This is a genomic window from Nocardioides sp. Z21_20, assembly GCF_059766585.1.
Map to the genome: position 1 here is coordinate 112,559 of NZ_JCBAJX010000001.1, position 50,327 is coordinate 162,885.

The window sequence follows — 50,327 nt, forward strand, 5'->3', positions numbered from 1 at the left end:
CCCTGCTCCTGGCCGGCGCGGCGGCCGCCAGCACCGGGTCGGCCAGCGGCCGGGTGGTGGTGGGCTGGTTCCCGCCGCACCGGCGCGGGCTGGCGATGGGCATCCGGCAGATGGCCCAGCCCGTCGGCGTCGGGATCGCCGCGGTCACCATCGCGGTGCTCGCCGAGCGGTACGGCGTCGGCGCGGCGCTGTGGGTGCCCGTCGCCGCCGCGGTGCTGGCCGGGGTCGTGGTGGCTGCGGTGGTGGTCGACCCGCCGCGCCCCGACCACCGGGGCGCCGCCGCCGCGAACCCGTACCGGCAGGACTCCTACCTGGCGCGCATCCACGCCGTCTCGGTGCTGCTCGTGGTTCCGCAGTTCCTGGTGTGGACCTTCGCCCTGGTCTGGCTGGTGCAGGACCGCCGCTGGTCGGCGGCCGCCGCAGGCTCGCTGGTCGCCGCCACCCAGGTGCTCGGTGCCCTGGGCCGGATCGCCGCGGGCCAGCTCTCCGACATGGTGTCGAGCCGGTTGCGTCCGCTGCGCTGGGTCGCGGTCGCCGCGGCGCTCGCGATGGCGCTGCTCGGGCTGAGCGCCGGGCTGGGCTGGGGGGTGGCGGTCGCGTTGATGGTGCTGGCCACCGTGCTCACCGTGGCCGACAACGGCCTGGCCTTCACCGCCGTCGCCGAGCGCTCGGGACCGAGCTGGAGCGGGCGCGCGCTCGGCCTGCAGAACACCGCGCAGTACCTGACCGCCTCCGCCGTGCCGCCGGTGGCCGGGCTCGCGGTCACCCACTGGGGCTACCCGGCGGCGTTCGCGCTGTCCGCGCTCTTCCCGCTCGCCGCGATCGCCCTGGTACCGGTCCGCGAGGAGCGAGCGCTGGTGTGAGGCCTCGGGGGCGCACGGCGTACTGGCCACACGAAACCCGCACTTCCCACGTGTTGCATCACGTGGGAAGTGCGGGTTTCACGAGTTAACTCGTGATCGCCACACCCCCCAGGCAACCCGCGCCGCTCACAACCTCAGCGTGCCGGTGACCAGCGTGCGGCTCTCGCCCCCCACCCAGATCCGGCCGCCGGGGTCGCTGCTGACGAGCACCCGGCCGTCGCGGCCCAGCGCCGTGCCCTGTCGTACGACGTAGTCGGGTGGCAGCATGCCGGCGCGGATCAGCCACACCGCGAAGCCGGCGTTCAGCGAGCCGGTGACCGGGTCCTCGGGGACCCCGATGCCGGGCACGAACGCGCGCACCTCGTGGTCGGCCGGGCCACCGGCCGGGTGCGCGCCGATGACGCCGAGGCGCAGGTCGCCCATCGCGACCGGGTCGGGGCGCAGCGCGAGCACGTCCGCGGCCGACTCCAGCACCAGCCCGAGCCAGCCGGGGCCGTTGTCGACCCAGCTCGCGGCGCGCACCTTGGACGCGTCGATGCCCAGGGCGGCGACCGCCTGCGCGAGCGTGGCCGGCTCCGGCGGGCCGGAGCGCAGCAGCTCGGGCGCCTCGAAGGCCAGCGTCGCACCGTCGCGGCGCAGCTCGACCAGGCCGATGCCGCACTCCTGCACGACGCGACCGGTGGCCGCCGGCGTGCCGCCGCGCTCCAGCCAGGCGTGCGCGCTACCCAGCGTGGGGTGCCCAGCGAACGGCAGCTCGCCGCCGGGCGTGAAGATCCGCAGCCGGTAGTCGGCGCCGTCCTCGGCCCGCTGCTCGGTGGGCGGCTGCAGGAACGTCGTCTCGGACAGGTTGGTCCAGCGCGCGAACGCCGCCATCTGCTCGTCGCTGACCCCGAGCGCGGCGTGCACCACCGCCACCGGGTTGCCGCTCAGCGCCCGCGGGGCGAACACATCGACCTGGGAGAACTCGTACGTCGTCACCGGATTCACCGCAACCACGCTAGCGACCGATCGGTGCGTCGCCTATCGGCCGTTGCGTCGTTGTGGTCTCCAGAGCGCCCGTGACACCCCTGATGAAAGAGGTCGCCGGATGACCCAGCCCCGCCCCCGCCTTCGGCTGCGTCTGGTCTGGTCGACCGTGACGGCGGTGGCGGTGATCGCCACCGCGATGACGCTGCCCTCGCCGCAGGAGGAGGAGCGGGCCGGCTCGCTGGTGGACCGCTACGAGGCCGCCGTGAGCCTCGACCCGGATGCGGACCTGTCCGAGGAGACCTCCGCGGCGGTGGACCGGGAGTCCCGTCCCCACGACCACCCGGCCGGGGAGGAGGGCTCCCTCGATGACGGGCACGGGCACGACCACAACGACCCGGCGACCAAGAACTCCGTCTCCCGCGCGGGTGAGGCGACCCGCGAGAGCGCCGACCCGACCTCCGCGGTCCAGGCGCGGCGCAACGCCGACTCGGTCGCCGCCGGGCGCCGTACCCCCGAGCCCACCCTCACCACCGCCGCGGTGCGCGCACCGCGCCGCGCGGTGCCCGAGAGCCGCTACGCGATGGCCGGCGGCTGCTACACCCTGCGCGCCCCGGACGGGCGCTACGTCGCCCGGTCCGGCGAGACGCTGGCGGCCACCGCCTCCGGCCCGGCCCGCGCCGAGCGGTTCACCTTCCAGGCCGTCGACCTCGGCATCTACCTGCTCTACGGCACGAAGCGCGACTTCGTCTCGCGCGCCACCGGGCTCCTGGCCCGCGACGACGACAGCGTCCGGCTGCCCGCCAAGCCCTCGCCCGCCGGCGAGTGGACGGTGCGCAAGCGCGGGGGCGCGTTCACGCTGACCGGTGACCGCGGGGCGCTGACCCGGCGCGCCGACGGCACCCTCGGGGTGGGCGCGCCGACCTCCTTCCGGCTGGCCCGGGCCTCGGGCTGCGCGGCGTACCCGGAGGCCCAGGTGAACGTGACCGGCGCGCCGCACGCCGGCACCTCGACGTTCCAGGAGGTGCGCGGCTACGTCGACGCCCACACCCACGGCATGGCCTACGAGTTCCTCGGCGGCAAGCTGCACTGCGGCAAGCCGTGGGACCGCTACGGCGCGGCGTACGCGCTGGTGGACTGCCCCGACCACAAGCTCACCGGCGGCTACGGCACCCTCACCGAGACGATCCTGTCGGGCAAGCCGGCCCACGACACCACCGGCTGGCCGACGTTCAAGGACTGGCCCGCGCCGGACTCGCTGACCCACGAGGGCACCTACCACAAGTGGCTGGAGCGCTCCTGGCGCGGCGGACTGCGGGTCTTCGTGAACCTGCTGACCGAGAACGGCCAGCTGTGCAAGATCTACCCGCTGAAGAAGAACTCCTGCGACGACATGGACTCGGTGCGCCTGCAGGCCAAGCGGATGCGCGAGCTCGAGCGCTACGTCGACGCGCAGTACGGCGGGCCCGGCAAGGGCTGGTACCGCATCGTGACCAGCCCGCGGCAGGCGCGCCGGGTGGCCAACCAGGGCAAGCTCGCCGTGGTGATGGGCATCGAGACCAGCGTGCCGTTCGGCTGCACGTTCAAGGCGACCCCGGTGGTGGGCGACGTGCCGCAGTGCAACGTGGCCGCGATCGACCGCCAGCTCGACGAGATGTGGCGCCTGGGGGTGCGGCAGATGGAGCTGGTCAACAAGTTCGACAACGCGCTGTCCGGGGTGGCCGGCGACGCCGGCGCGACCGGGCTGGCGGTGAACCTGGCCAACTTCCTGGAGACCGGCACGTTCTGGAACATGAAGCACTGCGAGCCGGCCGACGGGGAGACCGCCGACAAGCCGCAGCTGGCGCTGCCCGACATCAGCGCGGGCCAGCAGGACGCGCTCTTCGGCGCGATCGTCGACGTCTCCGGCGTGCTCAACCTCCCGGCGCTGCCGGTCTACGGGACGGCGTCGCACTGCAACCAGCGCGGCCTGACCGACCTCGGCAGCCACCTGATCGACCGGATGGCCGACAAGGGGATGCTGATCGACCCCGACCACATGAGCGTCAAGGCGCGCAAGGCGCTGCTCACCCAGCTGGAGAAGCGCAAGTACCCCGGGGTGCTGTCGAGCCACTCCTGGTCGACCCCGGACGCCTACCCGCGGATCTACAAGCTCGGCGGCTTCGTCGCGCCGTACGCCGGTGACTCGCAGGGCTTCTACGACAAGTGGAAGCGCCACCTCGGCTGGGCCGACAAGCGCTTCTACTTCGGCTTCGGCTTCGGCGCGGACATCAACGGCCTCGGCGCGCAGGGCGACCCGCGCGGCAAGGCGGCGAAGAACCCGGTGACCTACCCCTTCCGCGGCCTGGGCGGGACCCGCATCGACAAGCAGCGCTCCGGCAGCCGGGTCTTCGACATCAACACCGACGGCGTGGCGCACTACGGGCTCTACCCCGACTGGATCGAGGACCTGCGCCGGATCGGCGGCAGCAAGGACGGCGCGGCGATCACCGAGGACATGGCCCGCGGCGCCGAGGCGTACCTGCAGACCTGGGAGCGCGCCGAGGGCGCGCGCCCGGACTCCTGCCGCAACCCCGGGCTGCGTCGCACCCGGCAGGCGTTCACCCGGGCCGTGCGCAAGGGGATGTCGACCGAGCGGGTGATCGCCGCGGTGGGGCAGCCGTACCTGCGGCTGGGCACCACGTTCACCTACTGCGTGCGCCGGTCCTCGGCGGGCGCCAAGGCCGCCGGCGCCAAGGTGCGCGTCCAGTTCACGTCCGCGGGCAGGGTGAAAGCGGTCACGCGACGGTAGCCGACAAGTTACCTGTCGGTAGGATCTGCTTCACACAGCTCAGGCACTGACGTGCCGCCACTGGACGCATAGGCTCAGGCCGCTCGCGCCACCGGTGGTGCGAGCGTACGCACAGCCGAGGAGCCGTAGCACATGCAGATCTTCGCCATCGTGGTCTCGCTGGCCATCGCCGCCGTGGGAATCGCCCTCCTGGTGAGGGCGGTCCGCGAGATCATCGGAGTGCTCAAGGTCGGTCAGCCGACGAGTCGCACCGACAACCCGCTCGCTCGCACGGTGACCCTGGTCAAGGAGACCCTGGGTCACACCCGGATGCTGCAGTGGAAGGTGGTGGGCATCGCCCACTGGTTCATCTTCGTCGGGTTCGGCCTGCTCTTCTTCACCCTGCTCACGGCGTTCGGACAGCTCTTCGACGCGCACTTCGTGCTGCCGCTGATCGGGGACTTCTTCCTCTTCGAGTGGCTCACCGAGTTCTTCTCGGTGATGATGCTGTTCGCGATCATCGGCTTCATCATCTACCGCGCCACCCGACCCAAGGACCGCGTCCGGGGCAAGAGCGGGCGGTTCTACGGCTCGACCATGTGGTGGGGCTACTTCGTCGAGTCGGTCATCCTCGGCGTCGGCCTGTGCATCGTGATCCTGCGCGGCCTCGAGTACGCGATGATCAGCAACAGCGCGCACCCCGAGCACGCCTCGGCGTTCCACTTCCCCTTCACGTTCTGGCTGGGCGAGCTGTTCTCGGGTCTGTCCACCAGCACCCTGGAGAACCTCGTCTACCTGGTCGCGATGCTGAAGATCGTCATCTCCTTCGCCTGGATGATCACGATCTCGCTGAACACCAACATGGGCGTCGCCTGGCACCGGTTCACCGTCTTCTTCAACATCTGGTTCAAGCGCGAGGCCACCGGCGGTACGGCGCTGGGCGCGATGAAGCCGCTCACCTCCGAGGGCAAGGTCGTCACCCTCGACGACATCGAGGAGCTCGACGAGGACTCCGCGCTCGGCGTGGGCCGGATCGAGGACTTCTCCTGGAAGGGCATCCTCGACTTCGCCACCTGCACCGAGTGCGGCCGCTGCCAGTCGCAGTGCCCCGCCTGGAACACCGACAAGCCGCTGTCGCCCAAGCTGCTGATCACCGCGCTGCGTGACCACGCCTACGCCAAGGCGCCGTACTCCCAGGCCGCCGAGGGCGAGCGCGCCGCGCTGCTGGAGGGCAGCGACACCCTGACCAAGGAGGTCGAGCGCCCCCTGGTCGGCGAGACCGAGGGCTGGGCGTGGATGCCCGAGGGCGGCGCGGTCATCGACAACGACGTGCTCTGGTCGTGCACCTCGTGCGGCGCCTGCGTCCAGCAGTGCCCCGTCGACATCGAGCACGTCGACCACATCATGGACATGCGGCGCCACCAGATCCTGGTGGAGTCGAACTTCCCGGCCGAGCTCAACGGGCTCTTCAAGGGCCTGGAGAACAAGGGCAACCCGTGGAACATGTCGCCCAACGCCCGCCTGGACTGGGCCAAGGACCTGCCCTTCGACGTCAAGGTCGTCGGTGACGACATCGAGGACCTCGAGTCGGTCGACTGGCTGTTCTGGGTCGGCTGCGCCGGCGCCTACGAGGACCGCGCGAAGAAGACCACCCGCGCGGTGGCCGAGCTGCTCGACATGGCCGGCGTCTCCTTCGGCGTGCTCGGCAACGGCGAGACCTGCACCGGCGACCCGGCGCGCCGCGCCGGCAACGAGTTCGTCTTCCAGGGCCTGGCCCAGCAGAACGTGGAGACGTTCAAGGAGTACAAGGTCAAGAAGGTCGTCTCGACCTGCGCCCACTGCTTCAACACGCTCAAGAACGAGTACAAGGACTTCGGCATCGAGCTCGAGGTCGTCCACCACACCCAGCTGCTCAACCGCCTGGTGCGCGAGGGCAAGCTGACCCCGGTCAAGACCGGCGAGGGCGCCGCCAAGCGCTCGATCACCTACCACGACCCCTGCTACATCGGCCGGCACAACGGCGTCTACACGCCGCCGCGCGAGCTGCTGCAGGTGCTCCCCGGCGCCGAGTACGTCGAGATGGAGCGCAACTCCGAGCGGTCCTTCTGCTGCGGCGCCGGCGGCGCCCGGATGTGGATGGAGGAGAACATCGGCGAGCGGATCAACGTGAACCGCACCGTCGAGGCGGTCGGCACGGGCGCCGACCAGATCGCCGTCGGCTGCCCCTTCTGCCGGGTGATGCTCTCCGACGGCCTGACCGCCCAGCAGGCCAAGGGCGAGGCCCGCGAGGAGGTCGAGGTCCTCGACGTCGCGCAGATGCTGCTCGCGTCGGTGAAGGGCGAGGTCGCCACCCGTGCCAAGCCCGGTACGGCGAAGGCCGCCCCGGCGAAGGCCGCCCCGGCGGCCAAGCAGGCGGCCGACGACCAGGCCACGAAGGCCGAGCCGGAGTCCGGCGACGTCACGCAGAGCGCCGACACCGTCACCGCCACCGAGGACACCGGTCCGGCCGCCAAGGCCTCCGGTGGGTCGTCGCTGTTCGACACCCCGGCCTCCGAGGCGGAGCCGACCGGTGACGCCGCGGAGAAGAAGCCGGTCAGCTCGGTCGAGAAGTCCGGCGGGTCGCTCTTCGACACGCCCGCCCCCGAGGAGCAGGTCGCGGAGAAGCCCGCCGAGGCGGCCGAGGAGCCGGCGGCGAAGGAGCAGGCGGAGCCGGCCTCCGGCGGATCCCTGTTCGACCTGGGCCCGGCGGAGCCCGAGGCGAAGGCCGAGCCCGCACCCAAGGCCGAGCCGGCACCCCAGGCCGAGCCCGAGACCAAGGCGGAGCCCGAGGCGAAGGCGGAGCCGGCCGCGAAGGCGGAGCCGGCCGCCGACCTGGGCTCCGGCGGGTCGCTGTTCGACCTGGCGGCTCCCGCCGAGGAGCCGGCGAAGGCCGAGCCCGAGGCGCCCGCCACGAAGGCCGACCCCGCTCCGGCCGAGGCGACCGAGGCGACCGAGGCCGCCCCGGAGCCGGAGGCAGAGGCGGCGCCGGCGGCGAAGCCCGCCGCTCAGGCGGCTGCCCAGCCGGCGCAGGAGATCCCGACCGGATCGCTGTTCGACCTGGCTGCTCCGGAGCCCACCCCGGCCCCGGAGCCCGCGGCGGCCCCGGAGCCCACCCCGGCTTCGGAGCCCGCCCCGGCCCCGAGCTCCACGGAGGTCGAGGCCCCTGTCGAGGCTGAGCCCGAGCCCGAGCCGGCCGCAGCGGCGCCGGCACCGGCGGCCTCAACGCCGGCCCAGGAGATCCCCGAGGGCGGCTCGCTCTTCGACCTGGTCGCCCCCGAGCCGGTCCCCGCCCCCGCGGCGAAGGCCCAGCCCGAGGCCGTGGCCGAGCCGGCGGCGACGCCGGAGCAGGAGCCTGCCTCCGAGCCCGAGCCGGCCGCCGAGGCCGAGCCCGAGCCGACCCCGGAGCCGACCCCGGAGCCGACCCCCGAGCCGGCCGCCGAGGCCGCCCCGGCCCAGGCCCCGGACGGTGCCGCGATCAGCGAGGCCGCCACCCAGGCGGCCGAGTCCGCGGCCCAGACCGACCAGGCCGAGCCCGACCAGGCCGAGGCAGCCGGCGCGACGGAGGCCGCCGCGGAGACGGCGAGCGCCGAGGAGGCTCCCGCCACCGAGGAGCCCGCTCCCGCGGCCGCCGAGGAGTCCGAGCAGGCCGAGGAGTCCGAGCAGGCCGAGGAGCCGAAGTCCGCTGCGTCCAGCAACGGCGCCGCGCACCAGCCCAAGACCGACGTGGACATCCACGAGACGGGCTCGCTCTTCGACCTCTGAGTACCACCGCACCGCACGCAACGGGCCGTCCCTCCTGGAGGGGCGGCCCGTTCTGCATGCCGCCGCCGACGAGAGCCTGCGCTCAACCGTCCGCGGCGTACGGCGCGAGCGCTCACCCGGGTGGTGGAATTCCCGGCCGACCGGGGAAGCCTGAACATGTCGGCCGAAACTTCGCCCGACAGCATCAGTAGTTGACGCCCGCGCACACCCCCTCCGCACCAGAGGACAGCTCTGCCCCTCCGGCCCCAACGCTCAACGCCGCAATCCGGACGCATCCCAGCAATGTCACCGTGACGGTTGACGTGGTGTCACTTTGGTGTCAGCGTGGTGCGCATGGACATCACCCCGTACGTCGAGAGCCTGCGCCGCGACCTCGTCGCGGCCGCCGGGACCGGCAGCGAGGAGACCCGGGCGGCCGCCGAGCGGCTGGCGCTGGCCCTCGACCCGGCGGCCCGACTCGCGCTGATGGAGGCGATCAGCCAGGCGGCCGCGGAGATCACCACCGAGATGGCGGCCGGCAGCGTCGACGTCCGGCTGGCCGGGCGCGAGCTCGACTTCGTCGTCCAGTCCGACGACCCGCCGGGCCCCGCCGCGCCCAGCCCGCCACCTCCGCCGGCGTCGCGGTCGGCCGCCGAGAGCCTCGAGGACGACGCGGTCGCCCGGGTCACCCTGCGCATCCCCGAGTCGGTCAAGGCGCGTGCCGAGGAGCTCGCCGCCCGCTCCGGCCACTCGCTCAACACCTGGCTGGTCAACGTCGTGCGCAGCGCCACCCAGGAGGGCGCCGTCAACGTCGAGATCGACCTGTCCAGCATCCCGTTCTTCGGCAGCGACCCGTTCAAGCCCGGCGGTCGCGGGCCTCGCCGGATGACCGGCTGGCTCTGACCGCTCCCCACCCCACCCCGGGAGACCCCCATGAGCACGCACGAATTCGCCACCCACGACCCCGTCACCGTCAACGTCGAGCTCGACGCCGGCTCCCTGCACGTCACCGCCGCGGACCCGGCCGAGCCGGCCACCCGCAGCACCGTCACCGTGACCGGACCAGACGCCGACACCGTCCTGGTCAGCCTTGAGGACGACCGCCTCGACGTCCTGGCGCCGCATCCCCGGATGGGGTTCCTGCGCACCCAGGCCGCCTTTGACGTACACGTCACCGTGCCCGCCGGCAGCCGGCTGATCACCCGGACCGGCAGCGCCGACCTGACCGCCCTCGGCGAGCTGGGCGCGGCACACCTGCGCTCGGGCAGCGGCCGGATCCGCTGCGAGGTGCTGAGTGCCACCTCGCTGGTGGAGACCGGCTCGGGCGACGTCAGCCTCGACGAGGTGCACGGGGAGCTGCGGGTCAAGAGCGGCTCCGGGAGCGTCCAGGTCCGCTACGCCGCGGCCCCGGTGGCCGTCTCGACCGGCTCGGGCGACGTGAGGATCGAGACCAGCACCGGGCCCGCGGCGGTGAAGACCGGCTCGGGCGACCTGCGCGTCGACGACGCGGGCACGGACGTCTCCCTGCGCACCGGCAGCGGCGACCTGGACGTGGCCACGCTGCGGCGCGGGCGACTCACCGTCAAGAGCGCGTCCGGGAGCGTCCGCGTCGGGGTCCCGGGCGGGCTACCGGTCTGGACCGACATCTCGACGATCAGCGGATCGATCCGCTCGGAGCTGCCCGGCGTCGGTGAGCCCGACCCCGACTCCGAGCACGTGGAGCTGCGGGCCAGCACGGTCAGCGGCAACGTCGTACTCACCCAGGCGCGTGCCTGAGGGTCAGGAGCGCATCGCGACGCCGCGGCGCCAGTAGCCCATGAAGGCCACCTGGCAGCGGTCCATCCCGAGCTCCTTGACCAGGTGGCGACGCAGGCCGGTGACGACGCCCGACTCACCGGCGATCCAGGCGTAGAGCCCGTCGTAGCGCGAGCACGGCACGTCCGCGGCAGCCACCACGTCGCCCGAGGACGAGTAGGTCGGCGTCTCCCACAGGTCCGGGTCGGCGTCGGCGGGGATCTCGACGGGACCGTCCACGGGCACGCCGAGGTGGTCCAGCACGGCCTGGTGCAGACGCTCGCCCTGCGGGGCGCCCTCGCGCGGCAGCCACACGACGTTCATCCCCTCGGGGCAACGGACCGGGACCACGTCGCCGGTCAGCGGAACCTCGAGGAAGGCCGTGCCCAGGGTGCCGTCGGGCAGGTCGTCGAGGATGCTGGCCACGGCCGGGACCGCGGTCTCGTCGGCGACGAGCAGCAGCGAGGAGGCGTCGCCCGGGGCGAACTCGATGCCGCCGAACATCTGGCCACGGCGCGGCGCCATCAGCACCAGGCGATCGCCCACCCGGGCGCCGGCGGCCCACAGCGAGCCCGGCCCGGTGGCCCCCTCGGCGAGGTGCAGCACGAAGTCGATGACCAGGCGGGTGTCCACGCCGGAGCCGCGGACGGCGCGCACGGTGTAGGTCCGCATGTGGCCGCGGTCCTCCGCCGGGATCGCCTGCCAGGTGCTCCACCAGGACTCGTCGGCGCCCTCGAAGGAGGCGAGCTCGCCGCGCGCGTTGGGGAAGACCAGCTTCACCCGCTGGTCGTAGAGCGGCGTCCCGTCGACGCCGAAGTCGGCGAGGACCGCGCCGCCCAGCTCGATGCGGACGAAGGAGGGCGAAAGGCGCTCGACCGCGACCACCTCGACCTCGTCGAGGATCATCGGCAGGCGGTGCACGGCGGTGGTGGTCATGGGACGCCTTTCACGGGACTAAGGCGAGCCTAACCTCAGCACCCAGGGTCCCGTCAATGGCCGTCCCACCCTGGACGCGGGCCGGGTGGCGTGCAGCGCTCAGATGGGCGTGCGGTGGAACGACTGCGCCGAGCGCGACGGCGTCGGTCCCCGCTGCCCCTGGTAGCGCGAGCCGTACGCCGACGAGCCGTAGGGGTGCTGAGCCGGGGAGGTGAGCCGGAAGAAGCACAGCTGCCCGATCTTCATGCCCGGCCAGAGCTTGATCGGCAGGTTGGCGACGTTGGCGAGCTCGAGGGTGACGTGACCCGAGAAGCCGGGGTCGATGAACCCGGCCGTCGAGTGGGTGAGCAGGCCCAGGCGCCCCAGCGACGACTTGCCCTCCAGGCGGGCGGCGATGTCGTCGGGCAGGTCGACCCGCTCGTAGGTCGAGCCGAGCACGAACTCGCCGGGGTGCAGGATGAACGGGTCGTCGCCCTCGGGCTCGACCTCCCGGGTGAGGTCCGGCTGGTCCTCGGCGGGGTCGATGTGGGGGTACTTGTGGTTCTCGAAGACCCGGAAGAACCGGTCGAGCCGCACGTCGATCGACGAGGGCTGCACCATCTCGGGCGCGAAGGGGTCGAGCGCGACCCGCCCGGAGTCGATCTCACTGAGGATGTCACGGTCGGAGAGCAGCACGAGCGCACCTTACCGGCGTACGCCGTCCGGGGCAGCCAGCTGCGCCCGCCAGTGCCGTGCAGCGCCACCCCCGACGGCACCGGTTGGGTCCACCAAGGAAACTGGTGTCATGACGTTCCATCGCTACGTCGCCCTGGGCGACTCCTTCACCGAGGGGGTCGGCGACCCCGACCCGACGCGCCCCAACGGCCTGCGTGGGTGGGCCGACCGGGTGGCCGAGGTGCTGGCCTCACAGACGCCCGACTTCGGCTATGCGAACCTCGCGATCCGCGGGCGCAAGCTCGACGGCATCATCGCCGAGCAGATCGAGCCCGCGATCGCGCTGAGCCCGGACCTGATCACGATCTACGCCGGCGCCAACGACATCCTGCGACCCAAGGTCGATCTGGACGCGCTGATCGAGCGCTACGACGCGGCGCTGGGCCGCCTCGCCGCGACCGGCGCCCGACTCGTCGTGTGGACCGCCACCGACCCCGGCGGCACCGGGATCTACCGCCCTGTGCGCGGCCGGTTCGCGCTCTACAACGAGCTCGTGCGCGAGGTCGCGGACCGGCACGGGGCGACGCTGCTGGACTACTGGCGGCTGCGCGAGTACCGCGACTGGCGCTACTGGGACGCCGACCGGATGCACATGGGCCCGGCCGGACACCAGCGGATGGCCATCGCCGTCCTCGACACGCTCGGCGTCGAGCACGACCTGGTCCCGCTCCCGCTGAGCGAGGTGCCGGAGTCGACCGGTCGCGAGAAGGTCCGCGAGGACCTGACCTGGGCGCGCACCTTCGCCGCACCGTGGGTCCACCGGCGGATCACCGGGCGCTCCTCGGGCGACACCGTGAGCGCGCGCCACCCGCACCTGGCGCGCGCCGAGCACTTCCTCGGCGAGCGGCTCGAGGCGATGGCCGAGCGCCACGCCGACCCCGGGGTTCCCCAGGGCACCGCTTGATCCGTTAGCATGTGCGCGGCCGGTCATCCGGTCGTGCGGACGTAGCTCAGTTGGTAGAGCGCGACCTTCCCAAGGTCGATGTCGCGAGTTCGAGTCTCGTCGTCCGCTCGCATAGCCCCGCAGGTCAGGACACTAGTCCGGGCCTGCGGGGCTTTCTTTGTACCCATCTTTACCCATTGGGTTCGCGTAGGCTGAGCACATGCGGCAGGTCAAGGAGTTCGTAACCAAGGACGGCGAGGCGCGCTACCGAGTGCGCTACCGACTTGGTGAGCGCCAGACCTCGGAGACTTTCTTGCGCAAGGCCGACGCCGTGACCTTCGCCGGACTGCTCGACGGCGGCGGCGTGACGGCCGCACTCGGCTGGCTCAAGGCCAGCGACGACAAGGCCACGACGCTCACGTTCGGCCCGTGGTTCGAGGAGTACGTCAAGCAGCTCACCGGAGTCAGCCCGCGCACCCGCGACGACTACCGCTCCATGCATCGGCGCTACCTCGCCCACCTGGACTCCACGCCCCTGCCGCTCATCACCCGCGGGCACGTGACGGATCTGGTCAACTCGCTCGAGGCTAAGGGGCGCTCGCCGAAGACGATCAAGTCGACGGTGAACATGCTCTCGTCGGTGCTGCAGTTGGCGATCGACGACGGGCACATCACCTCCAACCCGTGTCGGCGCGTGCGGCTGCCCCAAGCAAAGCTCGGCGGGGTCGAGGCGCGGTTCCTCACTCACGAGGAGTTCGGGATGCTGCTGGCCGCGATGCCGGCGCACTACCGGCCGCTCATCATCTTCCTCGTCGGCACCGGCCTGCGCTGGTCGGAGGCGACCGCGCTGCAGGCTCGCCATGTCAACCTCGCGGCCGGGACTGTGCGCGTGGAGCAGGCGTGGAAACGGGTGCCTGGGAAGGGCTACGAGATCGGCCCGCCCAAGACGGGCAAGAGCAGGCGCACGGTCAACGCGGCCGTGATGGCCCTCGCCGCCGTGCGCCCGCTCCTGAAAGAACCCTCCGCCTTCGTCTTCACTACGCCCAGCGGTGGGCACGTGTCGCACTCGAACTTCTACACCAACGTCTGGCAGCCCGCTTGTGTCCGAGCCAAGCTCAACCCGGCCCCTCGCATCCACGACCTGCGGCATTCGCACGCGTCGTGGCTCATCAGCGATGGGATACAGCTTGAGGCGGTTCAGGATCAACTAGGCCATGAATCGATCCTGACCACCCGCAAGGTGTACGGGCAGTTGCTGCCAGCCCTCGGAGTCGCTGTCGGCAGGTCTGCGTCTGCAGCCCTGGAGCGCGCCTTACCGGAGGGGATGCACCTCGCGCTCACCGCCAGCCTCGGACCCGTTCAGTGCCCTGATGACGTTCAGGACGCGAGTGAAGTAGCCACGGACGTGCGCGACAGCAGCGACGGCTGACAGCGCGCACGCCGTGTAGCCCAGGACTGGCGCGAGCTCGACGCGGCCAGTCAGTAGGGCCGCCCATGCGGCGATGATGAGCCCTGCCACGGTCCCCCAAAGGATCGTGACGATGATGCGGCTCACGGAGATGACAGATGCGTTGGTCATTCGACGTACCCCCAGTGTTCGATCGGCTTTTGGCCTAGTTCGCAGACGCTAGGGCCTGGCGCCGACGCTCCGGGAGTCTTTACTTTGGGGGCGCGCTCTGCTGCGACAGGGAGCGCGCCACCCCTACGATCAATGATGGCCCGCGACCACCGGCCTGCCAGCTCCCGGTCGCGGGCCACCTTATTGGGGGCGGAACAGTGTTCATGCTCCTCGCCTCCCTTCGTCCTCGTCCTGCTCTCGCAGGTGCTTCTTGTAGACACCGATGACCGCGTACTGCCGGTCCTCAGTCAGCCTGGACGCCTTCACGGCAACCTCCACGGGATCGCCCGGGTTGTCGTACTCCCCGAGCGCCTTGCGCAGTAGCGCCTTCTGCTTCGGGCTCGGCTCCGTAGAGCCGTTGGTCCAGTTCGTCACCGTGCGCGGGGTCGCGCCGGCAAGGTCCGCAACCGTCTCCCTGTCGTAGCCCTTCTGGGCTATCGCCAGCTTGAGTCGGCGGCCGTGCTCTGCCTTGTCCATGCCAGAACTGTCGCGAACTTCCTCAAGAAAAGCCAACGCCGCCACTTCCTTCCACATGCCTCCACTTGCAGAAAACCCTGCCAGTAGTTCACATGCGTTTCCGCAGGTCACCCCACATTTTCAGTAGTTTTCACTCCATGCGCTTGCCTTCTGCCTCCACTTTTCATACAGTTGCCGCTATGAGAAAGCGCATTGCTCTTGGAGCAGCCATCAGGGCGATCCGAACGGCGAAGAACATTGCCGCCGCCGAGTTCGCAACGAAGATCGACATGAGCCCGGCCCACCTCTGCAACATCGAGGCGAACCGCCGACCGGCCCCCCAGGACAAGATCCAGCTCATCGCGAAGACGCTCGGCGTCCCCGTCGACGCCATCTCCTACGAGGTCGACGCAGACCTGGCGGTGGTCGCATGACCCTCGAGCCCAACTACTCGCTACGTGAGGTCTCCCTCGCTCTCGGCATGAGCACCCGGTGGGTACGCGACCGGATCAAGCACGACAAAGCCGAGCACTTGCGCCAGGGCCGCCAGATCTTCTTCACGGCCGAGCAGGTCGAGAAGCTGCGCGCCAGCCTCACCGTCAAGCCCGCCGAGGTGGGCATGACGACCGGCCGCAAGAAGCGGGCGTCATGAGCGGCGTCGCGAACCCGAACGCGCCCCACTACGTCTACGTCGCCTTCGACGCGGACCGCCGCTGCCTCTACGTGGGCTGCACCAACAACGTCAAGCGCCGCATGTCGGCACACCGCAGCCACTGGCACAACTGGACCGAGCAGGTCGACCGCCTCGACGTGATGGAGTTCCCGTCGCTCGAAGAGGCACTGGCCGCCGAGCGCAACCGCATCGAGAAGCTGCGCCCGCTGCGCAACATCAGGGACAACCCGCGCAAGCAGTCCCTGCGCGTGGCGCTTAGCGACCACGAGTGCTACGAGCGCTTCCTGTCTGCCAATGCGCATCTGTTCGGCGAGCGTGCCGCATGATCCGCCCCGAGTGGTCCCGCACCGACGACGAAACCGCCGACCTGCTCACCCTGGTCCGCGACGAGGGCCACGTCAGCGCCGACCGCGAGTGGGACATCTACGTCGCCGCCCTCGAGACCATCGCGATCGGCCCGGGCGGCGTCATCTACCCCAACGAGATGCGGCCCCTCCTTCGCGGCAAGGTCGCACCTCGTCGCATCGGCGCCTTCACGAACCGCGCGCTCAAGCTCGGCCTCATTGAGTACACGGGTGCTTGGCAGATCAGCGACGACCGTGAGGGCAGGAACGCCGGACGCCCCGCACGCGTGATGCGCCTCGCCGCCCAGCAGGAAAGCGGTGCCGCATGAGCAGCCACGCCATGCTCCCCGGCAGCCACGAGCGCCCCGGCGGCCCCGAGTGCCAGTGCGGCGCCGAGTGGAGCCGCTGGGACGACACGTGCGCCTCGCTCGCCGCCCAGTCCACGAGGGCCGCGTCATGAGCGCGCTGTCGCAAGAGGACCGCGAGCGACTGGGCGATTGGTGGGATGCCGCCGAGGACGAGATGAACGAGTGGGGCCTGAGCACCCTCGCCCCCGTCGTCGAGCAGATCATCGCCCGCCACGTCCGCGAAGCCCTCAGCACTGCCACTGAGGTTGTCGACAACGAACCGTGCGATGCGGAGACGCACTCCTGGGACCACTTCCTCCCCGCGCAGGTCGACTCCTACTGGATCCGCTGCGGCCGAGTCGGGAAGCACGGCGAGCACGGCGACGACGGCAACACCGGCCTGACGTGGACGGAGCCCCAGTGATGGGCCGCGGCGCCCACCACCCCTAACCCCAGACCCGCCCAGTCCCTCACCTTCCGAGGAATCCCCGCTGGGCGCACACGTGAAGCCGCACCACCGCCAAGACAAGCCGAGAGCCAGCGTCCGATTCGACCCGGCGTCGCTGGCTCCCAACACCGAAAGGCTACGACATGAAGTTCCGCAAGAAGCCCGTCGAGATCGAAGCCATGCAGCTCGCCGGAAGCAACGTCGACATGTACGCCGTCTACCAGTGGATCGAGCAGAACACCCAGGGGTCATTCGACCCTGACGCCGACGAGCTCCCCGGGTCGGGCGTGTCTATCGACCCCGCGACCGGGTTCCTGCTCATCGCCACCCTCGAGGGCGTCATGCAAGCCAAGCCCGGCGACTGGATCATCCGCGGCGTCCAGGGCGAGTTCTACCCGTGCAAGCCCGACATCTTTGAGGCCACCTACGAGCCCGTCAGCGAAGCCACCCGATGACCGGCCCCGCACTCCTCCACCACCTCGCCACCCTGCTCGACGGCGCCGTGGACGGCCTCGCGATCCTGCTCCCCAGCGGCGGCGTCATCACCTGCCGACCAACCGGGCGCGTGGTCCTCAATGGCTCCTGGCAGCTCGGGTCCGTGAGCGACGGGGCTGACCTGCTGGCCGCGAAGGCGCGTGTGGCTGAGCAGGTGGCGGCATGACCACCTGCCACCGCTGCCTCTCCCCCGCCACCACCACCTGCTGCCCCACCCACGGCAAGCCCCTCTGCGACCGCCACCAGGACCGCCACGACAACCCGGGCGTGCCTGTGCGGCCGGTGCGGGTGTCGACGTTGCGGAGCGCGTCGTGAGTGCGGCGATCGTCGTGACCAACAAGGCCGGCGACGAGGTGCGGATCAACCTGCACCCGATCTCCCTTGCGCTGGTGCTCGCCGAGGCAATCGAGGACGCGGCGACCAACGTCTGCCGCCGCCGTGGGCACGTGCCGGAAGCGAGCGGCGGCGATCACTGCGCCCACTGCGGGACCAGCCTCCCCGAGCACCCCTCTGGCCGGTCGTGGCTCCGCGCCACCTACCGGTCCTTCAAGGCGAGCGAGGCCACCCAGTGACCCGCCGCCTACTCCCCGCACCCCACCTGCCCCTGCCCCCTTGCGGGCACGACGAGAGGAGCGCCTGATGGCGCACAACTGGAAGCCCGGCGACGTCGCTCTGATCTCGACCGCCGGCAACGCCGGATGGTTGCGCGCGGTTCGTCGCGCCGAGGTCTGGCACTTCCTCGACCACGGAGGCTACGAGATTGACGCTCACGTGCGCGATGCCCGCCCGCTCGTCGTGATCGACCCCGAGGATAGCGCTCAGGTCGACAACCTGTGCAAGGCGCTGGTCGAGCAGATGCACCGCGCGGGCGACGTGGCAAGCGCCGCGAATGGCGTCCATCCCGCGACCGTCGCCGCCGCCCTCCGCGAGTTCGCCAACCCGACCCCGCCCAAGCCGGATGAGCCAACCGGGCTCGGGGCCGTGGTTGAGGACGCGGACGGGAATCGCTGGGTGCTCTACACGCGCCCCGACAACCTCGCCCCGTGGTGCGACGGCTCTGCGTCCTGTGACTACGCCGAGATCACCGCCGTCCGCGTGCTGAGCGAGGGCCTGTCATGACCCGCACCGGCACCGCCCTCACCTGCGTCACCATCACCTACGCCGCGTGGGTCGCGTTCGACCACTTCGGCGAGGTGGTGCGCGCCTTCTGGCCCCACGTGCTCATCCTCGGCTGCCTCGCGTACCTCGCCTACGTCGCCGTGAGCGTCGTGTTCGAGGACATGGACGAACGGATCGACCGCACGCTCGCCGAACCGTGGGACGACTCCGATGCCGAGCCCGAGGTCGCTATCTGGCTGATGCGCGACGAGCTCGACCGTGGGGACGCCGTGCAGCGGATCACCGGGGAGGCGTCGTGAGCGGGTTGAGCGAATGGGCCGCTGTTCTTGGTGGCGAACACCGCGTGCCGGTCTACGGCCATGCCTCCGGCAGGCGGATCGCCTGGGCCGAGTGCTACATCACTGGCCCCACGGCGGAAGCGTTGGCCGAAGCCCTCGCGCCGCTCATCGCACAGGCCCGGGCCGAGGCGCTACGAGAGGCTGCCAATGATCCCTCTCTGCGCCTGTCGGGCCACAGCGGGATCAGCGTCCGGGGACTCCGTGCCCGCGCGGACCAGGAGGCCGCCCGATGACCGCGATCTACATCTGCGACGGCTGCCGAGAGGCCCGCTGCGAGACCTGTCACCCGCCCGCCTGCCTGCACTCCAGGCCCCTCTGTGACCGCTGCTGGGGCGAGTGCGCTGACTGCCGGCGTGAGGCGCTGGACGAAGGGAGTGCGGCGTGAAGATTACCGAGCCGGGACTCGTGTTCGACATGAGCGACGAGACCTACCACAGCGACCCCGTACCGGGCGGCTCCCTGTCGTCGTCGTTCGCCAGGCGCCTGACCGAGCACGTCCCGGCCAAGGCATTCGCCTGGCACCACGGACGCAAGCCCACCGCGAGCATGAACCTTGGCAAGGCGGCGCACCTCTACGCCCTCGGCGCTGGCCCCGAGCTGATCGTCTGGCAGCACGACGGCCGGACCAAGGCGGGCAAGGAGGAGCGCGCCGAGCGAGCGGCCGACATTGAGGCCGAGCGCGTCATCGCCGTCAACGAGGGCGAGCGACAGCAGGTGCTCGGGATGGCAGCGGCACTCAGGGCTGACCCCGAGGTTGCCGCGATCCTCGACGCCGGCAAGCCCGAGGTGTCCGTGTTCTGGCAGGAGCGCGGCGCTTGGTGTCGCGGCCGCTTCGACCTTCTCGGCGACGTGGGTGACGACTACAAGACCACCGACGACGCATCGGCTCGCGGCTTCGAGAAGTCGATGAGCACCTACGGCTACCACCAGCAGGCCGACTTCTACCTCCGCGGGCTGCGAGCCATCGGGCACCCGGCAGGCGAGCGGCCGATGCGGTTCATCTGCCAGGAGAAGACCTACCCCTACCTCGTGCAGGTCCACACCTGCGACGAGCTCGCGATGGAGGTGGCAGCGGCCCTCAACGACCGCGCCATCAGCATCTTCGCCGCCTGCAACGAGAGCGGTCAGTGGCCGGGCTACCCGACCCTCACGCCCGAGCCGACCGCGCTCCCCAACAACTACTTCTACCGGTACGCGGACCTGATCCCCGACCGGCTCAACCCCTTCGCAGAAAGCCTCTGACATGCCCGACATCACTGAAACCCTCGCCCCGAAATCTGACCAACTCGACAACATCGACCTGCGAGGCAGCGGGCCGCGCATCTTCACGATCACCAGCGTGGACGTCAACCTCGGCGCCGACCAGCCCGTGACGGTCCACCTCGCGGAGTTCGACCGCCCGTGGAAGCCGGGCAAGAACATGCGGCGCGCTCTGTCCGAGTGCTGGGGGACCGACACCGACAACTGGCCCGGCAAGCGAGTCGAACTCTTCGCCGACGAGAAGGTGAAGTTCGGCAACGAGACGCCGGGCGGCACGCGCATCTCGCGCGCCTCTCACATCGACGGCCCCAAGAAGGCGGCGGTCCTGCTAGGCCAGGGAAAGCCCGGCCTCTATCGGGTCGATCCGCTCCCCGACGCTCCCCCGCCCAACCCGAACGCCGAGAAGGTCGCAGCCCTCCGCGCCGAGTGGCACGACGCTGACGCTGACCGCCGTGCCGAGATCCAGGCCGAGGTCGCACGGCTGACCGAGCCAGCCACGGGCGGTGCGGCATGACGACGCGACCCTGGACCCCGAACCGCCACGAAGGCAACACCGCCACGATCAAGCTCAAGCGCAACTGCAACGGTTGCGGCCGAGCACTGGGCGACGTCACTGCGGCCGAGACGGGCTGGATTCAACCCCTCCCGGACGTCCGTGCTGAGTGCGGCTGCAACTGGGAACAGCCGCCTGGGATCAACGAAGACTCGCACGACATGCCCCACCCGGCCGCTGCTGCCGAGCGAATCCTCGAGTTCGTCAAGGACTTCGGCGACGGGCGGGTCACGGGACACCCCAACCTGCCGGGAGTCGAACCGCTCTATGCCCGCGACCTCGAAGCGCTGGCCAAGGCTTACCTGCGACTGACGCAGGGCGGTGCGGCATGACCCGCCACGAAGCCGACGAAGCAACCGCCGCCCGCCACGACGCCGACGACCGCGAGCCCGTCTACGCCGCCGACGTCCTCGAGCCGTGGGAGCACGGCGGCCGGTCCAGCATCGTGCAGCCGTGGCACTGGAGCCAGCGGTGAGCGCGGCCTGCCACGAGTGCAAGCGGGTGCTGCGCGAGGGTGAATCCGCAACGGCGTCCGACTGGAACGTCTTCGACACCAGCGGCGAGCGCTCGACCTGGCGCATCGAGACGCGCTACACGTGCGACGACTGCGAGGGCATCAGCCCCACCGACGCCGAACGCCTCGCCGCCGCCCTCGCCCTCTGCGAAGAGGGCAACGACTACGGGGTGCTGTCCATCTCGCAGGTGCGGGCTGCCGCTGGGGGTGGGTCGTGATGAGCGACTGTCAGTTGTCCCTCCTAGACTCCGCCGCGGACAGCGGCGGGAAGGAGGTGATGGAAAGTGACAAGCAAGACCGCTGTTCGGTCGCGCCCAGCGTGGGGCACCTGAGCATCGGCGACGCCCTCGAGCACGTGGGCACCCTGCCGAGCAACTCAGTGGATCTAGTCCTGTTCAGCCCGCCCTATGACGGCGTGCGGGACTATCGGGGCAACTGGTCGATCGACCTCCCCGCGCTCGGTCAGGCGCTGCTACGAGTCGTCAAGGACGGCGGCTTCGCGGTCATGGTCATCGCAGACGGCACGAAGAACCAGCGCAAGTCCATGACGACGTTCCGCACGGCGGTCGCGTGGGAGGACGCTGGTTGGTCGCTGTTCGAGTCGGTGATCTATAGCCGTGACGGACGACCAGGGGCTTGGTGGTCAACCCGCTTCCGCGTGGACCACGAACACATCCTCATGTTCTACAAGGGGAAGCGCCCCCGCCCGGTCCAGCATCACGCTGGACTCCGCGTTCCTAGCAAGCACGCCGGCAAGAAGTGGACCGGCACGCAGCGCATGACGGACGGGTCGCTCATTAAGACGACCGCGACCGTGGCGGCCGACAAGTGCCGGGGCACGATCTGGCACTACGCGACCAGCAACTCTGAGGGCAACAAGGTCAAGGCCGAGCATCCGGCCACGTTCCCCGACGCCCTCGCTCGTGACGTGATCCTCGCCTTCTCGGCGCCTGGCGAGGTTGTCTACGACCCGATGATGGGGTCCGGAACTACGCCGGTAGTAGCGGCCCGCGAGGGGCGACGCTGGATGGGCAACGACTTCTCTGCCGAGTATGTCGGCGTCGCACAGGAGCGCCTCATGGCCGAGGCGGGAGTGCCGCTAGTGCCCATCGTCTCGACTTGCTGCGAGTGCGGCAATGACGACGTTTGCGAGGGGCATCTCTACTGCTCTGACTGTCTCGAGCAGGTGGTCGCATGACCATCCTCACCCTCGCCGCCGTCCTCATCGTCTGCACCATCTACTGCCTCGCGGCGGATCAGAGGCAGCCATGAGCGCGATCCGCAAGCCGGGCGGCAAGTGGCACCGGGGCGGGCGCTACGACTACCCCGGCCGCACTCACTGCCCCACGGGGCTCGGGCTGGTTCTCATGCCACGCAACTGCGAGACCGCGTGGTGGGACGAATTGCCGAAGGGCGACCTCTGTCGTCGCTGCTTCGGAGAGGACGGCCCCGCATGACCACCCGCCGCGTCACCCTCAAGCCCGACGAGCCGCTGGACGAGGTGCGGGGGAAGCTGGCGGCTGCGAGCCCGTGGGACGACTGTCTCCACCCTGGCCACCACTGTTCCCCGATTCAGTGCATCGACTGTGGCCGCTTCTCTGCTCACTCGTGGGCAACCGGCGCCTACTACACCCAGAACGGCTTCAACGAGGAATGGGGCGGCGTCTGCAAGGTCCACGGCGAGTGGTCGGAGTCGGCGGCATGAGCACCGCAACCTCAGGCCGAGCCCGCGAGCACCGCATCCGCGACCTGATGATTCGCCACGGTTGGGAGCCGATCTTCCGCGCGGCCGGCAGCAAGGGTCCCGCCGACATCGGCATGGCCCATGAAGACCACGGCCTCGCGCTCGTGCAGGTGGGGACGGGTAACAAGACGCTCGGCCCCACCGAGCGGGCGCGACTCCTCCGTGCCGCCTGGCTCTGCTCGGCGCTGCCCATCGTCGCGCAGGTCATCCCGCGTCCCGGCAAGCCGTCACAGGTGCTGTGGTGGCAGGTCGTCGATGGCCCGCCGAGTGAGTGGGAGGCGTGGGCGCCATGAGCCGCGAGGAGCCCGACCTCTACCACCTCGGCCCCGTCGTCCCGCCGACGCGCCACCAGATCACCGCGGTTGTCCACCACGTCCGCAACCACGCCCACGACCGAGACGACGCCGCGTTGCTGCTGGCCGCTCTCGGCATCGACTTGAAGGAAGAAGTGCCATGACAGGACCCGCACTCAACCTGCTAGCCACCCTGCAGCCGATCGACGCGCTGTGTGGCGACGGGAGTATCGCCCCGCCCGACACGTGGCACAGCGAAAGCTCCATGGAGAAGACCCAGGTAGCCAAGGAGGTCTGTGCCATCTGTCCCGGCCGTAGCCAGTGCCTCAAGGAAGCGCTCGATCGCGGCGAAGAGTGGGGCGTCTGGGGTGGCCTCGACCCTGCCGAGCGCCGCAAGATCCTGCGCAAGGCCCGACCAAGGTGGGGCGCGGTCATCATCTGCACCGACTGCGACCGCGAGGCGCTCCTGACCGGCGACGGCAAGTGCCGCGAGTGCTACGACCAGGCGCGTCGTGCCGTCGAGGACGTGGCCTGATGCCCGCGCCCATCACCTGCACCTGCATGGCGTGCTCCAAGTGCCGCACCCGTGAGTGGGCACGCGAGCGCTACCGGGCCAAGGCATACGGCCAGTGGTCCCCGCACGGCGACCTCGAGGCCGTCCGCGCGCACCTCGACTACGTGCGCTCACAGGGTGTCGGCCGCGACACTATCGCCGAGGCCGCCAACGTCAGTCGGGCTCACGTCGGGCGCATCATCGGCGGCCAGACGACGCGCATCGGCAAGGAGGTCGCCGCCCGACTGCTGGCTGTGACCCCCGCCGACACGGCCAAGATCGAGCCCTACCGCGTGACTCGCCGACTCCAGGCGCTCAACGCGATCGGCTGGACCACCCGCGAGATGGCCGACCGACTCGGCTGGACGCAGGAAGCCGTCTGGGATCACCTCGCCGGCATCCGCAAGTGGGTCCTGCGCCGCACCTTCGACCAGGCCGACGCCCTGTACCGCGAGCTGTGCATGACGCCGGGCGGCAACACGATCAGCGTCGCCTCAGCCAAGCGCCACGGGTACGCGCCGCCGATGGCATGGGACGACATCGACGACCCGAACGAGACGGCGCGCGGAGTCGGGTACGTCGAACCCGAGCGAGCCCGACTGCTCGCCGACCTCCACGCCCAGGGAGCCAACGCCACCGAGACCTGCCGCGCTCTCGGCATCTCCCGCAGCACCCTCCAGAAGTGGTGCGGCAACAACAGCCTTAGCCACATCTACCGCGACCTGACTGGGCGCGAATCCCACACCCGAAATCAGTACGCCAAGGAGGTGGCGTGATGGGGTGCGGGAGTGCGTTTGCGCAGGTCAGAAGGGGTTTTTGCCTGGACTTCGACGCTCAAATGCGAGACAATAGGGACGTCTCTTTGACCGCAAACAGAGAGACCCGGGCGACTGCCGCAAAACAGCCCCCGGGCGTGACCTCCAACCGCGATACCGGAAGGAAGTGACTCCATTATGGAGCACCCAGACCAGGGCGTGAAGTCCCCGCCCACCTGCTCAGAGCATGGCCCCGTTCCATCGACATGGTTCGGGCGTGGCACTTGGCCCACATGCAAGTGCGGGCTGGACCCTCACGACAACAGCCTGCTGAGCGCCCATTGGCGTGGGCATGGCTTCATCGTCGTGGATGAGCACGGACACCTCGTTTGTCGGGAGGTCTGATGAGCTCCTCGATAGTCACGGGCGACACGTGCGCCGACGCCCTCCCGCTCCCTGACGGCGTCGTGCAGACCACCGTCACCAGCCCGCCGTACTGGGGCCAGCGTGACTACGGCTATGCGGACCAGTCCGGCATCGAGCAAACATATGTTGAGTACCTCGATTGGTGGCGCTCGGTTTGCGCCGAGGTTCACCGCGTCACTCGCAACGACGGCACGTGGTGGCTGAACATCGGGGACACCTACAACACCCGAGCGACGATTCGCCCGTCCGCTCACCAGGGCGGCGTCGGACACGACAACGCGTCGATCCGAATGACGTGGGCCGACCATCGTGACCGCGGGCTGGTGCGCTACTCCGCACGTCAGCCGGGGTTCAAGGACAAGGACCTTATGGGCCTGCCGTGGTTGATGGCAGGAATCGCCCAGGAGGTCGGCTGGTGGCTTCGCTGTGACGTGATCTGGCACAAGCCCTATGGCATGTCCGAGAACGCCCCCGACCGCCCTGCCCGCTCGCACGAGTACCTATTCCTGCTCGCCAAGAGTCGGCAGGGGGTGAAGTCAAGGCGGACGCCGTACATGCACGAGCATCGGTCCGTGTGGCCGATCGCTCCTCGGCACGGCGCGGCCGGTCCGGCGTCGTATCCAGAGGAGCTGGTCGAGCGGTGCCTTGAGGGCACCAGCGACCCCGGCGACCTCGTGCTCGACCCCTTCGGCGGCGCTGGCACAACCGCTGTCGTGGCGACCCGAATGGGGCGAAAGGCGGTCGCTTTCGACGCCGCCCCCGCCCACCTGTTGGCGTCGTGGTGGGACCGCGCTTACGGGGCCAACGACGACGAGATGGAGGTGCCCGCATGACCACCACCACCCCCGAAGCGGGCGGCTACACGGTGGCGGGCGGGTGCGGCTGGACCGCCTGGAAGCGCAACCACAACGACGCGGATCGGGCGCGGCGGGAGCACGAGAAGAAGTGCAAGGGGTGCGGGGGTGGGGGGTCGTGAGTGAGTTGGACCTGGCCGCCATGCGTGCCGCCCATCGCGACTCGTACCCGATGGGCAACATCCACCACGGCACCCCCGAGCGCCCCGACTGGGGGACGTTCTGCGTCGGGTGCAAGGGCTCGTGGCCGTGTGAAGTCGCGACGCTCTTGGACTTCATCGACAGGCGCCTCGGCTCCGAGCGACCAGGGGGGGGCTGAGTGACCGCCGCGACCATCGAGCACCTCGACCACTTCCAGCGGCGGGTAGTGCAGGACGCGCTCGCCGACGCCACTCAGCTCTACTGGCTGCGCAGGGCCGAGGCGTTCGAGTGGGCCCGACCAAAGCGCGGCGACTTCATGGGACGCGCAACGCGCGAGGAAGTCGCCAAGAGGGATCGGACGCTCGCTGAGGCTGCGCAGGCGTGTCGAGCGCGGGCCGCTGCGAACGTCATCGACGAGACGGGGGTCGCCGCATGACGTGGCGCAAGACGGGGACCGAGTTCGACGACGAGTGCGCCAACGTTGGACTGAGTGACGCCGCCTACAGGACGCACCTCGAAGGCATCGGGTTCGTCTACAAGATCGAGAATGTGGAGTGCCGGTTCGCCAAGACGGCACTGCGCCGGTTCGCCACGAGTGAGCACACCAGCGAGGCCATCCGAGAGCTGCTCGACCACGGGTTCTGGGGAGAGCACGCCAACCACTACGAGATCCGCCACCACGCCGACGTCATCAGGGACTCATTGGCTGCCCAGCAGAACAAGAGAGACCGCGATCGCAAGGCTCAGCAGAACCGGAGAGCCAAGCAGGACAAGGACTCTCCTGAGCGGGATGTCAGTGGCGACGTCAGCGCTGACACCAGACAGACAGACAGACAGACAGACAAGCATTTAGGTGAGCGGGTTCTTACTACCTGTGAGCACCAGTTCCACCCGGACCGACAGATAGATCCTTGGTCCTCTGTTGCTGCTTGTAAGCAGTGCCAGGAGAAGGCCGGGAGGTTGAGCGCATGACCGCCCCCGTCGTCTCTCTGGATGAGTACCGCCGCAACGTCAAGCCGGGATGCAGGTGTGGGAGCTCGGAAGGGTTCGTCTGCTACTCGCATCGCCTGGTCGACCTCATGGCCCGCGTCGAGGACACGCGTGCCGACGTGGAGGTGATCCGGTTCTGCGACTGGTCCACCTTCGACCGCCTCACTCGAGACGTGCTGGACGTCCTGGCCGGTATCGCCGCCGAGACGTTGCCCGGACAGGAGACCCGATGACCACCCCGCGCGAGAACTGCAACGACCACCGACCTGCCCAGCCTGAGAGGACGACATGAGCGAGCACCTGACCGAGGACGAGCGCGAGGCGCTTGCACTGTTCGAACAGTCGGGCGCCTACACCTGCGCCTGCGTTGAAGAGACGTGCGCGACGCTGCCCTGCCAGAACGACCGCGACGACCTGTTCGCCACGGTCGCCCGCATCGTCGCCGAGCGCGAGGTCGCCGCGAAGGCCGCAGCACTGCGGGAGGTCGCCGACGAAGCGCGCAGGATACCTGCCGACCCCAGCAAGGTGGCGGCCTGGCTCCGCGCCCGAGCTGACCGGATCGAGGCCGCCACGCCCCGCCCCACCCCACCACCCGCGCACGGCGGGACCGAGAGCTTTGAGAGGACGACGGCATGACGAACGTGACCGACCTGTTCCTGTACCGGAACGAGCTGGGCCAGACGTTCCGCGAGTTGCTCGCCGAGCGAATCCGCGCGCAGGGCATCGCGTGGAACAGCGACCACCCCGAGATGTTCGAGTGGCGCGGTAAGCCGTGGATGGACGGCATCCGCGTCGACCTTGATGAGCCGGATCAGGTCGAGTACCTCGTCAAGGGGGTGACCGCCGTGATCCGCGAGATTGTCGGCGAGGACTTCTGGGCCGAGTTGACCAGCGCCTACTTTGCGCGGGAGTTGGCCACCCCCGCGCCCACCCCGGCGCACCCGAGCGAGGAGGCCGACCGTGGGTGAGGTGAGCGAGGCGGGGCGGCACTGCCCGACCTGCATCTGCGGCAGGCGCGCTCCAGTGCAGGGCAACCACGGCAAGAACCGACGTGCGCCCGGGACGGTCTCCTGGGCCGAGCATGAGGAGGCGTACACCGCCTACGCCGCGCGGTACGGGACCAGCCAGAGCGCCGAGCGCCTGGCCGAGCGCGCTGGCTTCGGCTACGACGAGATGACGCACCTCCTCGGACACGAGCCGACGACGTGGGTGCCGGTGGGCGCCCGCACCACCAACCCCCACCCGACCGCGAGCGCTGGGCTGGCGGGGACCGAAGGAGATGCCAAGTGACCGCGGGAGACGAGATGGAACTGATCGAAACCAGCGTCACCGAGTGGGCGGTCCGGTGCCGCACGCGGGACGGCGACCTGCATACCGGCCGGCACTACACGACCAAGCGCGAGGCTATCGAGTCGGGAGAGCGGTTGGAGCGGATCAACGGCGCTGAGTGGTGGCTGGTCTCCCGTCGTTGCGTCGTCACAGTCGAAGCGTCGCCGTGGTCCACCACCCCCGCCGCGACGAAGGAGACCTGATGAGCGAGCACGAGATCGACGTGGAGGGGTTGCGGGCCATCGCTGACGCCGCGACCAAGGGCCACTGGTGCTGGGCTGGGAACATCGACACAGGAGAGCCGTATCTGGCGAGCCGCGGCCCGGGAATGGGCGCGTCGGTCCTCGCGATCGGGTCTGCTGATCGGTCCACCACGGGCAGGGCAGCCGACGACGTCCGGTCCTACGCCGAGGAGAGTGGCCTCGACCCTGACGCCGAGGTCGAGGCGTGGGCCACCGACAACTACGGCGAACCGATCAAGGAGCCCCGCCTGTGGTTCTACACCGACCACATGGCTGTCGAGGCTCGTGAGCGCGTCGTCTTCGAGGTCGCGCCTGAGGCAACGACTCGCGAGGACCGCCGGGTCTACCGCGCGGACATCACCGCTGTCCGACACCCCGACGCGGCCCACATCGCCACCTTCGACCCGCCGACCGTGCTGGCCCTGCTGGACGAGGTGGAGGCGCTTCGGGGGCAGGTGGAGCGGGTCGGAAAGTTGGCCCGCTACTGGGAGACGACGCCCGCCCTTCGGCGAGGGACGATGGCCCGCGACCTCCGCGCGGCCCTGGGCGGCCCCCGATGAGCGGCGAGGTGGGGACGCTGGGGGCGGTGCTGGCTGGGCATGAGTACTCGCTCGGGCGCGGCCGGGGTTCGATCTGTGACTGCGGATTCGTGCCGACGCTCAAGCCGGGCGCGCTGACCACGCAGCAGGACCACCACCGCGAGCACCTTGCCGACGCCGTGCTGGCTTGGGTGGCGGCGAGGCTGGATGGGGCGCGGGGACCTGCTCGCCTCGCCGCCGAGGACGCGCACCCGAGCCCTTGGTCCAAGCGTCACGCCGACGCCGCGCTGCACGTCGTGGCTGAGGCGTTGGGGGTTGGGGACGGTAGTGGCGACGAGGGGGGCGGCAAGTGAGCGAGCAGCGATGCGAGTGCGGACGACCAACCAGGGACTCGGCCTACGTGTGCGAGCACTGTGGCGACGAGCTCAACCGGGCACTAGGCGAGGTCCCGTGGATTGCCGACGAGATGCCCACCACTGTCGCCCGTCAGCGCGGCGTGGACTACCGGGCAGCGACAGGCAGCAAGGGGCCGAAGAAGCCGGTCGAGCGACCGCTGCCCGCCAACCTTGGCGCGGCTGAGGCGCTGTCCAACCTCAAGGCGCTACTGGTCTCGTGGACGAAGCTCTGCGCCGAGGAAGGCGTCAGGACCCGCAGCGAGTCCAACGCCTACCCCGCGGACAACCTGCCGGCGCTCTCGCGGTGGCTGATGAACCGGGTGGATGGGCTCATGCTCCACGAGGCTGGGTCGGAGGCGGTCCACGAGATCACGTCTGCGGTGGCTCACTGCTACCGGCTCATCGACCGGCCTGCTGAGCGTGTGTACGCAGGTCGCTGCACCGCCACGATGGGCGCATTCGAGTGCCCCTACGACCTGTACGCGAAGGTTGGCGCCCCGCATATCAAGTGCGGCAACTGCGGCACGATCTGGGATGTGGCCGAGCGTCGAGAGTGGCTGCTGCGTGAAGCTGAGGAAGTCCTCGCCACGGCCACCGAGATATCCCGAGCCGTGTCATGGCTCGGGGCTACACCGCTCACCGCAGAGCGTGTCAGGAAGTGGGCGTCTCGCGATCGCCTGACCGTCAGAGCGCATGACCGACACGGCAAGCCGATGTACCGGGTGGGCGACGCGATCACACTGCTGGCCCAGACTGCGCCGAAGGAGGAGGTCGCCTAGCGCGCGCGATTATCAGCGACCCACTCGCAAGACACAAGCCGCTTGCCCATTCCGGCAAGCGGCTTGTGCTATTCTGTCACGCAGGGATGGACGACGACTCCACCCCAAAACTTAAAAGCGGCCCCGCAGCGACTGCAATCGCCCGGGGCCAGGCCGAACTTCTAGGGAGTCCGACGTGCCACACTCTACAGTCATTCCGCGCTGCACAGCTCAGCGCGCCAACGGTTCGTTCTGCGACGCGCCCTCCGCGCCAGCGATGCCGTTCCCCATCTGTGCCAAGCATGCGACCAAGGTCTTCGTCGAGATGCGCGAGCGCTACCAAGAGTTCACCAGCGACCGTGACCGCATGGTCATCGACGGCTGGGAGAACATCGAGCGGGCCCGGGCCAAGGAATCAGGCAAGGGCGACCCGATCGTTTACTACGTACTCGTCGGCGACCTGCTCAAGATCGGCATGAGTCGCAACGTGCGCCAGCGAATGACGCAGTACCCGCCCAACCGGAAGCTCCTCGCCACCGAACGAGGTGACGCCAGCCTCGAGAAGCGGCGACACCGGGAGTTCGCGGACCTGCTCACGGGCGGCAACGAGTGGTTCCGCTTCGAGGGCGCACTGGTCGAGCACATCAAGGCTCTCCGCGCCAACGCCTAACCACCCTGCATGAACGACGGAAGGCTCACCATGCTCGACCACGAGTTCCCGCAGGGCTACCCGGACGCACTGATCTGCCGGTGGTGCGCCAATGCCAAGGTGCGCAACGAGGGCAACGTCCTGCTGTGCCACAAGTGCGACGCGCCTGCACATCTGGTGCGCCCACCGTCGTGCGCCTGACCATCCGCCTACTCGGCACCGAGGTCTTCCACGTCAGCACCGACCCGGACGAGCAGCAGCAGCAGCAAGGACCGGGCGACTGCACCACGTACCCGGTCGGCTTCACGGCCTGGCACGAGCGGCCCGACGAGGCTGACCTGCCCGTCCGAGGCTTCGAGTAGCCCCACTGATTCGCCCCCGCCACCGAGCGCACATGAGCCGCGGCCTATGAGTCAGCGGGAGACGTCGGTGAGCGGGGGCGTGGACTTAGCGTGAGGTGCGTGTGAGCACAGGCCGCAACACCACGGTCCGCGACCAGCACCGGCGTGCCATCGCTCGAGGCAAGCCGCCGTGCGGGATCTGCGAACAACCCATCGACTACACGCTCAAGTCGCCCGACCCGATGTCATTCGAGGTCGATCACGTGCTCGCCCTTGACAACGGCGGCGAGGACAGCTTGGCGAACAAGCAGGCCAGTCACCGTCGATGCAACCGCGAGAAGTGGAACCGCCTGGCCGAAACGCTCGGGCCGCGCACCTTCGAGACTGATCGAGTTTGGTGACCGGGGGAAGGTCCCCCTTCGTTGCGCGCCCGTCGCTCCTCTTGGCATAGGCGAGTCCTCCCCCCGACCTCCCCCCCTCCCCCCCAGGCAGGTGATCCCGATGGCTGCACGGAAGCTGCGGGTGGCTAGCGAGGGCGAGAAGGTCACCCCCCCGACCCTGATGGAGGCCGTCGAGGCCGGCGATGTGCTCGCGATCATGAAGGCGCAGCGACGGATCATCGCGGAGTCGCTGACGACCGCGCCGGACAACACGCGCCCGCAGTTCTCCAACGAGCTCAACAAGCTGAACGCGCTCATCCGAGAGGAGGAGTCGCGCCGAGTTGTGGAGTCTGCCGACGAGTCGGTTGTGGCTCCGCTCGAGCCGACCGCGTGGGATGGCACAGGCTACTGATCGGCGCCGACTGTCCGAAGTGGCCCGGCATGTGGTCATCCCTGACGGCATCGTTGCTTCCGAGTGGCCGGCCGTTCGCGAGACGTGTCGCCGCCTCGGTTGGGGCTTCGATGGCTGGCAGGACGGTGCCGCGATGCTGGCCCTCGGGCTGCGCGCTGATGGTGAGTACGCCGCCGACACGACCGTCTTCTCGATCCCCCGCCAGGTCGGCAAGACGTACCTGATCGGCTGCATCATCTTCGCTCTGTGCCTCATGAAGCCTGGCCTTCGGGTGATCTGGACGGCGCAGGTCAAAGACACGGCCCTCGAGACCTACGCCAAGTTCGTCGAGCTGGTCGACGCTTCGCCCCGGCTGAGGCGCCACATCGATCGGATGCCGAGCGGCAAGGGCGACGAGGCAATCGTCTTCAATAACGGCTCGTCCATCGAGTTCGGCGCTCGCGAGTCCGGCTTCGGCCGCGGGCGCACTGACGTGGATGTGATCGTGTTCGACGAGGGGCAGCACCTATCCACGAACGCGCTGGAGAACCTTGGCGCGGCGCAGAACGTGGCGGTGAATCCGCTGTGCTTCGTCATGGGCACCCCGCCTCGCCCACAGGACAAGGGCGAGTGGTTCGCCCTGCTGCGCCAAGAGGCGATTGACGGCGAGTCTGACGGGACGCTCTACGTCGAGTTCTCGGCCGATCGAGGCGCCGATCCGATGGACCGCGACCAGTGGCGCAAGGCCAACCCGTCTTTCCCTCTGCGGACCTCGGAGCGCGCGATGCTCAGGCTGCGCAAGAAGCTCAAGAACCCCGACTCGTGGCGGCGTGAAGCGCTGGGCGTGTGGGACGAGATCACCAAGCAGTTCTCCCCCATCAATGGCGCGTTCTGGTCCGACGCAATCGATGTCGGTCCGCCCGGTACCGCCAAGCCGACCGCGCTCGCCGTCGATATGTCCCACGGCCGCGAGATCAGCATCGGCGCCTGCTGGCTCGAGGCGTCATCGGCGCACGTCGAGGAAGTCTGGGCCGGCATCGACGAGCCCGCCGCAGTCGAGTGGGTCGTCGCGCGCGCCGGCCGCCGCATTCCGGTGATCATCGACGCCAAGAGCCCCGCTTCGTCGATGATCCCCGCGCTTCGAGCCCGCAAGGTCAAGGTGCTCACTGGCAACGAGAACGACATGGCTCGTGGTTGCGGCCTCATGGCTTCCGATGTCGAGGCGGGCCGCCTGACGCACGCCGATCAGGAGTCCGTGAACAAGGCTCGCGAGGGCGCCCGCAAGCGCGCCATCGGCACGGCGGGCGGTTGGGGCTATGACCGCAAGGACCCGAGCGTCAACATCGCGCCCCTCGTGGCCGTCACGTTGGCCCGCGTCGCAGCAACGATCAACGAGAAGCCGACCGGGAGCTCCACGCGGGCGGGCCGAGCGAGTGCCACTAGATGAGAGGCGGTGCAGGCGTGAGCCAGTTTGACTCCCTGACCGTCCCTGGCCTGTCGGACGACGAGCAGCGCACGCTCAACCACCTCGCGGGCCAGCTCAAGGCCAAGGAGCCGCGGAACCTGCTGCGTCAGCGCCTCTACGACAACAAGGAGGTTGCGCGGCGCATCGGCGACACGATCCCGTCCGAATACTTCCGCATGGGCATCGTCCTCGGCTGGTGCGGCAAGGCTGTGGACGCGCTGGGCCGCCGCTGCACCCTCGAGCAGTTTGTGTGGGGCGACGGCGAGCTCGACTCGCTCGGCTCGCGCCAGGTGTGGGATGACAACAACCTGCGTTCCGAGATCAACTCCGCGAAGGTCTCGTCGCTGATCCACGGGCCGGCGTTTCTCATCAACACCGAGGGTGACGAGGGCGAGCGCGAGGCGAAGTCGCTGATCCACGTCCGCGACGCGCTGAGCGCGACTGGCGACTGGAACCCGCGTCGCCGCCGCATGGACAACCTGCTCTCTGTGCTCGACAAGGACGAGGACGGCCGGATCGCCGAGTTCGCCCTGTACCTCAACGACCTGACCATCATGGCGAAGAAGACTCGCGGCGGGTGGGAGGTTGAGCGCCAGGAGCACCCGTGGGGCGTGCCTGTCGAGCCGATGGTTTACAAGCCGCGCGTAGGTCGCGCGATGGGGGCTTCCCGCATCTCTCGGCCGATGATCGGCATCCAGAAGACTGCGGTGCGCGACCTGATTCGCCTCGAGGGTCACATGGACGTGTTCAGCTTCCCTGACTTCTGGCTGCTGGGTGCCCTCGCCAAGGATGTCAAGGGCGACGACGGTGCGAACGTTGCGGCTATGCGTGCGGCGCTGGGCCGCATCCGTGGCATCCCTGATCTGCCGGTCGATGACAAGAACGCGCGAGACAACAACCTTGATCGCGTCGACATCAAGCAGTTTCCCGCGTCCGCACCCACGCCGAACCTGGCGACCCTCAACATGCGGGCGAAGCTCTTTGCTCGCGAGGCTTCGCTGCCGGATTCGTCTGTGGCTATTACCGACTTCGCCAACCCGACGTCGGCCGAGGCTTACGACGCCTCGCAGCGTGACCTGATCGACGAGGCGGATGGCGCCGTGGAGGATTGGTCGCCTGCCGTCAAGCGCTCGCACCTCCGCGCCCTGGCGATCCTCAACGACCTCGAGGAGATCCCCGCAGAGTGGCAGACGATCGAGCCCAAGTGGCGCGACCGCCGCTACACGTCGAAGTCGGCGCAGGCTGACGCGGGCTCGAAGATCGTCCCGCTGATCGCTCAGGCGACATCCGAGGTCGAGCTGGAACTGCTCGGCCTGGATGAACAGCAGATCCGGCGCGTGATGGCCGAGAAGCGCCGCTCACAGGGTTCGTCCGTGCTCGACCGGCTGAGGAGCGTCCCTAGTGGCGAGCAGCCTGCGGGCTGAGACGGCCAAGTTGGTCAGCCTCGCCGACCGCGACTTGTCCCGCTTGTGGCGCCTGGTCGCCAACGGGGCGAACGCGGGCGAGGCGCTTCACGACCTGCTGCCTGCCATTGTCCGGGAGTACGGCTCGTTGGGTGGCGCACTAGCGGCCGAGTGGTACGACCAGCAGCGCGAGAAGGCGGGGGCGTCGGGCCGCTACTTCGCCGAGCCGATCCCGCCCGACGATCGCGGCACTCATGCACTAGTTGGTGCCGCGGTCGCGCAGGCGCGCGACGATTCGACCCTGCAGACGCTGATCCTCGGAGGCGTCCAGCGCCGGATCGCCGATCACCTTCGCCTCACGATCACCAACAACGCGGTGGCAGACCGTGCAGCCGAGGGCTGGGTCCGTGTCGGCTCGGGCGGCTCGTGCAACTGGTGCGCTCAGTACCTCGATGGCGAGGTTCGCACCGTGGCGGGCTACGACTTCGACGCTCACGACAACTGCAACTGCAGTGTCGTTCCGGCCTTCTAAGGCCCCACTGACTCCCCCAGCCGTAACGGATGGGACTAACCCGCAACGGGAGCACAGCATGTCCGAGCAGACCGCCGAGGTAACCGCAACGGAGCCCGAGGCCACCACGGAGCAGGCCCAGACGAAGCCGACCGAAACGGTCGACTTCTGGAAGCAGAAGGCCCGCGAGCAGGAGAAGCGCGCCAAGGACAACGCCGACGCTGCGAAGCGCCTGGCCGAGATCGAGGACGCGCAGAAGTCCGAGACCGAGAAGACGGCCGACCGCATCGCCAAGGCCGAGGCCGAGGTGGCATCCGTGCCCAACAAGGTCGCCGACGCTCTCCGCGAGCACCTTGTCGCCCTCCACGAGATCGACAAGGACGACGCCGAACTGTTCCTGACGGCCAGCGAGCCCGACCTGCTGCTCAAGCAGGTCACTCGCCTTGTCGGCCAGTCGGACAAGCGCAAGAAGACCCACGTCGTTCCCGGCGAGGGCAAGACCCCCCCTGTCACCCCCGGCGACGCCGACCGTCGCGCCTTCGTGCGCCAACTGACCGGCCGGGACTGACCCCCTTTCTCTGAAAGCGAGCATCATCATGGCACTCGACACTTCCGACCTCACTCTGCCCGGCACCTCGCTGGGCATCGTCACCGAAGCCGCCCTCGACGCCGGCCTGCTCCCCAAGCTCGTCCCGAGCAAGCCCACCCTGTTCGGCCCCGTCAAGGGCGCCACCTTCTCCGGCGTGCCCCGCGCGCAGATCGTCGGCGAGTCCGAGGCGAAGGGCAGCCAGGACCCGTTCGCGACGGTGCCCTGGAACGCCGAGCCTGTGAAGGCGCAGATTTCCGTTCGCATCTCGGACGAGTTCCGCTGGGCTGACGAGGACTACCAGCTCGGCGTTCTCGACGACCTCGTGGCTCCGGCCATCGGCGCGGGCATGGGTCGCTTCGTGGACCTGTTCGCGTTCCACGGGATCAACCCGCTGACCGGCACGGTCTCCGCGAAGGCGACCAAGTACCTCTCGCAGGCAACCAAGGTCGTCGAGGCGGCCGGCGCCCCGACTAACGAGCTGAACCAGGCGGTCGGCCTCATCGCGGCGAGCGGCACTGCCATGCCCAACGGCATCGCGTTCGACGCCGCCTACAACTACGCCCTCGCGACCGAGGTCTGGCCGGAGGGCACCGCGCTCGCCGGCCAGGAGCGCTACCCCTCGCTCGGCTTCGGGGCCGTGGAGAACTGGCGCGGCCTGCGAGGCGCGTCTTCCTCGACCGTCTCAGGTCGCCCGGAGCTCGCCGACACCAAGATCCGCGCGATCGTCGGCGACTACACCCAGGTCCGTTGGGGCTACCAGCGCCAGATCCCGCTCGAGATGCTGACGGCCGGTGATCCTGACAACACCGGGCGCGACCTGGCTGGTCACAACGAGGTGATGCTTCGTTCCGAGGTCGTCATCTACATGGCGATCGGCGACCTGAGCAAGTTCGCCAAGGTCGTGGACGCGGTCGCCTGATGCCCCGCCTGCGTGACACGCGGACCGGTGTCGTCGTGGACGTTGACGACGCCACGGCGACCGCGCTGGGTGCGGCCTACGTGCCGGCCGACGAGTCCGACAAGAAGAAGGCGCCGGCCAAGAAGGCGACGCCCAGCAAGTCCGAGAAGTGACTAGGAGGGGGTGACTCGTGGGCATCATCAACGTGACCGACCTGCCGACTGCTCTGCGGCAGGTCGAGCTGATCGAAGTGATGGTGGCCGGCGCCAACGCGAAGGCCACGCGAGTCGCCCCCTGCCTGGCCACCACCGACCCGGCACCGTCCAGTGACAAGCTGGACGAGGCCAAGCTGATCCTGCTCGGCGCCGTGAAGCGCTGGGCCCAGGCGGGAGCCGGCGCGCTCCAGACGCAGACTGCCGGTCCGTTCGGCATGACCGTCGACACCCGCCAGCGCGGCGGGTACAACCTCTGGCCCTCCGAGATCACCGACCTGCAGGCCATCTGTTCGGGCGGCCCGGTTGAGCGTCAGGCGTTCTCGCTCGACACGGCCCCCAGTCGCGCAAACGGGTCGCACATCCCGTGGTGCTCGATCTTCCTCGGCGAGCCCTGCTCGTGCGGCTCGAGCATCAATGGCTACGAGGGTCCGCTGTATGAGTTCGGCTACGGACTGGACTACATCTGATGTTCCCCTACGGCGAGACCGTCACCCGCCTCCGCGCAGGCGTGGCGGCGGACCCCTACTCAGGCGAGCCGATCGGCGAGGACTGGGATAACCCGACCGCGCTCGAGATTCCCGGCTGCGGCTTCAATCCTGGCGGCTCCTCGGAACCCCTGCAGGATGCCCGCAACTCGGTCATCACGCGCCCTGAGGTCTACGACCCGTCCTTCGCTGACGTCCTCGCTGGCGACCGAATCGTGGCGCGCGGCGAGGTCTACGAGGTCGACGGCAAGCCTGCCCAGTGGCGCTCCCCGTTCACCGGATGGCAGCCGGCGCAGGTCATCGTGCTCAAGCGAGTGGGAGAGGACGGCTGAGTCATGGCACGCGCCCGCGTAGAGCTGAACCATCGCGCAATGGCCGAGCTGCTCAAGGGCGACGTCGGCAAGGCTGCGATTGAGGACCCCGCGGAGGCTGTCGCAGCAGAGGCTCGCGCCAACGCCCCGGTCGTGTCGGGGTGGTACCAGGGCAGCATCGAGGTTGTGTACGACGTGACGGACCGTGTTGTCGCCCGCGTGATCGCGGACGTCGACTACGCCGCGGTCGTCGAGGCCAACACTGGCAACCTCGCCCGAGCCCTGGATGCCGCCCGATGACCCCGGTGATCGTCTTCCCCGACATCGAACTCTGGGCCGCGGACTACTTGCGCCGGCACCTGTTCGCCTACGGGTGGCCCAAGGTGCATGTGGGGAACGCCTACCCGAAGAAGGGCAAGCACGATCAAGTGGTGACCGTCCGTCGCGATGGCGGGGCGTCCACCGACGTGCGCGACTTCCCTCGCCTCGGCGTCAACGTCTGGGCTGACACGGAGTTCGAGGTCAACGAGTGCGCGTCGATGGTCCGCGCTCTGCTGAACGCCTCCACCAACGACGGCCCCATTCTCCGCGTCCGCAATCCGGGGGGCCCGTCACCGATTCCCGACGAGAACGGCCGCGCCCGCCGCTACATGACGTTCGAGTTCGTAACCCGCGGCGAGGCAGTCGCCTAGGTCGCTTTGAGCATCGCGCCACACCCCTGGCACTTGAGCCGCTTGGGCGCGAGTAGCCCGCCCATCATCTTCCCCTTGACGCTGCGCTTCATCGAGAACGACTTCGCGTTGCACTTCGGGCAGCGGACGTCGCCCGCCTGATCCACCTGGGTCTTCTTCATCCGTGCACCCTACGACGCCCCGGAGGCTCCCGTGCCGAATCTTGTGACCCTGACTCACCCGGGCAGCACCAAGAGGCTCAAGGTCGCCGCCGACATGGTGCCGATGTACGCCTCGCAGGGCTGGTCCGAGCCCCCCAAGTCATCCGCTGACCGCGCCAGCGGCAAGAGCGGCACCGCGCCGCGCACCACCACCAAGAAGGAGGAGGCATGAGCCTCGACAGCAGCAACGTCCGCGTGGCGGTCACTGGCGCGGTGAGCGCGGGTCCGATCGGCACCACCGCCCCGACCGGCACATCCAGCGCCATCGCCCCACGCGTCGACCTCGGCTACATCGGCGAGGACGGCGTGACCGAGGCGCAGCCCGGCTCTGGCGACGTCAACCGCATCAAGGCGTGGCAGAACGGCGCCACGGTGCGCACGATCCGCACGCCCACCGAGGACCTTCCGACGTGGACCTTCGTCCTGCTCGAGACCAAGAAGGAGGTCATCGAGCTCTACTACAAGACCACGGTGACCCCCGGCGCCACGGAGGGCTCCTACGACATCGACGCCAACGCTGTCGACCCGGGTCACGACTTCATCCTCGACGTGGTGGACGGCGCCGAACTGGAGCGCGTCCACATCCCCCGCGGCTTCGTCTCCGAGGTCGGCGACAAGGTGTACGCCAACGGCGAGGCCATCGGCTACGAGGTGACCATCGAGGGCGAGCGCGACGACGAACTCGGCTACAACGCCCGCGTTTTCGCCACGTCCCTCAAGGCGGCCTGACCCCACGAACCCACCCCCCAGCCGGTCGCGCGGATCTGGCTGGGGGGTGGCACAACCCCTCATCCGCGCACCCATCCATTCCTGTGCGCCTTCGCGCGCCTGCGAGGAGATCGAAATGGCAAAGATCGGCACCGCTCACGTCGAGATCAAGCCCGTGCTCAACGAGGAAGCGCTGGAGGAGATCGTCCAGCGCATCGAGCAGGCGGTGGAGCGCGGCGTCCTGTCGGCGCTCCGTGCCGCCGAAAGCAAGGCGACCAAGTCGCTCGTCATCCACATGGGCGACGCGGCAGGGCGCACTCGCGAACAAGTTCTGGAGATTCTCCAGCGACCCACACCATCCGCGCACCGAAAGGCATGACCATGCCCAAGAAGAAGACGAAGAACGGCCGCGAGTACTCCGTCACCGGCAAGGTGTTCACCTGGATCACGGAAGACGGCGCCGAGGTGACCATCCCGATGCGCGTCAAGATGAAGGTCATTAGGGCGATGGGCGAGCGCGAGATGGACGCCGGCGCCATGTTCGACATGCTCGAGTCCATCGCGCCCGGGCAGGCTGAGGTGTTCGACGAGATGGACATCGTGACGGACTTCCAGCCGATGTTCGAGACCTGGCAGAGCGAGTACAACGCGCTCGCTGGGGCCACGCCGGGGGAATAGTCGCGCTGGCGGACTTGATCGCGGCCCACCGCGGCGCGTTCGAGTACGACTGGCGCACCCGGTTTCACATGCCACTCACGGTCGTGGGTAAGGCGATGTCCTGGGGCGAGGCCCTGCGGTTGACGCAGATCCTTGCCCAGGACACCACCTCGCAGGTCGCCGCCGCTGTCTCCAGGTGGGACCGCCCCGTGTCGCGCGAGGAACTGATCCTGATGGATCACTACGACGCCTTCGCTCGCGTGAACTTCAAGAAGCCGGACCCCCACCCGGGCCGCCCCTGGTCCGACCGCCCCGACGTCACCCGTCGCGGCGACGCTGCCGGCCGCACGCCTGAGCAGGTCCGCGCGATCCTCAACGCCCACGGGCACAACCTGAACTAGGAGGCGTTGTGGCTGAGATCGGCTCCGCGTTCATCAGCATTCTGCCAAGCCTTCGGGGCTTTGGGCGCAGCGTGGACTCTCAGGTCGGCGGTGACCTCGACTCGTCGGGCAGGAGTGCGGGCAAGAAGTTCGGCAACGCCATGAAGGTCGGCGCCCTCGCTGTCATCGGGGGCGCTGGCCTCGCGGCAGGCTTCCTCAAGGGCGCGGTCGACGAGGCGTCCGACCTATCCGAGTCTACGTCGAAGGTCGGCGTCGTCTTCGGCAAATCGTCGGCGCAGATCGTCAAGGCATCCGAGACGGCTGCCAGGTCGATGGGTCTCACCAAGAGCGCCTACCTCGGCGCCACGGGCTCGCTGGGCAACCTGCTGGTCTCGCTCGACCTCGCGCCGAAGAAGGCCGCGGACATGTCGCAGCAGATGGTGAAGCTTGCGGGCGACCTCGCGTCGTTCAACAACGTCTCCCCCGAAGAGGCGTTGGCGGCCCTGCAGTCTGGCCTCACGGGCGAGACGGAGCCGCTGAAGAAGTTCGGCGTCAACATGAATGACGCCACGCTCAAGGCCGAGGCGCTCAAGATGGGCCTGATTGCCTCCACGAAGGAGGCGCTGGACCCGCAGACCAAGGCGCTCGCTGCCCAGGCGCTCATCATGAACCAGACGAAGACGGCTCAGGGCGACTTTGCCCGCACGTCTGGCGGGCTGGCCAACCAGCAGCGCATCCTCTCGGCCCAGTTTGGCGACCTCAAGGCGACCATCGGGACGGCACTGCTGCCCGTGGTCACACGCTTCGTGACGATGCTGAACAAGTCCGGCCCGGTGTTCACTCGCGCCAGCAAGGCGCTGCAGCCCTTCGGTGGGACGCTCCGCAAGATCGGCGCGGACGTCAAGGTGTTCGCCCAGCAGTTCTCGGCCCAAGTCGCCCCCGTGCTGGCTCGCGTGGGGCAGGCGGTCCGCACCAACTTCCTGCCCGTGCTGCAGACGGTCGCCACCACCTTCCGCACCACGATCCTGCCTGCCGTGACGGCGCTGGCCACCTACCTGGCGTCCAAGATGCTCCCGGTCTTCCATCAGGTGACCGGCATCATCGCCAACAACGTGGTGCCGATCATCGCCCGCCTGGGCCAGTTCCTTTACGGCACGCTCTACCCGGCCGTCATGGGCATCGTCACCGCGGTCGCGAAGAACCTGCGCCCCGTCTTCGAGCAGCTCGTGAAGACGTACCAGGCACAGGTGCTCCCGGCCGTGCAGAAGCTGCTGGTGAAGTTCCGCGAGTGGCAGCCGACGCTCGAGAAGATCATCATGACGGTGGTCAAGTTCGTGGGTTCGGTGCTCAAGATCGCCTCGGCCATCCTCGGCAAGGTGCTCCCGCCGCTCATCAAGCTGGCGGGTTTCCTGATCGGCACTATGGCTCGCAACCTGGGCGTCATTATCACGGTGATCCTCAAGGTCATCTCGAAGCTGATCGACTTCCGCTCGGCGCTCCTCAACGGCGCCAAGACGGTGCTGGACTTCGCCAAGAAGGTCGGCGATTCGGTCGGCAAGGTGATCGGCTGGTTCCGGGATCTGCCGAGCAAGGTCACCAAGGCTGTCGGCGACCTGAGCACTCTGCTCAAGAACGCCGGCCGCGAGTTGATTCAGGGCCTGCTCAACGGCATCGACGAGAAGTTCGACGACCTCAAGGCCAAGGCCGGCAAGGTCGCGAGCGCGATCAAGGATCTGTTCCCTGGCTCCCCGGTCAAGAAGGGGCCGCTGACGTCGTGGAACCAGGGCGGCGGCGTCTCTGGCGCTGGCTTCCGGCTCGCTGAGGGTCTCGCCAAGGGCATGGACGACGGCGCTCAGGGCGTCAAGAAGTCGGCCGAGAAGCTGGCGAAGAAGCTGCGCGACACGATCCAGAAGAAGCTGGACGCCAAGTGGACGGTCTTCGACTCGCTCAAGTCGGAGTTCGCTTCGGTGCGCGAGTCCATCGCGGGGTCGTTCCAGTCTGGCTTCTTTGACGCGGCCACGGCGAGCGAGGCCCTGGCGAAGGGCTGGGAGCAGGTCACCAACGGGCAGGCGGTCGAGCAGGCTTTCGCGAAGCTGCGGAAGATGGGCGCCAAGAACGAGTTCCTGAACGGGCTGCTCGGCTCGGGGAACACGGCCCTGATCTTGGACTTCGCGCGCGGCGCCAAGGCGGACCTGCTCAACGCGCAGTCGATGTTCAACTCCACCAACGCGACTGCGGATCGAATCGGGTACGCGGCGGCGCAGGTCTTCGAGGTCCAAGGCAAGCAGCTCGGCAAGTCGCTGCTCAGCCTGGAGAAGGAGATCCTCGCGCTGAACCGCCAGCTCGGCGGCAAGGGCGCGAAGGGCAAGGCGGTGGCGACCCCCAAGGCGACGGTGACGGGGCCGCGGGTGACGCGACCGCGGGTCACGCTGGCGGCGGCCTCGGTTCCACAGGCGGCTCAGCAGCCGCGCCAGATCGTCATCCAGGGTGTCTCTGATCCGTCTCGTGCGGCTCAGGAAGTCATCCGTCGCGAGTCGTGGGCTGGGAGGGTTTGATGAGTGGTCCGTGGCTGCAGGAGGACTTGGTTTCCCTGGGTGACGTGTCCTCGGACGACCCGTACCGGACTGGGATCGCTTTCGGCGAGGTTGACGGCTGGGGCGTGGAGTGGATTCTCACCGGGCTGTCCGGCTGGAACGACATGCCGGGCAGCACGGCGACGGTGGAGCAGCGCTCGGGTGCTCACGGCGGGTGGCGCTCCCCTGACTTCCTGGTCCCGCGCGTGATGGAGCTTTCGGGCACCTTGATCGCACGGGACGGGGAGGCCGCTGAGGAGGCGGTGGAGCGACTGATGGCGGCGATCCCGCTGGGGGCGCCGACGCGCCTCGAGGTCGCGAACCGCCGCCGAGTCCTGTGGGCGATGGTGTACATGGAGGGCGATCCCCTTTCTGAGCGGATCGACCACCACGCGGACTTCTCCCTGAGCCTGATCGCGACGGACCCGCGCCGGTACGCCTCGGAGCCGACCGTGGTTTCGACGGGCCTCCCGTCGACCACGGGGGGCCTGTCGTTGCCCATCTCGCCCCCGTTCTCGATCCCGGCCGTGGTGACTGGCGGCGTGCTGGTGACGGAGAACAAGGGCAACATGACGACGCCGCCGCGACTGACGGTGACCGGCCCGTGCCCCCCGTTCTCCATCACCCACGCCGCGACGGGTCGCACCCTGCGATTCCATGACCCGGTGGCCGCCGGCGAGACGGTGGTGATCGACCCGACGACGCGCGAGGCCACGGTCGACGGCGCCCCCCGGTACTTGACGGGCGCGCCTTTCGAGTACGCGCCGGGCGTGAATGGGCTGGCGTTCAACGCGGCGTCGTACAACCCCGGCGCCCTGCTCACCTCCACCCACTACGACGCGCTGAGGTGACCTGATGCCGCACGAGTTTGATGCTTCCTGGGCTGGAACGGCGACCAACCCCGTCTTCTACGACTCGGTGGAACTGCGCCGCGCGGACGCCGGGCTGTTCGCTGGCGATGGCGCCCCGCTGGGCGTCCGTGGGGGGATCATCCCTCACGGCCCGCTCTCGGGGAACGTGGCGGTCGACTCGCAGGACGAGGTGGCCGTCTGGCCCTTCGCGATGGCACTCCCGGCTGGCGCTGGCGGGGTCTACCGGGGCGCACTCGCAGCGGTGCACACCGAGAAGCTCGCCGCGCGTGACGGCACCTACAGCCGTGTCGACTTGGTGGTGGCCCGAATGCTCGACGCCGACGTGATCCCTTCGCACGGCATCCGCAAGGCGCGCGTGGAGATCATCCCTGGCGCCCCGGCGTCTGCGCCTATCGCGCCGACACTGCCCAGCATGGCGATCGAGATCGCCCGCATCACCGTGCCCTCGGTGGCCAGCTCCACTGACCCTGTAGTCAGCCGCCTCTTTACCCAGTACGCCTGCGCCCCTGGTGGCACATGGCTGGTACCGACGACGGCGCGGCTCGACGCCTCTGGGCCTCCCGGGCAGGAGGCGTTCGTCCTCGACACCAAGCGCAAGGTTCGGTGGAACGGGACAGCCTGGCGCCCCATCGAGCCCGCGACCGGGATCGTCACCTCGGTCACGACGAACAGCGCAGGCGCGTTCACCCTGACTCACAATCTCGGGTACGTGCCCTCCGCTGTCATCGTGACACTCACCCACTCTCAGTACGTCGCGGTCCCCGAGGTGGGGAGCTTCTCTGCGACCACATGCAGGGTGTACGTCCGTCGCCTCGGAGACGGCTCGCTGTTCACGGGCACGATCGCCAGCCCCTACACCTTCGTGGCGTACCCGTGACGATCACCTGGCACTCCTTCGACCTGCGCACCGGCCAGCGGGGTCCACAGTTGCAGACGAAGCAGATGGGTGCGGTCTCGCGCATCATCGGCGAGGCGACCGAGACCACCATCGACGTCCTCGCGTGGCGCAACGGCGCTCCGATCAGGGGCTGGAACGCCAACACACTGCCCGGCCGCGCGATGCTGGTCGCGCTCGATGACCGCGATGAGCCCGTGTGGGGCGGCATGGTGGTGCGCCGGCTCTCGGATGCGTCCGAGTGGGTCAACGTCGCGCTGGTCACGCTCGAGGCGTACTTCGATCGCCGCTACGTGAAGAACCAGACCTACATGCTGGCCGATCAGTCCGTGATCGCGGCAGGCATCATCGGCGACGCGATCACCGATGGCGTGGAGATGGTGATCGACGCGCCCGTGAGCGGGGTCCTGCGTCAGCGCGAGTACGCCAGCGACGAGGACAAAACCGTGAAGTCGGCGCTCGACGAACTCTCCGAGGTCGACCGCGGCATCGAGTACACGGTGGATCTGGAGTGGCCCGACACCTCGCACCAGAAGCTGAGGCGTGTGGTCCGGGTTCGCCAGAGGCTGGGCGCGATGGCTGGCTGGCCGACCGCGAGCTTCACCCTGCCGGGCAACATCGTGGGCTTCACCTACTTGGAGGACTTCTCCAGCGACAATGGCGCGAACAGTGTTCTCGCCACGTCGTCAGGCGAGGGCGAGTCTCGACCGGAGTCTGCCGAGCACATCGCCCGCGGCACCGTCGATTCGGGCTGGGCGAAGTTCGAGCGCCGCTTCTCTCCCTCGACGTCGATCACCGAGGTGGAGACCCTCAACGCTCACGCCACCAACGAGCTGTACCAGACCTGGGACGGCATGAACGAGCTGACCCTAGAGGCGCACCTCGACACGGCGCCCGTCTTCGGGCGCGACTGGCACCTCGGCGACGACGTAGGCGTGTCCATCATCAGCCCCCGATTCCCCGAGCGGGTCAACGCAGACGGCGCGATCGTCTCGGGCTACGACGCGGTGGTGCGCGTGACGGGTGTCGACATCGACTTCGACGGGCGCCGCGTGAAGCCCCGACTACTTGAGGCCCGACCCGTGGAGGTGCAGACGCTGTGACGAAGCCCCGCCACTCTGACGCCGGTCACGGTTGGATCAACAAGCGGTTCGCCAAGATCGAGAAGAAGATCAGCGAGCAGAACGCAGCGAAGCGTCTGCAGTCAGCGACGATCGGGAAGGGCGGCATCACCGTCCGTGACGGCGGCGGCATCCTGGTCGAGGACGGCGGCGACTTCATCTCCCGCTATCCCGACTCGGCGGGCGGTGGCGAGGCGACCCGCTTCGGCCCGCTGCGGTCGATGGAGGCTGCGGCTGCCGGCTACGTGCTGCAGTTGCTCGACGAGGCCGGATCGCAGGTCTTCTACGCGGTGCGGAACTACCCGACGCCGGACTTCCCGAGCGGCCTGAGTGCCATCGGTGGGACGGCCGACCAGATCGACTACGTGGCCAAGATGGCGGTCTCGCTGTACCGCGGCAACCTGGCGGGGACGTACTCCTACATCGCCCTGGCCCCGGACGGTGCTCGCGTCTCGGCCCCCGAGGGCGTCTATCTCGACGGCGCCAGCAACGGGGTCATGGTCCAGCACGGCACGACGTCGGCAGCCGCCAATTGCTTCATTGACCCGACGACCGGCCGGCTGTGGCGCACGACGTCCTCGGACCGCTTCAAGCAGGACACCGCCGAGGCGCCGGTCGATGTCGACGCAGCCCTCGCGCTGATCCCCCGCCGCTTCCGGCGCAAGGACGAGGTGGCCGAGCTCGGCGCCGAGGCCCCCTGGTACGTCGGGTTCATCGCCGAAGAGGCCGCCGCCCTGGGCCTCGACGACTGGGTGACCTGCGACGAGAACGGCCCCGAGTCTTTCGCCTACTCCACGTGGGGCGTCGCACTGCAGGCCGTGGCTCGCAGGCAGCAGCAGCAGATCGCGGACCTGACGGCACAGATCGAAGGGCTCGCGGCGCAACTCGAGGCGCTGGGGACCTAACCAGGACAGGGGCCGGGCGCACCTGCTCCCGGCCCCCTGACACCCACTGGCCGATTACGGCGGCCGGGGTGGTCGAAGGAATCTAGCGGGGGAACGCTCGACGCACCAGAGCGCCGCGGAAAGTGCAGGCACCTATGCCACATCTAAGGAGACCCGACGTGTCTCTCTTGTCCGAGAAGTACGGTCATCGCGGCGCCTGTCTCCTGGGCCTGGGCGTCGTGTGGGCGCTGTTCGGGATCTCCGTCATGATCGACCCGCAGGAGCCGCGACCGTTCGTGCTCCACGAGATGCTCCCTGTGTGGGTGCGTGGGGCGCTGTGGATCAGCAGCGGGATCGTCGCTGCGTGGTTCGGCTCCCGTGGCGCGCAGCATGACGACACGTGGGGCATGGTCGCGCTGGTCTTGCTGCCCTTTGAGCGGCTCGTCAGTTTCGCGGTGTCGTGGCTGGCGTGGGTGCTGACCTCTGCCGCGCACAACATCTGGCCGAGCTTCGAGGCGCAGGGCTTCGAGCGGGGCTGGTACGCAGCGATGCTGTGGGGCGTGATCGCGGTCCTGTTGCGAATCATCGCCGGGTGGCCGAACCCGCGCCGGGTCCTGACACTCCCAGTCAGCGGGGGCGACCATGCCTGACGCCCTCGCGCAAGCCACACTCGGCGCTTTCGCCGCCATCGTCGTTGCCTACCTCACCTACCTTGGCGTGGCTCGCCAGGCGAAGGCGTCGCGCGAGGCGAACCGTGACACCGCGACCGTCGCGGAGCAGCAGACGACACTCAAGGTGGTCGAGTCCATCGCGTTGAACCTTCTCCAGCCGCACATCGACGAGGCCGCCCGGATGCGTGAGCGGGTCGAGGAGATGGAGCGGACGCAGGAGGGTGAGCGCGAGGAACGTGAGCGCAAGGCCGCCGCGGTGCAGGAGCAGCTACGGAAGCAGTCGGAGCGCATCGACGATCTGACGATCGAGCTCGGCCACTGGAAGCGGCTGGCCAGGGTCATCGCTCGCTGGGCGACGACTCTGCGCGATCAGGTCATCTCGCTGGGCGGCACGATCCCGGCGACTCCGAACGAGCTGCTGCTGATTCAGAGCATCGACGACGAGGACCTGTGAGCACCCCCCGCCCCCTCTCGCACGACATGCCCTGCAGCGCGTGCCATCACCCGGCCCACAGCGTTATCCCCTGCGATACTTGCGGGCCGGATTGTGTGTCGCCGCCGACGCCGGGGGTTTATGCGTGAGGGAGGCTCAGGCGGCAGTCGCCACACCATCGCTGCACCACTTCGCCGGACCAAAGTCGCACCTCCTCGGCCGACTCGTGTGGACACGCGGCCTGTCGCTCTCGCATGGCATGAGCGCTTCTGCACTGGTCGCAGTGGTCGGGGTACTCACCGAGGGGCCGCAGTCCCGACTCGTGCTCAAGGCGGTCGACGCTCACGGCCTCCACTCCTCGCGGTAGTCGGGGTGGTCGGCGTAGGCCAGAGCCATCCGCCTGTTGAACACCCTTCCGAGCGGGCTAAGAATAGCCGCCTCCCGCAGTCGTGCGCGTAGGCGAATGAACGCAACGGCGGTGGTGCCTTCTAGGGCCGGGATTGCGGCAGGCTCGCCGCATGCAGCGGCAAGGACCGCTTGCCCCTCATCCTCCGCGAGCCGAGCCAGCAGGAACTCCACCAACCCGCTCACTTCTTGCTCCTCACGTAGCGCTCCAGCGCCTCTCGCAGCACGTCGGAGACATTCTCCTGACGCTCCATCGCTACCTGTCGCGCCTCGTCCCGCAGAGCGCGGCGGACGCGAAACGAGATGTTGACCTCCATCGAGGGCTTGCCCGGCTTGCGGTCCTCGACTGCTGCCATCAGGCGAACCGCTCGGCGTCGGCGACCTGCTCGGCGTGCTGCTCGCGGATCGTGGCGACCTGCTCGTCGGTGAGCGGCGCGTAGGCGTCGAAGTCGCGGCCCAGGTCGAGGGACTCGACGATCTCGGCCGCGGCCTGCTCGGCGGGGACGGTGCTGTCGAACTGGGCGGCGAGGGCGATGAGGTTCATGACTGCTCCTTGGCTTGTGGTTGTGAGACCAATCTAGCCGTTGTCAATACGTCCGTCAATACGTAAGGCGCATGTTTTACCCACGAATCCGCGCCCGCCTCGCCTCTGCGATCGCGGGCAACAGCCCTGCCCTTGGAGGCATCATGGCCGTCACCTTCCGCAGCAAGCCCGCGTGCGAGTGCCTCGCCGAGTGGCTGCCCCACTTCGAGGCCGAGCTGATCCGGCGCGGCGTCATCAAGCAGTCCATCGACATCGCGCAACTCATCGGCGGTGCGGCTGCCAGCGGCGGGACGCACTCCGCAGGCGGCGCCTTCGACATCTGGCAGCACGACGCTGTGACGATCAAGGTCGCCCGCGAGATGGGTGCCGCGACGTGGGCACGGACTCGCGCGCAGGGCTTCGACCCGCACGCGCACGGTGTCCTCAACGGCTGCCCGCACAACGGACCCGCCGCCTACCAGATCGCGGCGCTCGCTGCTGGCTACAACGGGCTCGGCTCCGGTGGCCGGGGCGCTCCCGACGACGGCCCGGCACCGCGCCAACTCCGCACCTGGCGCGAGGGCATCAAGTGGGCCAAGGCGCAGCAGCCGAAGACTCTCCCCACCCGTGTCGCCACCACCCGCGCCAACCTGCTGGCCGAGATCAAGCGGACCCGCACGGCACGCGCACAGGCTAAGCGTCGCGGCGAGGCCGTGAAGCCGTACACCGCCGTCCTGACCGAGCTGTGGCAGGCGCGCAAGGCGACAGGGAAGGTACCCAAGCGATGACCCCCCGCACCCGCCGTCACGGTGTCATCAACGCCCCCGAGCGCACCGACAAGTCCAAGCGCCACCTGCTCGCCCCTGCACGCCGCGCCCTCAAGATCCTGCGCTGGCGTCGTCGGCAGTCGGTCGCGTTCCTGGCGCTGATCGAGTCCGGCTCCGTCATGGCGCGCGCTGTCCGTGGCCGCAACCGTCTCCGGGCGATCTACGCGCGGCCGAACTCGATCATCCGCGGGCATCGTCTCGGCAGCGGCGCACTCGTGGGTGGCTCGCTGGAGGTGCTGGACCGCTCGGAGTTCCGGGTCGCCCTCCACAAGCGCCGGCGCAAGCTGTCGATGCTGGTCCTGCTGCTGCGAGACCGCGAGACCGGGCATCGCTTCGTGGCCATCGTGCGCCACCTGCCCCGCAACGTGGAGCGCATCGACCCGGGCCGTGTGGCGCGCGCTGACATCGACAACGAGACAGCCAGGCGCGCCGAGCTCTACGCCAAGACGCTGCCGGTCGCCATCTACTCCGACTCCAACGGACGCCCGCCGACGATCCGGGGATTCCACACCGCCTCACGTCACGGCGTCGAGTCCATCGTCGTCAGCGGCTTCAAGGTCGAGGACCACGGAGCGACCGCGCTACCTGGGGCGACCGACCACCCCGCTGCCGTGTGGGCGGACCTGACGCCTGCGCGGATCAACACGACTGCCGACCGACTGCCTAGGGAGAAGCCATGAACAGCACCCAGTACGCCACCCTCCGACTCGTGATCTACGTCGTGACCGGGCTCGGGACCCTCGTCGCGGGCTACCTGTTCACCAAGGGCTACATCGGTGAGCCCGAGGTCGCCCTGTGGAGCGGCGTCGTCGCTCTCGTCACCGGCCTCGCCGCGGTGAACACGTCCACGGGCGGCGACCACCGGGCCGGCCAGTGACCCCCACCTTCGCGCGCGGCGTGATCGTGGGCGCGCTCGCCATGCCGCTGGGCTCGCTGCTCGTGGCGCTGCTTGCTGGCC

The 50,327-nt window shown here is 69.2% G+C and carries 81 protein-coding genes and 1 tRNA gene (1 of these 82 cut by a window edge); 74 read left to right on the plus strand and 8 right to left on the minus strand.

The features are described 5' to 3' along the window. On the plus strand, positions 1–863 hold the 3' portion of the coding sequence (locus AC6EH9_RS00515) for an MFS transporter (RefSeq protein ID WP_498419520.1). The gene continues 361 nt to the left of window position 1, outside the view; 863 of the gene's 1,224 nt are visible here — the last part of the coding sequence; the start codon falls outside the window, past its left edge; the stop codon is at positions 861–863. 126 nt (positions 864–989) lie between these two features. Here the strand turns inward: AC6EH9_RS00515 and AC6EH9_RS00520 are convergent, their stop codons facing one another. Beyond that, positions 990–1,850 (minus strand): PhzF family phenazine biosynthesis protein, encoded by an 861-nt coding sequence (locus AC6EH9_RS00520; RefSeq protein WP_498419522.1) that lies wholly within the window; start codon positions 1,848–1,850, stop codon positions 990–992. Positions 1,851–1,950: 100 nt separating this feature from the next. Here AC6EH9_RS00520 and AC6EH9_RS00525 point away from each other — a divergent pair, with 100 nt between their 5' ends. The 4 genes from AC6EH9_RS00525 (at position 1,951) to AC6EH9_RS00540 (ending at position 10,155) form a co-directional block, all read left to right on the plus strand. Then, positions 1,951–4,620 (plus strand): hypothetical protein, encoded by a 2,670-nt coding sequence (locus tag AC6EH9_RS00525; RefSeq protein ID WP_498419523.1) that lies wholly within the window; start codon positions 1,951–1,953, stop codon positions 4,618–4,620. 132 nt (positions 4,621–4,752) lie between these two features. Beyond that, on the plus strand, positions 4,753–8,400 hold the full coding sequence (locus AC6EH9_RS00530) for a (Fe-S)-binding protein (protein WP_498419525.1): 3,648 nt from the start codon (positions 4,753–4,755) through the stop codon (positions 8,398–8,400). A 333-nt stretch (positions 8,401–8,733) separates the two neighbouring features. Further along, positions 8,734–9,282, plus strand: coding sequence for a toxin-antitoxin system HicB family antitoxin (locus tag AC6EH9_RS00535; RefSeq protein WP_498419527.1), 549 nt, complete (start codon positions 8,734–8,736; stop codon positions 9,280–9,282). A gap of 30 nt (positions 9,283–9,312) precedes the next feature. Beyond that, positions 9,313–10,155, plus strand: a complete 843-nt coding sequence (locus AC6EH9_RS00540; protein ID WP_498419529.1) for a DUF4097 family beta strand repeat-containing protein — start codon at positions 9,313–9,315, stop codon at positions 10,153–10,155. Positions 10,156–10,158: 3 nt separating this feature from the next. Here AC6EH9_RS00540 and AC6EH9_RS00545 read toward each other — a convergent pair whose 3' ends face one another. Together AC6EH9_RS00545 and dcd are read right to left on the minus strand one after the other, a co-directional pair. Further along, positions 10,159–11,109: a siderophore-interacting protein gene (locus tag AC6EH9_RS00545; protein ID WP_498419531.1), complete on the minus strand. Its 951-nt coding sequence runs from the start codon at positions 11,107–11,109 to the stop codon at positions 10,159–10,161. A gap of 99 nt (positions 11,110–11,208) precedes the next feature. After that, the gene (gene dcd / locus AC6EH9_RS00550; RefSeq protein ID WP_498419533.1) at positions 11,209–11,784 is read right to left on the minus strand and encodes a dCTP deaminase; all 576 of its coding nucleotides are present in this window, start codon (positions 11,782–11,784) and stop codon (positions 11,209–11,211) included. A gap of 109 nt (positions 11,785–11,893) precedes the next feature. Between dcd and AC6EH9_RS00555 the strand changes: the two genes are divergently transcribed. From AC6EH9_RS00555 to AC6EH9_RS00565, 3 genes are all read left to right on the plus strand, one after another. Then, the gene (locus AC6EH9_RS00555; RefSeq protein WP_498419535.1) at positions 11,894–12,727 is read left to right on the plus strand and encodes an SGNH/GDSL hydrolase family protein; all 834 of its coding nucleotides are present in this window, start codon (positions 11,894–11,896) and stop codon (positions 12,725–12,727) included. A gap of 35 nt (positions 12,728–12,762) precedes the next feature. Next, positions 12,763–12,835 (plus strand) — tRNA-Gly (locus tag AC6EH9_RS00560). A gap of 91 nt (positions 12,836–12,926) precedes the next feature. Beyond that, positions 12,927–14,135 (plus strand): tyrosine-type recombinase/integrase, encoded by a 1,209-nt coding sequence (locus AC6EH9_RS00565; RefSeq protein WP_498419537.1) that lies wholly within the window; start codon positions 12,927–12,929, stop codon positions 14,133–14,135. 351 nt (positions 14,136–14,486) lie between these two features. Here AC6EH9_RS00565 and AC6EH9_RS00570 read toward each other — a convergent pair whose 3' ends face one another. Further along, a complete protein-coding gene (locus AC6EH9_RS00570) occupies positions 14,487–14,801 on the minus strand; it encodes a helix-turn-helix domain-containing protein (protein WP_498419539.1) in 315 nt (104 codons plus the stop codon). A 179-nt stretch (positions 14,802–14,980) separates the two neighbouring features. Between AC6EH9_RS00570 and AC6EH9_RS00575 the strand changes: the two genes are divergently transcribed. The 51 genes from AC6EH9_RS00575 to AC6EH9_RS00825 all read left to right on the plus strand — a co-directional run bounded on the left by AC6EH9_RS00575 (position 14,981) and on the right by AC6EH9_RS00825 (position 38,220). Beyond that, positions 14,981–15,214 carry a helix-turn-helix domain-containing protein gene (locus AC6EH9_RS00575; protein ID WP_498419541.1) on the plus strand — a complete coding sequence of 78 codons (234 nt, stop codon included), beginning with the start codon at positions 14,981–14,983 and terminating at the stop codon, positions 15,212–15,214. Then, a complete protein-coding gene (locus AC6EH9_RS00580) occupies positions 15,211–15,432 on the plus strand; it encodes a hypothetical protein (protein WP_498419543.1) in 222 nt (73 codons plus the stop codon). Before AC6EH9_RS00575 ends, AC6EH9_RS00580 begins: the two co-directional genes overlap by 4 nt. After that, complete coding sequence (locus tag AC6EH9_RS00585) at positions 15,429–15,779, plus strand: GIY-YIG nuclease family protein (RefSeq protein ID WP_498419545.1); 351 nt, start codon at positions 15,429–15,431, stop codon at positions 15,777–15,779. Before AC6EH9_RS00580 ends, AC6EH9_RS00585 begins: the two co-directional genes overlap by 4 nt. Continuing rightward, positions 15,776–16,126: a hypothetical protein gene (locus AC6EH9_RS00590; RefSeq protein ID WP_498419546.1), complete on the plus strand. Its 351-nt coding sequence runs from the start codon at positions 15,776–15,778 to the stop codon at positions 16,124–16,126. Before AC6EH9_RS00585 ends, AC6EH9_RS00590 begins: the two co-directional genes overlap by 4 nt. Next, on the plus strand, positions 16,123–16,257 hold the full coding sequence (locus AC6EH9_RS00595) for a hypothetical protein (protein ID WP_498419548.1): 135 nt from the start codon (positions 16,123–16,125) through the stop codon (positions 16,255–16,257). Before AC6EH9_RS00590 ends, AC6EH9_RS00595 begins: the two co-directional genes overlap by 4 nt. Beyond that, complete coding sequence (locus AC6EH9_RS00600) at positions 16,254–16,568, plus strand: hypothetical protein (RefSeq protein WP_498419550.1); 315 nt, start codon at positions 16,254–16,256, stop codon at positions 16,566–16,568. Before AC6EH9_RS00595 ends, AC6EH9_RS00600 begins: the two co-directional genes overlap by 4 nt. Positions 16,569–16,735: 167 nt before the next feature. Beyond that, positions 16,736–17,047, plus strand: coding sequence for a hypothetical protein (locus AC6EH9_RS00605; RefSeq protein ID WP_498419552.1), 312 nt, complete (start codon positions 16,736–16,738; stop codon positions 17,045–17,047). Next, a complete protein-coding gene (locus AC6EH9_RS00610) occupies positions 17,044–17,253 on the plus strand; it encodes a hypothetical protein (RefSeq protein WP_498419554.1) in 210 nt (69 codons plus the stop codon). Before AC6EH9_RS00605 ends, AC6EH9_RS00610 begins: the two co-directional genes overlap by 4 nt. Before the next feature lie 145 nt (positions 17,254–17,398). Continuing rightward, the gene (locus AC6EH9_RS00615) at positions 17,399–17,659 is read left to right on the plus strand and encodes a hypothetical protein (protein WP_498419556.1); all 261 of its coding nucleotides are present in this window, start codon (positions 17,399–17,401) and stop codon (positions 17,657–17,659) included. A gap of 67 nt (positions 17,660–17,726) precedes the next feature. Beyond that, positions 17,727–18,206, plus strand: a complete 480-nt coding sequence (locus AC6EH9_RS00620) for a hypothetical protein (RefSeq protein ID WP_498419558.1) — start codon at positions 17,727–17,729, stop codon at positions 18,204–18,206. Then, positions 18,203–18,505: a hypothetical protein gene (locus AC6EH9_RS00625; RefSeq protein ID WP_498419560.1), complete on the plus strand. Its 303-nt coding sequence runs from the start codon at positions 18,203–18,205 to the stop codon at positions 18,503–18,505. The genes AC6EH9_RS00620 and AC6EH9_RS00625 overlap by 4 nt, the downstream gene beginning before the upstream one ends. After that, positions 18,502–18,777 (plus strand): hypothetical protein, encoded by a 276-nt coding sequence (locus AC6EH9_RS00630; RefSeq protein WP_498419561.1) that lies wholly within the window; start codon positions 18,502–18,504, stop codon positions 18,775–18,777. The genes AC6EH9_RS00625 and AC6EH9_RS00630 overlap by 4 nt, the downstream gene beginning before the upstream one ends. A 148-nt stretch (positions 18,778–18,925) precedes the next feature. Continuing rightward, positions 18,926–19,786, plus strand: coding sequence for a PD-(D/E)XK nuclease-like domain-containing protein (locus AC6EH9_RS00635; protein WP_498419562.1), 861 nt, complete (start codon positions 18,926–18,928; stop codon positions 19,784–19,786). Between the two features lies 1 nt (position 19,787). After that, positions 19,788–20,318, plus strand: a complete 531-nt coding sequence (locus AC6EH9_RS00640; protein ID WP_498419564.1) for a hypothetical protein — start codon at positions 19,788–19,790, stop codon at positions 20,316–20,318. Next, a complete protein-coding gene (locus AC6EH9_RS00645) occupies positions 20,315–20,689 on the plus strand; it encodes a hypothetical protein (protein WP_498419566.1) in 375 nt (124 codons plus the stop codon). Before AC6EH9_RS00640 ends, AC6EH9_RS00645 begins: the two co-directional genes overlap by 4 nt. Then, positions 20,686–20,832, plus strand: coding sequence for a hypothetical protein (locus AC6EH9_RS00650; protein ID WP_498419568.1), 147 nt, complete (start codon positions 20,686–20,688; stop codon positions 20,830–20,832). Before AC6EH9_RS00645 ends, AC6EH9_RS00650 begins: the two co-directional genes overlap by 4 nt. Beyond that, on the plus strand, positions 20,811–21,089 hold the full coding sequence (locus AC6EH9_RS00655) for a hypothetical protein (RefSeq protein WP_498419570.1): 279 nt from the start codon (positions 20,811–20,813) through the stop codon (positions 21,087–21,089). The genes AC6EH9_RS00650 and AC6EH9_RS00655 overlap by 22 nt, the downstream gene beginning before the upstream one ends. Before the next feature lie 59 nt (positions 21,090–21,148). Further along, positions 21,149–22,069, plus strand: a complete 921-nt coding sequence (locus AC6EH9_RS00660) for a DNA-methyltransferase (protein ID WP_498419572.1) — start codon at positions 21,149–21,151, stop codon at positions 22,067–22,069. Positions 22,070–22,324: 255 nt separating this feature from the next. Beyond that, positions 22,325–22,576, plus strand: coding sequence for a hypothetical protein (locus AC6EH9_RS00665; RefSeq protein ID WP_498419574.1), 252 nt, complete (start codon positions 22,325–22,327; stop codon positions 22,574–22,576). After that, the gene (locus tag AC6EH9_RS00670; RefSeq protein WP_498419575.1) at positions 22,573–22,908 is read left to right on the plus strand and encodes a hypothetical protein; all 336 of its coding nucleotides are present in this window, start codon (positions 22,573–22,575) and stop codon (positions 22,906–22,908) included. Before AC6EH9_RS00665 ends, AC6EH9_RS00670 begins: the two co-directional genes overlap by 4 nt. Beyond that, complete coding sequence (locus AC6EH9_RS00675) at positions 22,905–23,072, plus strand: hypothetical protein (RefSeq protein ID WP_498419577.1); 168 nt, start codon at positions 22,905–22,907, stop codon at positions 23,070–23,072. Before AC6EH9_RS00670 ends, AC6EH9_RS00675 begins: the two co-directional genes overlap by 4 nt. Next, a complete protein-coding gene (locus AC6EH9_RS00680; protein ID WP_498419578.1) occupies positions 23,069–23,443 on the plus strand; it encodes a WhiB family transcriptional regulator in 375 nt (124 codons plus the stop codon). Before AC6EH9_RS00675 ends, AC6EH9_RS00680 begins: the two co-directional genes overlap by 4 nt. Next, the gene (locus AC6EH9_RS00685) at positions 23,443–24,237 is read left to right on the plus strand and encodes a helix-turn-helix domain-containing protein (RefSeq protein ID WP_498419580.1); all 795 of its coding nucleotides are present in this window, start codon (positions 23,443–23,445) and stop codon (positions 24,235–24,237) included. The genes AC6EH9_RS00680 and AC6EH9_RS00685 overlap by 1 nt, the downstream gene beginning before the upstream one ends. A gap of 383 nt (positions 24,238–24,620) precedes the next feature. After that, positions 24,621–25,475, plus strand: coding sequence for a DNA-methyltransferase (locus tag AC6EH9_RS00690; RefSeq protein WP_498419581.1), 855 nt, complete (start codon positions 24,621–24,623; stop codon positions 25,473–25,475). Beyond that, a complete protein-coding gene (locus AC6EH9_RS00695; RefSeq protein ID WP_498419583.1) occupies positions 25,472–25,618 on the plus strand; it encodes a hypothetical protein in 147 nt (48 codons plus the stop codon). The genes AC6EH9_RS00690 and AC6EH9_RS00695 overlap by 4 nt, the downstream gene beginning before the upstream one ends. Continuing rightward, positions 25,615–25,815: a hypothetical protein gene (locus tag AC6EH9_RS00700; protein ID WP_498419585.1), complete on the plus strand. Its 201-nt coding sequence runs from the start codon at positions 25,615–25,617 to the stop codon at positions 25,813–25,815. Before AC6EH9_RS00695 ends, AC6EH9_RS00700 begins: the two co-directional genes overlap by 4 nt. Further along, a complete protein-coding gene (locus AC6EH9_RS00705; protein ID WP_498419587.1) occupies positions 25,816–26,073 on the plus strand; it encodes a hypothetical protein in 258 nt (85 codons plus the stop codon). Further along, positions 26,070–26,609 (plus strand): hypothetical protein, encoded by a 540-nt coding sequence (locus AC6EH9_RS00710; RefSeq protein WP_498419589.1) that lies wholly within the window; start codon positions 26,070–26,072, stop codon positions 26,607–26,609. Before AC6EH9_RS00705 ends, AC6EH9_RS00710 begins: the two co-directional genes overlap by 4 nt. Next, positions 26,606–26,860 carry a hypothetical protein gene (locus AC6EH9_RS00715; RefSeq protein ID WP_498419591.1) on the plus strand — a complete coding sequence of 85 codons (255 nt, stop codon included), beginning with the start codon at positions 26,606–26,608 and terminating at the stop codon, positions 26,858–26,860. The genes AC6EH9_RS00710 and AC6EH9_RS00715 overlap by 4 nt, the downstream gene beginning before the upstream one ends. Positions 26,861–26,915: 55 nt before the next feature. Then, positions 26,916–27,263: a hypothetical protein gene (locus AC6EH9_RS00720; protein ID WP_498419593.1), complete on the plus strand. Its 348-nt coding sequence runs from the start codon at positions 26,916–26,918 to the stop codon at positions 27,261–27,263. Next, positions 27,260–27,595 carry a hypothetical protein gene (locus AC6EH9_RS00725; RefSeq protein WP_498419594.1) on the plus strand — a complete coding sequence of 112 codons (336 nt, stop codon included), beginning with the start codon at positions 27,260–27,262 and terminating at the stop codon, positions 27,593–27,595. Before AC6EH9_RS00720 ends, AC6EH9_RS00725 begins: the two co-directional genes overlap by 4 nt. After that, positions 27,588–27,917 (plus strand): hypothetical protein, encoded by a 330-nt coding sequence (locus AC6EH9_RS00730; RefSeq protein WP_498419596.1) that lies wholly within the window; start codon positions 27,588–27,590, stop codon positions 27,915–27,917. Before AC6EH9_RS00725 ends, AC6EH9_RS00730 begins: the two co-directional genes overlap by 8 nt. Next, a complete protein-coding gene (locus AC6EH9_RS00735; protein WP_498419598.1) occupies positions 27,914–28,159 on the plus strand; it encodes a hypothetical protein in 246 nt (81 codons plus the stop codon). The genes AC6EH9_RS00730 and AC6EH9_RS00735 overlap by 4 nt, the downstream gene beginning before the upstream one ends. After that, complete coding sequence (locus AC6EH9_RS00740; protein ID WP_498419600.1) at positions 28,159–28,758, plus strand: ead/Ea22-like family protein; 600 nt, start codon at positions 28,159–28,161, stop codon at positions 28,756–28,758. The genes AC6EH9_RS00735 and AC6EH9_RS00740 overlap by 1 nt, the downstream gene beginning before the upstream one ends. Then, positions 28,755–29,090: a hypothetical protein gene (locus AC6EH9_RS00745; RefSeq protein WP_498419601.1), complete on the plus strand. Its 336-nt coding sequence runs from the start codon at positions 28,755–28,757 to the stop codon at positions 29,088–29,090. The genes AC6EH9_RS00740 and AC6EH9_RS00745 overlap by 4 nt, the downstream gene beginning before the upstream one ends. Before the next feature lie 113 nt (positions 29,091–29,203). Next, positions 29,204–29,911, plus strand: a complete 708-nt coding sequence (locus tag AC6EH9_RS00750; RefSeq protein ID WP_498419603.1) for a hypothetical protein — start codon at positions 29,204–29,206, stop codon at positions 29,909–29,911. A 256-nt stretch (positions 29,912–30,167) separates the two neighbouring features. Next, on the plus strand, positions 30,168–30,560 hold the full coding sequence (locus AC6EH9_RS00755; protein WP_498419605.1) for a GIY-YIG nuclease family protein: 393 nt from the start codon (positions 30,168–30,170) through the stop codon (positions 30,558–30,560). Positions 30,561–30,569: 9 nt separating this feature from the next. Beyond that, positions 30,570–30,740 carry a hypothetical protein gene (locus tag AC6EH9_RS00760; protein ID WP_498419607.1) on the plus strand — a complete coding sequence of 57 codons (171 nt, stop codon included), beginning with the start codon at positions 30,570–30,572 and terminating at the stop codon, positions 30,738–30,740. Beyond that, the gene (locus AC6EH9_RS00765) at positions 30,731–30,901 is read left to right on the plus strand and encodes a hypothetical protein (protein ID WP_498419609.1); all 171 of its coding nucleotides are present in this window, start codon (positions 30,731–30,733) and stop codon (positions 30,899–30,901) included. The genes AC6EH9_RS00760 and AC6EH9_RS00765 overlap by 10 nt, the downstream gene beginning before the upstream one ends. 101 nt (positions 30,902–31,002) lie before the next feature. Continuing rightward, the gene (locus AC6EH9_RS00770) at positions 31,003–31,281 is read left to right on the plus strand and encodes an HNH endonuclease signature motif containing protein (RefSeq protein ID WP_498419611.1); all 279 of its coding nucleotides are present in this window, start codon (positions 31,003–31,005) and stop codon (positions 31,279–31,281) included. A 100-nt stretch (positions 31,282–31,381) separates the two neighbouring features. Then, positions 31,382–31,672, plus strand: coding sequence for a hypothetical protein (locus AC6EH9_RS00775; protein ID WP_498419612.1), 291 nt, complete (start codon positions 31,382–31,384; stop codon positions 31,670–31,672). Between the two features lie 19 nt (positions 31,673–31,691). Beyond that, positions 31,692–33,098, plus strand: a complete 1,407-nt coding sequence (locus tag AC6EH9_RS00780; protein ID WP_498419614.1) for a terminase large subunit domain-containing protein — start codon at positions 31,692–31,694, stop codon at positions 33,096–33,098. A 14-nt stretch (positions 33,099–33,112) separates the two neighbouring features. Next, the gene (locus AC6EH9_RS00785) at positions 33,113–34,540 is read left to right on the plus strand and encodes a phage portal protein (RefSeq protein ID WP_498419616.1); all 1,428 of its coding nucleotides are present in this window, start codon (positions 33,113–33,115) and stop codon (positions 34,538–34,540) included. Next, positions 34,518–35,051: a VG15 protein gene (locus tag AC6EH9_RS00790; RefSeq protein ID WP_498419618.1), complete on the plus strand. Its 534-nt coding sequence runs from the start codon at positions 34,518–34,520 to the stop codon at positions 35,049–35,051. The genes AC6EH9_RS00785 and AC6EH9_RS00790 overlap by 23 nt, the downstream gene beginning before the upstream one ends. A gap of 58 nt (positions 35,052–35,109) precedes the next feature. Further along, on the plus strand, positions 35,110–35,598 hold the full coding sequence (locus AC6EH9_RS00795; protein WP_498419621.1) for a hypothetical protein: 489 nt from the start codon (positions 35,110–35,112) through the stop codon (positions 35,596–35,598). A gap of 28 nt (positions 35,599–35,626) precedes the next feature. Beyond that, entirely contained in the window at positions 35,627–36,538 is a 912-nt protein-coding gene (locus tag AC6EH9_RS00800; RefSeq protein WP_498419622.1) for a major capsid protein, read from the plus strand. Beyond that, complete coding sequence (locus AC6EH9_RS00805; RefSeq protein ID WP_498419624.1) at positions 36,538–36,690, plus strand: DUF7302 family protein; 153 nt, start codon at positions 36,538–36,540, stop codon at positions 36,688–36,690. The genes AC6EH9_RS00800 and AC6EH9_RS00805 overlap by 1 nt, the downstream gene beginning before the upstream one ends. Before the next feature lie 17 nt (positions 36,691–36,707). Further along, on the plus strand, positions 36,708–37,199 hold the full coding sequence (locus AC6EH9_RS00810) for a hypothetical protein (protein WP_498419626.1): 492 nt from the start codon (positions 36,708–36,710) through the stop codon (positions 37,197–37,199). After that, positions 37,199–37,549 (plus strand): hypothetical protein, encoded by a 351-nt coding sequence (locus tag AC6EH9_RS00815; protein ID WP_498419628.1) that lies wholly within the window; start codon positions 37,199–37,201, stop codon positions 37,547–37,549. Before AC6EH9_RS00810 ends, AC6EH9_RS00815 begins: the two co-directional genes overlap by 1 nt. A gap of 39 nt (positions 37,550–37,588) precedes the next feature. Then, on the plus strand, positions 37,589–37,828 hold the full coding sequence (locus AC6EH9_RS00820) for an HK97 gp10 family phage protein (protein WP_498419630.1): 240 nt from the start codon (positions 37,589–37,591) through the stop codon (positions 37,826–37,828). Beyond that, a complete protein-coding gene (locus tag AC6EH9_RS00825; protein ID WP_498419632.1) occupies positions 37,825–38,220 on the plus strand; it encodes a hypothetical protein in 396 nt (131 codons plus the stop codon). The genes AC6EH9_RS00820 and AC6EH9_RS00825 overlap by 4 nt, the downstream gene beginning before the upstream one ends. Here the strand turns inward: AC6EH9_RS00825 and AC6EH9_RS00830 are convergent. After that, complete coding sequence (locus tag AC6EH9_RS00830; protein WP_498419634.1) at positions 38,217–38,381, minus strand: hypothetical protein; 165 nt, start codon at positions 38,379–38,381, stop codon at positions 38,217–38,219. The two genes, AC6EH9_RS00825 and AC6EH9_RS00830, sit on opposite strands and share 4 nt — an antisense overlap. A 31-nt stretch (positions 38,382–38,412) precedes the next feature. Here AC6EH9_RS00830 and AC6EH9_RS00835 point away from each other — a divergent pair, with 31 nt between their 5' ends. From AC6EH9_RS00835 to AC6EH9_RS00890, 12 genes are all read left to right on the plus strand, one after another. Then, positions 38,413–38,592, plus strand: coding sequence for a hypothetical protein (locus AC6EH9_RS00835; RefSeq protein WP_498419635.1), 180 nt, complete (start codon positions 38,413–38,415; stop codon positions 38,590–38,592). Beyond that, a complete protein-coding gene (locus tag AC6EH9_RS00840; RefSeq protein WP_498419637.1) occupies positions 38,589–39,149 on the plus strand; it encodes a phage tail tube protein in 561 nt (186 codons plus the stop codon). Before AC6EH9_RS00835 ends, AC6EH9_RS00840 begins: the two co-directional genes overlap by 4 nt. Positions 39,150–39,264: 115 nt before the next feature. Further along, on the plus strand, positions 39,265–39,507 hold the full coding sequence (locus tag AC6EH9_RS00845) for a hypothetical protein (protein ID WP_498419639.1): 243 nt from the start codon (positions 39,265–39,267) through the stop codon (positions 39,505–39,507). Between the two features lie 2 nt (positions 39,508–39,509). Next, positions 39,510–39,806 (plus strand): hypothetical protein, encoded by a 297-nt coding sequence (locus AC6EH9_RS00850; RefSeq protein ID WP_498419640.1) that lies wholly within the window; start codon positions 39,510–39,512, stop codon positions 39,804–39,806. 14 nt (positions 39,807–39,820) lie between these two features. Next, positions 39,821–40,186, plus strand: a complete 366-nt coding sequence (locus AC6EH9_RS00855) for a hypothetical protein (protein WP_498419642.1) — start codon at positions 39,821–39,823, stop codon at positions 40,184–40,186. A gap of 8 nt (positions 40,187–40,194) precedes the next feature. Then, positions 40,195–42,720, plus strand: a complete 2,526-nt coding sequence (locus AC6EH9_RS00860; RefSeq protein ID WP_498419643.1) for a phage tail protein — start codon at positions 40,195–40,197, stop codon at positions 42,718–42,720. Next, positions 42,720–43,589 carry a phage distal tail protein gene (locus AC6EH9_RS00865; protein WP_498419645.1) on the plus strand — a complete coding sequence of 290 codons (870 nt, stop codon included), beginning with the start codon at positions 42,720–42,722 and terminating at the stop codon, positions 43,587–43,589. The genes AC6EH9_RS00860 and AC6EH9_RS00865 overlap by 1 nt, the downstream gene beginning before the upstream one ends. 4 nt (positions 43,590–43,593) lie before the next feature. Beyond that, positions 43,594–44,487 carry a hypothetical protein gene (locus tag AC6EH9_RS00870; RefSeq protein ID WP_498419647.1) on the plus strand — a complete coding sequence of 298 codons (894 nt, stop codon included), beginning with the start codon at positions 43,594–43,596 and terminating at the stop codon, positions 44,485–44,487. After that, the gene (locus AC6EH9_RS00875) at positions 44,484–45,608 is read left to right on the plus strand and encodes a hypothetical protein (protein ID WP_498419649.1); all 1,125 of its coding nucleotides are present in this window, start codon (positions 44,484–44,486) and stop codon (positions 45,606–45,608) included. Before AC6EH9_RS00870 ends, AC6EH9_RS00875 begins: the two co-directional genes overlap by 4 nt. Continuing rightward, a complete protein-coding gene (locus AC6EH9_RS00880; protein ID WP_498419651.1) occupies positions 45,605–46,531 on the plus strand; it encodes a tail fiber domain-containing protein in 927 nt (308 codons plus the stop codon). Before AC6EH9_RS00875 ends, AC6EH9_RS00880 begins: the two co-directional genes overlap by 4 nt. A 158-nt stretch (positions 46,532–46,689) precedes the next feature. Further along, complete coding sequence (locus tag AC6EH9_RS00885; RefSeq protein WP_498419652.1) at positions 46,690–47,160, plus strand: hypothetical protein; 471 nt, start codon at positions 46,690–46,692, stop codon at positions 47,158–47,160. Further along, positions 47,153–47,635 carry a hypothetical protein gene (locus AC6EH9_RS00890; RefSeq protein ID WP_498419654.1) on the plus strand — a complete coding sequence of 161 codons (483 nt, stop codon included), beginning with the start codon at positions 47,153–47,155 and terminating at the stop codon, positions 47,633–47,635. Before AC6EH9_RS00885 ends, AC6EH9_RS00890 begins: the two co-directional genes overlap by 8 nt. Before the next feature lie 321 nt (positions 47,636–47,956). Here AC6EH9_RS00890 and AC6EH9_RS00895 read toward each other — a convergent pair whose 3' ends face one another. Genes AC6EH9_RS00895 through AC6EH9_RS00905 form a run of 3 tightly spaced genes read right to left on the minus strand, consistent with a single transcriptional unit; the run spans position 47,957 to position 48,563 of the window. After that, positions 47,957–48,193: a DUF6221 family protein gene (locus AC6EH9_RS00895; RefSeq protein ID WP_498419655.1), complete on the minus strand. Its 237-nt coding sequence runs from the start codon at positions 48,191–48,193 to the stop codon at positions 47,957–47,959. A gap of 8 nt (positions 48,194–48,201) precedes the next feature. Beyond that, on the minus strand, positions 48,202–48,375 hold the full coding sequence (locus AC6EH9_RS00900; RefSeq protein WP_498419657.1) for a hypothetical protein: 174 nt from the start codon (positions 48,373–48,375) through the stop codon (positions 48,202–48,204). Beyond that, positions 48,375–48,563, minus strand: coding sequence for a hypothetical protein (locus tag AC6EH9_RS00905; RefSeq protein ID WP_498419658.1), 189 nt, complete (start codon positions 48,561–48,563; stop codon positions 48,375–48,377). The genes AC6EH9_RS00900 and AC6EH9_RS00905 overlap by 1 nt, the downstream gene beginning before the upstream one ends. Before the next feature lie 143 nt (positions 48,564–48,706). On the opposite strand from AC6EH9_RS00905, the gene AC6EH9_RS00910 reads away from it, so the two are divergent. Genes AC6EH9_RS00910 through AC6EH9_RS00920 form a run of 3 tightly spaced genes read left to right on the plus strand, consistent with a single transcriptional unit; the run spans position 48,707 to position 50,246 of the window. Then, positions 48,707–49,330 (plus strand): hypothetical protein, encoded by a 624-nt coding sequence (locus tag AC6EH9_RS00910; RefSeq protein ID WP_498419660.1) that lies wholly within the window; start codon positions 48,707–48,709, stop codon positions 49,328–49,330. Next, positions 49,327–50,049, plus strand: a complete 723-nt coding sequence (locus AC6EH9_RS00915; protein WP_498419662.1) for a hypothetical protein — start codon at positions 49,327–49,329, stop codon at positions 50,047–50,049. The genes AC6EH9_RS00910 and AC6EH9_RS00915 overlap by 4 nt, the downstream gene beginning before the upstream one ends. Further along, a complete protein-coding gene (locus AC6EH9_RS00920) occupies positions 50,046–50,246 on the plus strand; it encodes a hypothetical protein (RefSeq protein ID WP_498419664.1) in 201 nt (66 codons plus the stop codon). The genes AC6EH9_RS00915 and AC6EH9_RS00920 overlap by 4 nt, the downstream gene beginning before the upstream one ends. Positions 50,247–50,327: the final 81 nt, after the last annotated feature.

Excerpts from the sequence above, each read along its gene's own strand:
- AC6EH9_RS00610 (WP_498419554.1), top strand. The coding sequence starts at position 17,044 with ATGACCGGCCCCGCACTCCTCCACCACCTCGCCACCCTGCTCGACGGC.
- AC6EH9_RS00530 (WP_498419525.1), top strand. The coding sequence starts at position 4,753 with ATGCAGATCTTCGCCATCGTGGTCTCGCTGGCCATCGCCGCCGTGGGA.
- AC6EH9_RS00625 (WP_498419560.1), top strand. The coding sequence starts at position 18,203 with ATGACCCGCACCGGCACCGCCCTCACCTGCGTCACCATCACCTACGCC.
- AC6EH9_RS00775 (WP_498419612.1), top strand. The coding sequence starts at position 31,382 with ATGGCTGCACGGAAGCTGCGGGTGGCTAGCGAGGGCGAGAAGGTCACC.
- AC6EH9_RS00820 (WP_498419630.1), top strand. The coding sequence starts at position 37,589 with ATGGCCGAGCTGCTCAAGGGCGACGTCGGCAAGGCTGCGATTGAGGAC.
- AC6EH9_RS00710 (WP_498419589.1), top strand. The coding sequence starts at position 26,070 with ATGACGTGGCGCAAGACGGGGACCGAGTTCGACGACGAGTGCGCCAAC.
- AC6EH9_RS00690 (WP_498419581.1), top strand. The coding sequence starts at position 24,621 with ATGAGCTCCTCGATAGTCACGGGCGACACGTGCGCCGACGCCCTCCCG.
- AC6EH9_RS00585 (WP_498419545.1), top strand. The coding sequence starts at position 15,429 with ATGAGCGGCGTCGCGAACCCGAACGCGCCCCACTACGTCTACGTCGCC.
- AC6EH9_RS00795 (WP_498419621.1), top strand. The coding sequence starts at position 35,110 with ATGTCCGAGCAGACCGCCGAGGTAACCGCAACGGAGCCCGAGGCCACC.
- AC6EH9_RS00850 (WP_498419640.1), top strand. The coding sequence starts at position 39,510 with ATGCCCAAGAAGAAGACGAAGAACGGCCGCGAGTACTCCGTCACCGGC.
- AC6EH9_RS00910 (WP_498419660.1), top strand. The coding sequence starts at position 48,707 with ATGGCCGTCACCTTCCGCAGCAAGCCCGCGTGCGAGTGCCTCGCCGAG.
- AC6EH9_RS00575 (WP_498419541.1), top strand. The coding sequence starts at position 14,981 with ATGAGAAAGCGCATTGCTCTTGGAGCAGCCATCAGGGCGATCCGAACG.
- AC6EH9_RS00645 (WP_498419566.1), top strand. The coding sequence starts at position 20,315 with ATGACGACGCGACCCTGGACCCCGAACCGCCACGAAGGCAACACCGCC.
- AC6EH9_RS00750 (WP_498419603.1), top strand. The coding sequence starts at position 29,204 with ATGCCCACCACTGTCGCCCGTCAGCGCGGCGTGGACTACCGGGCAGCG.
- AC6EH9_RS00825 (WP_498419632.1), top strand. The coding sequence starts at position 37,825 with ATGACCCCGGTGATCGTCTTCCCCGACATCGAACTCTGGGCCGCGGAC.
- AC6EH9_RS00665 (WP_498419574.1), top strand. The coding sequence starts at position 22,325 with ATGACCACCCGCCGCGTCACCCTCAAGCCCGACGAGCCGCTGGACGAG.
- AC6EH9_RS00805 (WP_498419624.1), top strand. The coding sequence starts at position 36,538 with ATGCCCCGCCTGCGTGACACGCGGACCGGTGTCGTCGTGGACGTTGAC.
- AC6EH9_RS00555 (WP_498419535.1), top strand. The coding sequence starts at position 11,894 with ATGACGTTCCATCGCTACGTCGCCCTGGGCGACTCCTTCACCGAGGGG.
- AC6EH9_RS00890 (WP_498419654.1), top strand. The coding sequence starts at position 47,153 with ATGCCTGACGCCCTCGCGCAAGCCACACTCGGCGCTTTCGCCGCCATC.
- AC6EH9_RS00680 (WP_498419578.1), top strand. The coding sequence starts at position 23,069 with ATGACAGGACCCGCACTCAACCTGCTAGCCACCCTGCAGCCGATCGAC.
- AC6EH9_RS00605 (WP_498419552.1), top strand. The coding sequence starts at position 16,736 with ATGAAGTTCCGCAAGAAGCCCGTCGAGATCGAAGCCATGCAGCTCGCC.
- AC6EH9_RS00870 (WP_498419647.1), top strand. The coding sequence starts at position 43,594 with ATGCCGCACGAGTTTGATGCTTCCTGGGCTGGAACGGCGACCAACCCC.
- AC6EH9_RS00845 (WP_498419639.1), top strand. The coding sequence starts at position 39,265 with ATGGCAAAGATCGGCACCGCTCACGTCGAGATCAAGCCCGTGCTCAAC.
- AC6EH9_RS00720 (WP_498419593.1), top strand. The coding sequence starts at position 26,916 with ATGAGCGAGCACCTGACCGAGGACGAGCGCGAGGCGCTTGCACTGTTC.
- AC6EH9_RS00570 (WP_498419539.1), bottom strand. The coding sequence starts at position 14,801 with ATGGACAAGGCAGAGCACGGCCGCCGACTCAAGCTGGCGATAGCCCAG.
- AC6EH9_RS00725 (WP_498419594.1), top strand. The coding sequence starts at position 27,260 with ATGACGAACGTGACCGACCTGTTCCTGTACCGGAACGAGCTGGGCCAG.
- AC6EH9_RS00535 (WP_498419527.1), top strand. The coding sequence starts at position 8,734 with ATGGACATCACCCCGTACGTCGAGAGCCTGCGCCGCGACCTCGTCGCG.
- AC6EH9_RS00760 (WP_498419607.1), top strand. The coding sequence starts at position 30,570 with ATGAACGACGGAAGGCTCACCATGCTCGACCACGAGTTCCCGCAGGGC.
- AC6EH9_RS00900 (WP_498419657.1), bottom strand. The coding sequence starts at position 48,375 with ATGGCAGCAGTCGAGGACCGCAAGCCGGGCAAGCCCTCGATGGAGGTC.
- AC6EH9_RS00670 (WP_498419575.1), top strand. The coding sequence starts at position 22,573 with ATGAGCACCGCAACCTCAGGCCGAGCCCGCGAGCACCGCATCCGCGAC.
- AC6EH9_RS00650 (WP_498419568.1), top strand. The coding sequence starts at position 20,686 with ATGACCCGCCACGAAGCCGACGAAGCAACCGCCGCCCGCCACGACGCC.
- AC6EH9_RS00540 (WP_498419529.1), top strand. The coding sequence starts at position 9,313 with ATGAGCACGCACGAATTCGCCACCCACGACCCCGTCACCGTCAACGTC.
- AC6EH9_RS00600 (WP_498419550.1), top strand. The coding sequence starts at position 16,254 with ATGAGCGCGCTGTCGCAAGAGGACCGCGAGCGACTGGGCGATTGGTGG.
- AC6EH9_RS00660 (WP_498419572.1), top strand. The coding sequence starts at position 21,149 with ATGGAAAGTGACAAGCAAGACCGCTGTTCGGTCGCGCCCAGCGTGGGG.
- AC6EH9_RS00800 (WP_498419622.1), top strand. The coding sequence starts at position 35,627 with ATGGCACTCGACACTTCCGACCTCACTCTGCCCGGCACCTCGCTGGGC.
- AC6EH9_RS00545 (WP_498419531.1), bottom strand. The coding sequence starts at position 11,109 with ATGACCACCACCGCCGTGCACCGCCTGCCGATGATCCTCGACGAGGTC.
- AC6EH9_RS00740 (WP_498419600.1), top strand. The coding sequence starts at position 28,159 with ATGAGCGAGCACGAGATCGACGTGGAGGGGTTGCGGGCCATCGCTGAC.
- AC6EH9_RS00715 (WP_498419591.1), top strand. The coding sequence starts at position 26,606 with ATGACCGCCCCCGTCGTCTCTCTGGATGAGTACCGCCGCAACGTCAAG.
- AC6EH9_RS00755 (WP_498419605.1), top strand. The coding sequence starts at position 30,168 with ATGCCGTTCCCCATCTGTGCCAAGCATGCGACCAAGGTCTTCGTCGAG.
- AC6EH9_RS00840 (WP_498419637.1), top strand. The coding sequence starts at position 38,589 with ATGAGCCTCGACAGCAGCAACGTCCGCGTGGCGGTCACTGGCGCGGTG.
- AC6EH9_RS00905 (WP_498419658.1), bottom strand. The coding sequence starts at position 48,563 with ATGAACCTCATCGCCCTCGCCGCCCAGTTCGACAGCACCGTCCCCGCC.
- AC6EH9_RS00590 (WP_498419546.1), top strand. The coding sequence starts at position 15,776 with ATGATCCGCCCCGAGTGGTCCCGCACCGACGACGAAACCGCCGACCTG.
- AC6EH9_RS00915 (WP_498419662.1), top strand. The coding sequence starts at position 49,327 with ATGACCCCCCGCACCCGCCGTCACGGTGTCATCAACGCCCCCGAGCGC.
- AC6EH9_RS00580 (WP_498419543.1), top strand. The coding sequence starts at position 15,211 with ATGACCCTCGAGCCCAACTACTCGCTACGTGAGGTCTCCCTCGCTCTC.
- AC6EH9_RS00865 (WP_498419645.1), top strand. The coding sequence starts at position 42,720 with ATGAGTGGTCCGTGGCTGCAGGAGGACTTGGTTTCCCTGGGTGACGTG.
- AC6EH9_RS00920 (WP_498419664.1), top strand. The coding sequence starts at position 50,046 with ATGAACAGCACCCAGTACGCCACCCTCCGACTCGTGATCTACGTCGTG.
- AC6EH9_RS00565 (WP_498419537.1), top strand. The coding sequence starts at position 12,927 with ATGCGGCAGGTCAAGGAGTTCGTAACCAAGGACGGCGAGGCGCGCTAC.
- AC6EH9_RS00675 (WP_498419577.1), top strand. The coding sequence starts at position 22,905 with ATGAGCCGCGAGGAGCCCGACCTCTACCACCTCGGCCCCGTCGTCCCG.
- AC6EH9_RS00620 (WP_498419558.1), top strand. The coding sequence starts at position 17,727 with ATGGCGCACAACTGGAAGCCCGGCGACGTCGCTCTGATCTCGACCGCC.
- AC6EH9_RS00685 (WP_498419580.1), top strand. The coding sequence starts at position 23,443 with ATGCCCGCGCCCATCACCTGCACCTGCATGGCGTGCTCCAAGTGCCGC.
- AC6EH9_RS00695 (WP_498419583.1), top strand. The coding sequence starts at position 25,472 with ATGACCACCACCACCCCCGAAGCGGGCGGCTACACGGTGGCGGGCGGG.
- AC6EH9_RS00830 (WP_498419634.1), bottom strand. The coding sequence starts at position 38,381 with ATGAAGAAGACCCAGGTGGATCAGGCGGGCGACGTCCGCTGCCCGAAG.
- AC6EH9_RS00745 (WP_498419601.1), top strand. The coding sequence starts at position 28,755 with ATGAGCGGCGAGGTGGGGACGCTGGGGGCGGTGCTGGCTGGGCATGAG.
- AC6EH9_RS00595 (WP_498419548.1), top strand. The coding sequence starts at position 16,123 with ATGAGCAGCCACGCCATGCTCCCCGGCAGCCACGAGCGCCCCGGCGGC.
- AC6EH9_RS00815 (WP_498419628.1), top strand. The coding sequence starts at position 37,199 with ATGTTCCCCTACGGCGAGACCGTCACCCGCCTCCGCGCAGGCGTGGCG.
- AC6EH9_RS00525 (WP_498419523.1), top strand. The coding sequence starts at position 1,951 with ATGACCCAGCCCCGCCCCCGCCTTCGGCTGCGTCTGGTCTGGTCGACC.
- AC6EH9_RS00640 (WP_498419564.1), top strand. The coding sequence starts at position 19,788 with ATGCCCGACATCACTGAAACCCTCGCCCCGAAATCTGACCAACTCGAC.